Below are 56,835 nucleotides of genomic sequence, written 5' to 3'. Positions count from 1 at the left end.
AGCTCTTTGGTGTATTCGTCGACGATGGAAATGCCCTCGTCGGGCGAAGAAAAAGGGAAAGCCAAAATGGCCGACACCGGCTTGGCCACCAGCTCAGCCCCGTCATACAGGGCCAGTTGACCATCCTCGGATTCACGAATTCGGGCGTTGGCGGCATCAATCATACAAAGCCTGCTCCTGTTTCAGTTTTTCCTGGGCTTGGTGCAAGTTCCAGAAGTAGCCTTTGGCGTCCAGCAGCTCTTGGTGTGGCCCCTCTTCAACAATCTTGCCCCGGTCCATCACCACAATCCGGTCAGCCTTGCGCAGCGTCGACAAACGGTGGGCAATCGCAATCGTTGTACGGCCACGCACCAAGTTGTCCAAGGCTTTCTGAATTTCTTTTTCGGTTTGGGAGTCCACCGAACTGGTGGCTTCGTCCAAAATCAGAATCTTCGGATCGATCAACAGCGCACGGGCAATCGAAATGCGTTGACGTTCACCACCCGACAGGCTTTGACCACGCTCACCCACCAAGCTGTCATAACCTTGTGGCAAACGCAAAATGAACTCATGCGCATGGGCCAGACGGGCTGCAGCAATAATTTCCTCGCGTGTGGCGTCGGGGCGTCCGTAAGCAATGTTCTCGGCAATCGTGCCAAAAAACAAAAACGGCTCCTGAAGCACCAAACCGATGTTCTGCCGATATGCCTTCAGGTTGATGGAACGAATGTCGATGCCGTCGGCCAGCACCTCCCCCTCGCTGATGTCATAAAACCGGCACAGCAGGTTCACCAAGGTACTTTTGCCCGAGCCACTGTGGCCCACAAGGCCAATCATCTCGCCAGCATTCACTTTCAGGTTGACGCCATCCAACACCTGACGGCTGCCATACCGGAACGACACATCCCGCAACTCGAGCTCACCCTTAAGCTTGTCAATCGTCACTGGGTTTGCGGTTTCAGGCACCGAGCTTTTGTAGTCCAGAATGTCAAAAATCCGCTTGGCCCCAGCCGCGGCTTTTTGCGTCACCGACACAATCCGGCTCATGGAATCAAGGCGGGAGTAAAAGCGGGTGATGTAGGCCAGAAAGGCGGTGAGCACACCCACGGTGATGTTGTTGTGCATGATCATCGCAATACCACCCACCCAGATCACCAAAATACCGACTTCCGTCAACAGGCTGACGGTGGGTGCAAACAGCGACCAAGTCTTGTTGATCCGGTCATTGACCTCCAGGTTGCGGGTGTTCGCTGCCAGAAAGCGGTTGCTTTCCCGGTCTTCCTGGGCAAACGCTTTCACCACACGAATACCCGGAATGGTGTCGGCCAGAATGTTGTTGACCTCGCCCCATACCCGGTCCACTTTTTCAAAACCGGTGCGCAGCTTTTCCCGCACCAAGTGAATCAACCAAGCGATCAACGGCAGGGGCAACAGGGTGAGCAAGGCCAGCTTGAAATCAATGCTCATCAGGATGGCTGACGTCATCACAATCATGATCACGTCGGTCACGAAATCCAGGGCATGCAGCGACAAAAACAGATTAATGCGGTCGGTTTCAGAGCTGACCCGGGAAATCAGGTCCCCAGTCCGTTTGGCACTGAAATAATCCAGCGACAAACTCATCAAATGCCGAAATGTGGTGGTTCGCAGGTCCGACCCGATTCGTTCAGACACCAAGGCCAGCAAATAGGTGCGTGCCCAACTTAACCCTGCCGCCACGAAGGCGGAGGCCAGCAAGCCACCCAGATACAAGCCAGCCAAGTGGACATTCATCGGCTGCCCGTTCTGGAACGGAATCAGCACCTCGTCCATCAAAGGCATGGAAAGGTAAGGTGCAACCAGCGTGGCCCCGGTGGACATCAGGGTCAGAATCAAACCCAGGAACAATTTGCCTTTGTAGGGCTTGGCAAAACGCCACAACTTGAACAGGGAGCGGGCCGACACCGGCTCTTCAAATTGCAGGTCGACATCGTCGTCACCCAAAGGGGCCGATGTGCCGTGGGCAATCTGCGCACTGTGCCCTGTGCCCGATTCGGCGTGGCGCACCGCCTCTTCCAGCAGGCCCACAAACTCCTCGAGTTGGCGGTGCAGGCTGAAGCTGGCGTGGAAACGGAACGCGGGCTGCCCCTGGCTGTGAATCAGCACACAGGACAAACCGGCGTGGTCACTGAGAGACACCTGTTCAATGTCGGCCAAACGGGCTTGAAACAGCACATTTTTGGTGGACTTGTCAGTCACCATCAGCACTTCTGCGTTAAACAGCAAATAGCTTCTGGAAAACTTCAGTTCAGCATTCATGTCCGAACCAAAAACACCCAAGGCCGCATTGCTACCTGCCCACATCGCCCCTAGGCTGGCCAGTTCGGCCTCCGACGGCGAAAATCCAACGATTTTCAAGGGATTTTTTCCTCTCAGTTCACGATTTCGACAATGCTACACCAGCCAACACCCCACAAAGGTCTGGCCGGGGTTACCATTGGCTGAAACTCAATACCCAGCGTAAAAACCTGCAACAACATCAACATGACGCAGAAACGACTACTCATCAAACGCACCCTTTGGCTTGACGGACCCAACATCTGGACCTACCGCAGTTGCATTGAAGCGCTGGTCGACATTCAGGAGCTGGAACAGTTTCCTTCCAACCTGCTGCCCGGGTTCAATGAGCGTATAACGGCCCTGCTACCCGGTTTGGTTGACCACGAATGTGGCGTTGGCCGACACGGCGGGTTTCTGGAGCGCCTGCGCGATGGCACTTACGCTGCCCACATCCTCGAACACACCATCATTGAGCTGCACCTGCTGGCCGGTTTGAATGCCGGCTTTGGCAAGGCCCGTGAAACAAGCGTCAGCGGTGTGTACAAAATGGTGTTCCGCACGCCCGACCGTTACGTGGGCATGGCGTGCCTGGACGCTGGCGTCAGGCTGATTCACGCCTGTATCGAAGACACCCCCTACGACCTGAAAGCCGAGCTGAAAGCAATCCAGAAGGTGTGCGATGTCAAAGGCATAGGCCCTAGCACCCAACACATTCTGGACGCAGCCTATGAGCGTCGCATTCCCTTCATCCGGCTCAATGACGGTAACCTGGTGCAAATTGGCCACGGCCAAAAGCAGTGCCGAATCTGGACGGCTGAAACCTCAAACACCTCGGCCATCGCTGAAGGCATCGCCAGTGACAAACAGCTGTGCAAAGACCTGCTGACCCAGATCGGTATACCTGTACCCGAAGGCCGCGAGGTTGACTCCGCCGACGAGGCTTGGGCAGCCGCTCAAGACATCGGTTTCCCAGTGGTGGTGAAACCCACCGACGCCAACCATGGCCGCGGCGTGTCTCTGGAATTGAGCAAAGAAAGCGACATTCGTGAAGCCTATGTGCACGCCGATGAAATTGGCAGCGGCGTGCTGGTGGAAAAGTTCATTGGTGGCCACGAGCACCGCGTGCTTGTGGTTAACGGCCAGGCGATTGCTGCATCACGCGGTGAATTGCTGTTTGTGCAGGGCGACGGGGTTCAAACCCTGCAAAGCCTGATCGACACGCAGATCAACAACGACCCCCGCCGAGGCTGGGAAGAATACTGCCCTTTGGACCCAGTTGACTTCAAACACGACCCAACGGCACTGTATGAAGTTCGCCGTCAGGGCTTTGAGCCGGACAGCGTCGTGCCCAAAGGTTTACAAGTGCTGGTTCAGCGCAACAGCAACGCCACCGAAGACGTCACCGACATCCTTCACCCTGAGATTGCGCGCCTGTCCGTGTTGTCCGCGAAAATGGTCGGGCTGGACATTGCCGGGATCGACATCATGTGCGAGCACATTGACCGCCACCCCCAAGGCCAGGAGTTCGCCATCGTTGAAGTCAACGCCGGCCCCGGTCTTCTGATGCACATCAAACCCAGCAAGGGCACGCCCCGCAATGTGGGCGCGCCAATCATCGACTACCTGTTCCCTCAAGGCGAAACGGGTCGAATCCCGGTTATTTCCTACACCGGCGGCCCAGAGCTGTCAGGCTTTGGCCCGCAACTGCGTGCCATGTTGGAAGACAACGGCCGCAATGTGGGGCTGGCCTGTGAACACGGCATGTGGATCAACGGGAAAAACCTGCACTGCGAAGACGCCGCGAACTGGGTCTCGGGCCGAAACAGCTTGGTGAACCACCATTTGAACACCCTCATCATGCAGGTGCGGCAGTTCAACATTCTGGCCGAGGGTCTGCCCTTCGACCGGTCCAGCGTGGCTGTGGTGACGCACCCGGGCGAACTCGCCGGGCTTGAAGAATTCGACATCATCAACCACGAGAAGCTGTTCAACGTAACGCGCACGGTGATCGACTTGGTACTGCCCACCGGGTTTGCCGTGCTCAATGCGGACGAAGTGGCCCTGCTGCCTTTGGCAGACTTGTGCGATGGCAAGGTGGTGTGGATTTCCTGTGACCCAGACAACCCGGTTGTGAAAGCCCACGTCGAAGCCGGTGGCCAAGCCGTGGTCATGCAAAACGGCGAACTTGTCTTTCTGGGCACCAAAGCGGAAAGCGAGGAACGCAAACCCATTCCAGTGGAAGGCAACACTGCCAACCCGATCAGCCAACTGGCGCTGGCCGCCTGCGGCTGGGTCTGCGATGTTCCACACCACTTGTTGCGGGCCGAGTTGCGCGCCGGCGCTTAAAGCACAGCCGAACTTGAGACTCAACGCACCTTACATTCGGGTTAAGTCATGAATATTGAACGAATCAGGGCCCTGCGCGGCCCCAACCTCTGGAGCAAAAACACCAGCATCGAAGCCTTGGTGTTTTGCGAAGAAAACGAACGCCTGCTGGACCGGTTTGCAGCCATTGAGAACAAAGTACGCAGCACCATACCCGGCATTGGGGCCCTCAGGGCCACGGGCCTGGAACAAAGCAACTTGGCACTGGCCCACATTCTGGGCAAGGTTGCCTTGCGGCTTCAGGTTGAAGCTGGCTCGCCGGTCACCTTCTTCCACGTGGCTGACCACATGGATTCAGGCTACTTCCGGGTGGTGGTTCAGTACGAAGAAGAAGACTTGGGCCGGGCCGCGATGGACGAGGCTTACGCCCTGATTGACGCCTCATTGAAAGGCGACACCTTCGACCTGCCCGCATCCATTGCCAAGCTCAAAGACATTTACGAAGACGTCAAACTAGGCCCCAGCACAGGTTCGATCATCAATGCCGCCATTCGCCGAGGCATCCCTGTTCGCCGCTTGACCCAAGGCAGCCTGGCACAATTGGGCTGGGGCTCCAAGGCCCGTCGAATTCAAGCCGCCGAAACAGACACCACCAGCGCCATTTCTGAATCCATTGCGCAGGACAAAGACCTGACCAAGCAGATTCTGGCCGCAGCGGGTGTGCCCGTGCCCAAGGGTTTTCTCTGCCCCACATTCGACTTGGCCCTCGACGCATTCCGCCAGTTGAACCGCAAAGACATCAACAAAGGCGTGGTGGTCAAACCCAGCGACGGCAACCAAGGCAAAGGGGTGACGGTCAATATTCTGGATGAAGACCACCTGAAAATCGCTTGGGACGCCGCCAAGCCCTTCGGCAGCGGCATTCCCATCGTGGAGGAGTTCATTCCCGGGCACGACTACCGTTTCCTCGTGGTGGGCGACAAGCTGGTGGCAGCAGCCCGCCGTGAGCCGCCGAATGTGGTGGGCGACGGCGTACACAGCATCAAAGAATTGATTGAAATTGAAAACCGTAACCCCTTGCGGGGCGAAGGCCACGGCAGCGCGCTGACCAAACTGCGCTTGGATGAAATTGCCAAAGCCCGCATTGCCAAACAAGGGTTCAATGCCGACTCCGTGCCTGACGCGGGTATACGGGTTGTTCTGCGCAACAACGCCAACCTGAGCACCGGCGGCACCGCCACCGACGTGACCGACAACGTACACCCCGAACTGGCGCACATGGTGATTCAAGCCGCGCAACTGATTGGTATTGATGTGTGCGGTGTTGATGTGGTGTGTCAACGGGTGGATGAAAGCCTTGAAGCCCAAGGCGGCGGCATTGTGGAATTGAATGCCGCCCCTGGGCTACGCATGCACCTGGAACCGTCGATCGGCAAAGGCCGGGATGTCGGCTCAGCCATGATCGACTTCATGTTCAAGCCCGGTGAAACCGGGCGTATTCCCATAGTTGCAGTCACCGGCACCAACGGCAAAACAACCACGGTGCGGCTCATTGAGCAGATTCTTCGCTACAACAACCTGCGTGTGGGTTTCACAGGCACTGAGGGCGTCATCGTGAATGACCACTTGGTGGACACTGGCGATTGCAGTGGCCCACGCAGCGCCCAAAAAGTGCTGATTCACCCTGAAGCCGATGCTGCGGTGCTGGAATGTGCCCGTGGTGGCATGTTGCGCGAGGGCCTGGGCTTTGACATGTGCGATGTGGGTATCGTCACCAACATTGGTGAAGGCGACCACTTGGGCCTGAACTTCATCGACAGCGTCGAAGACTTGGCCTTGCTCAAAAGCGTGCTGGTTCAAAACGTAAAACCCGGCGGCTTGGCCGTGTTGAATGCCGATGACCGCCACACTGTGGCCATGTCACGGCTGACACCAGGCCGCGTGTTGTTCTTCACCAGCCAACCTGAAAACACCACGGTGGCCGCCCACAGGGCCAAAGGCCAGCCTGTGATTGTGCATGACGGCCGAGTAATTCAGATCAGCGTGGATGGCATTGAAGCCAGCATCGACCTGACTGATGTGCCTTTGACCAACAATGGCCTGTTTACCTTCCAGGTTCAGAATGTGATGTGCGCCATTGCCGCAGGCTTGGGTGTGGGTGTACCCATCGACACCATTCGTGCTGCATTGAAGAATTTCCAGTCCACGCCCGACACGGTGCCGGGCCGGTTCAACTTCTTCAACCACAAGGGCGCCTCAGTGATTGCTGACTATGGCCACAACCCCGATGCCATCGCCACTTTGGTCAACACGCTGAAAAATGTGCCGGCAACTCGCCGCACGATCGTGATCAGCGCGGCCGGTGACCGGCGGGATGTGGACATCATCGAACAAGGTCATATTGTTGGTGGTTTCTTCGACGACATCATTCTGTTTGAAGACGCCTGCCAGCGGGGCCGCCCCGATGGCGAAACCCTCAAGCTGCTGCAGCAAGGCATTGCGCAGGCAGCCCCAGCCACTGCACCGCGTGTTGTAGAGGTCAGGGGCGAATTCAAGGCCATTCAAATGGCACTGGATGCGACGCGCAATGGAGAGTTGGTGCTGGTGCTGATTGACCAAGTCAATGAAGCGCTGGACTACCTGAAAACCAACACCACCCCGGCATAAAAAAAGCCCCGTTTGAACGGGGCTTTTTTGAACCTATCCCCTGCACCACGCAGGGGGTATGGGCGCTTGAAGCGATCAGATCGCGGCTTCGCCTTGTTCGCCAGTGCGAATGCGGATGACACGCTCAACTTCAGTCACGAAAATTTTGCCGTCACCAATTTTGTTGGTTCGTGCTGCGGCTTGGATTGCATCAATCGCCTGATCAACCAATTTGTCGTCGATCACCAACTCGATTTTGACTTTGGGCAAAAAGTCCACCACGTACTCAGCACCGCGATACAACTCCGTGTGGCCACGCTGTCGGCCAAAGCCCTTCACCTCGGTCACGGTCAGGCCGGACACACCAATCTCGGACAGCGCTTCGCGCACTTCATCCAGTTTGAAAGGTTTGACGATGGCGGTGATGAGCTTCATGTTCACAAGTCCTCAAGATCATTGAATTTAGATGTTATAGGGTATCGCCAATCTCGACCAAACGCCCGGTGTGTCACACGAATGCCCACAGGGGCCTGACGGCGCTTGTACTCATTGACTCTCAACAGTTTAACAGTCTTGATCACGTCCTCCCGGGCGTAGCCGGCAGAAACGATGACATCCACAGGCTCGTCATGTTCCATATAACGGGACAGGATCGCATCAAGCACATCATACGGCGGCAGGCTGTCTTGGTCCACCTGGTCTGGCCGCAGTTCAGCCGAGGGCGGGCGGGTAATAATCCGCTCCGGAATCACCGGCGACAAGCCATTTCGGTAGGCGCACAACTCATACACCAGCGTTTTGAAAATGTCTTTGATGACCGCAAACCCACCTGCCATGTCCCCGTACAGGGTGCAGTACCCGGTAGCCATCTCGCTCTTGTTGCCGGTGGTCAACACAATGCGGCCCGTCTTGTTGGACAGGGCCATCAACATGGTGCCGCGAATTCGTGCCTGCAGATTTTCTTCAGTGGTGTCGGCGGGAAGGCCCGCGAACAAGCCTGAAAGGCTCTGCTCAAAGGCAGTCATGCACGGCTCAATCACGATTTCGTCGTACTGAACGCCCAAACGCTGCACCATGTCGCGGGAATCGATCAGGGAAATGTCCGCCGTGTAGGGCGAAGGCATCATCACACAGCGAACCTGGTCGGCCCCCAAAGCATCCACAGCGATGGCCAGTGTCAATGCGGAATCAACGCCACCCGACAGCCCAATGATGGCGCCGGGAAACCGGTTCTTGGTCACATAATCGTGCACACCCAGCTTCAAGGCTTCATACACCTGGGCGGTCAAGCTCAGCTCGGGCTCGGTCGGCGTCACTGGCTCAAGCAACACTGGCTCGCCCGGGCGGCCCACCGCATCAATCAAACCCAGGGCTTCCTTGAACTGGGGCATGCGCAACGCCACGCGCTGCAAGCCGTCCATGGCAAACGATGCGCCATCAAACACCAACTCATCCTGCCCGCCAACCACATTGGCGTACACAATGGCCATCCCGGTTTCTTTCACACGGCTGCCCACCACCCCTTCACGAATGCTGTGCTTGCCCATGTGGTACGGCGAAGCATTGGGCACCAATAACACCTCGGCACCGGCCATGGCTGCTGCTTCAGGTGCATAGCGGTTCCAGGTGTCTTCGCAAATGTTCAGGCCAAACCGAATGCCATCCACCTCAATCACCAGAGGGCGATTGTCGGGCGTGAAATAACGCTGCTCGTCAAACACCTCGCGGTTCGGGAGGTCATGCTTGTGATATATGCCAACCACCTGCCCGCGATACAGCACGGAAGCGGCATTGAACAACTCGCCTTCGCCACGCTGGGGGTGCCCCACCACCACATACAAGTCCAGGTCAGCCAATGCCTTCAACACCCGCATCAGGGCCTTGTCGGTCTGGCGCTGGAAGGACGGGCGCAACAACAGGTCTTCGGGTGGATAACCGGTGATGGACAGCTCTGGCGTGAGCAAAATGCGGGCGCCTTGCGACGCCGCTTCATGCGCCATGGCGATGATTTTGTCGCAATTGCCGTTCAGATCGCCCACGGTGAGGTTCAACTGCGCAATCGCCAGACGGACTCGGGATAAACTCATGGGGGTTGGGCTTCAGAAGTAAACACCAAATGTCATTGAATTATCGCATGCAGATCTGTCAGGGCATGGATGACATCGCACAAGCGGACTGGAATTCACTGGTCAGGCAAGCCCACGGCGGCGTGTTGCACCCGGCGCTACGGCATGAATACCTGCTGGCCATGGAGCGCAGTGGCGCGGCCACCGCAGAAACCGGCTGGGGGCCCTTGCACCTCGCCATTCTGGATTCAAACGACACGCTGGCCGCAGCCCTGCCGCTGTACCTGAAAAGCCACTCCTATGGCGAATATGTGTTTGACTGGGCTTGGGCACAAGCCTATCAACGCGAGGGCCTGCCCTACTACCCCAAGCTGCTGTGCGCCCTTCCCTTTACCCCGGTGCCCGCCAACAAGCTGTTGCACCGCGACGCAGAATCGCTGGCCGCCTTGGTGGCTGGCCTGAATACCGCTTGTCAGCGCTGGAGCCTGTCTGATGCGGACCTCGGCACCACCGTGTCCGGTGCGCACCTGCTGTTCCTGAACGAGGCTGAACACACCGCCTTAACCTTGAACCGAGACACCCCAGGCTGGATGCAACGACGGGTCATCCAGTTTCACTGGCGCAATGAGCACCCGCTTGAACACCGCCCTTACCGCGATTTCGAGGAATTCCTGGGCTGCCTGAACCACAAGAAGCGCAAGAACATTCGAAGCGAACGCCGCAAGGCTCTTGAAGGCGGCCTGACCGTTCAAGCCAGGGTTGGCCATGAATTGAGTTCAACGGAGTTGGATTTCATTCTGGAGTGTTACAACAACACCTACTTCGAGCACGGCTCAACGCCTTACCTGAACCGGGATTTTTTTGACCGCTTGATGAGCAGCATGGGCGAGCAGGTGCTGGTGTTCCTCGCACTGGACGACGGAAAACCTGTGGGCTGCTCCTTGTTTCTCTTCAACGAAGAACGGCTGTATGGGCGCTATTGGGGGGCAACCCGTCGCCAACCCTGCCTGCACTTTGAACTGTGCTATTACCAGGCCATTGAATGGGCCATTCAGCGGGGCATTTCAGTGTTTGAAGGGGGCGCTCAGGGCGAGCACAAGATATGGCGGGGGTTGAACCCAGTCAGTCTGAGTTCCGCACATTGGGTGGCCGACGACCGCTTCGCAGCGGCCATCGGACATTTTCTGAAACGCGAGACCCAGCACCTCCAACAACTGGAAGGCGAACTGGGCGAGCACCTCGCGTTCAAAGCTGCGCAGGGAGACGCTCAGCCTTTGTAGTTGGCAATGCCGTCCAGAATTTCTTTCTTGACGTCTTCGAGGTCGCCCCAACCTTCAACCTTCACCCATTTGCCTTTTTCCAGGTCTTTGTAGTGCTCAAAGAAATGCTGGATACGGGCCAGGAATTCCTGGGGCACATCGGCGATGGTCTGGTAGTGCTTGTAGCTGGGCAACAGTTTTTCAACGGGCACGCCCAACAGCTTGGCATCACCGCCAGACTCGTCAGTCATTTTCAGCATGCCGATGGGGCGAACACGCACCACACAGCCAGGCACCAGTGGGTAAGGTGTCATCACCAACACATCCACGGGGTCGCCATCAGCGGCCAAAGTCTGGGGAATATAACCGTAGTTGCAGGGGTACTGCATGGAAGTACCCACGAAACGGTCAACGAACAGCGCGCCGCTGTCCTTGTCGATTTCGTACTTCACGGGGTCGGAATTGGCCGCGATTTCAATGATCACGTTCACGTCGGTGGGCACGTCTTTGCCCGGGGCGATAACTTCGTATCCCATTTGATGTCAAGTCCTTAAAAAATATCAGGTCACCGGCGGCATTGTAGCCGGGTTTCCTTCACGCTGGCTGACGGGTCTGCCCAAGCAGCACGTTCAGTTTGTCACGCCAAACGCGGGCCTTGTCCATCTGGTTGGCAGCGGTGTAAACCCTCTCCAGCTTCTTGGCCAGATGCGGCGAAGGCTGTTTGCTGTAGACCGTCTCGAATCGTGAAATCGCTTTGCCCCACAGCTGTTCTTGCTCACACACATCACCGGCCAGCTCAATCAAACGAAGGTCGGTGGGGTGGCGTGCCACCAGATTCTCGACAAATGGCAAGGCATCTCGGGACTCATGCACCGCCACTTGATGGTAGGCAGGCAGTACGTCCAGCGTGGCACGGTCTTTCAGCGCGCCTTCCAGCAACAGCCTGGCTGCCAGGCCTTCACCGGCCGCCAACAGGGCGTCTGACAGCACGGAAAGCACCACCGCGTTGTCCAGCTCCCGGGGCTTGGCGTTGGACAGGATTGACTTCACCTTCACCGCGTCGCCACCAGCCTGTTCTGTCAAGCCGGTGTAAATGGCTGCGGTGGCTGAATCAATGTCAGAGGGTGAAAGGGCCTTGTCCGCCACACACATCCGAAATTGGGCCAAAGCCTCTTCCCAGCGGTGCAAACCGATCAAGGCAAACAAACGCACATGTTGCGCTTGGGGCAAACGTGCTGCGGCCGCATCCAGCCCTGCCAGCAATTCAACGGCTTTGTCGGCCTGGCCGCGGGCCAATGCAATGCGGGCCATCAACAACAAACGTGCCACCGCCATGATGCCAGTGGCTTGGTGGGAGCGGGCCAACACTTCTTCGGCCTCATTGAGTCGGTCGGACTGAATGCAGGTGAGCGCACGGATCAGGTGGCTGAGATCACTGTTCAAGCCAGTCTTCAAAGCGGACTTCAGCGCCCTTGCCGACCCCAGTTCATCCCCGGTGATCAAGGCAATGACGCCACGGGTGTCTGCGTCCAGCAAAGCGGTCTGTTTGCGCGACATCAAATAGGCTTTGAAACGACCCGGCAATTGGCTGGAGGCGCGGATTGCCAACAGGGAAAAATGAACCGCCACAAACAGCAGCACCAGCGCAATCACAACGAAGTTCAGCGACATGTCGATGCGTGTGTGGCCAAAGAACACCACAACTTTCGAAGCATTGCCCTGTGCAAACAGGGTGACGGCCACGGCCATCACCACAATCACCAGCAGTGTGACCAACTGCTTCATTTTTTGTCCCCTTTCTGGGCTGCCATGGCCAAGCGTAAGCCTGCCGTGCTGGCCTTCAGTTCAGGCAAGGTGAGGCCAACTTGCCCGGCCTCCACTTCTTTCAGCACGGTCAAAGCACGTTCCACCTGGGGGTTTTTGGTGTCGAAGTAGGTGGCGATGATTTTTTGCGAACGCACCACATCAGACTTCAACAACTCACCCTGGCGCGACAGCAAAGTAACGCGGGCGTTGAGCAATGACAGCCTTAAACCGTTGCGAAGGTCGGCTTCCTGCTGGGCTGACAACAGCAATACCTCGGGGGTGTCCACGCGGGTAATCTCGACCAGTGAACGCACATCGCGCCAAGCAGTCACTGCCAGTTGCTTGACCCACGGCCACACCTCACTGAACGACCAAGCGGGCCCAGCCGTCTCGGTGGGTTTCGCCGCCTCTTCAACCACTGGCTTTTCTTCCACGGCGGGTGCTTGCTCTGCTTGGAGTTTGTCACCGTCCATCACCTTGGCCAGATTGGTTTGGGTGGTGGCATCCGCACCCGACAACATGGGCAACGTGTCGATGGAGTTGATCACTGAATCCAGCGCGATGGCCAGTTTCAGGACATCATCCACGGGCAGGGCCTTGACCTCGGCCAAGTCTTTCTCGATGGCTCGGCGCAAGCTGATCAGACTGGGTTTGTCCGAGCGCTCCAGCAATTCAATGGCCTGTTCCATGGCAATGGCCGCCCCGTTCACATTGCCCAACAGGTACAACTGCCGGCGGGCAATCGAGATCAACTGCTCCACCTCACTCAAGGAAACCTCGGTACGGCTGGCCAACAGGTTGTTATAGACCTCCTGAAGGCTGGCGCGTTGACTGGCCTCTTCCTTCTGCGCCTGCTCCAGCAAATCGAAGCGGGTGCGAAGGTCTTTGCCCAAGTCAGACGACTCAGTCATTTGGTCTTTCAACAAGTCCAGCGTGGTGGATTCCTTCTGAATCCGTTCACCAAACGCCATGCGGGTTTTCTCAATCTGGTTCTTGCCGGCAAATGCCACCAGCAACACCAGCACGAGGCTCAGCAAAGAAAGGCCCAAGGTGGCCTTAACCAGAAACGGGCTTGAAGAGTGCCCAGCCTGGTGCACCACCGGCGTCAGCAACGGCGACGCAGCCGGGGGGGTGGGGTTGGACGATTGGGGTACCGCGGACTGTGCATCAGGCATTGTCATGCTCATCTTTTTGGAATTCAGCCAATCACTCACCGATTGTATGCCGGTTGGGATTAGGGTCGCTCGGGAAAAACCCATTTCTTTGCAGCGGGCTTCGATTCGGGGGTGGGTGGTCAGCACCTGAGCCTTGGCCTTGAAGGCCTCCAACTCCCCTGCGAACTGCGGTTTAATCTGGTCCAATTGAGTGGACAGGGCGGTCACAGTCTCACTGCTGGTCAACCACAGCACCGCCCGCTCACCCAAGCGAACCAGGCCGGTCAGGGTACTTGAATCTTGCTCAACAGCCTGCCGATCGTAGCACTCCAACACCGTGACTTCATGCCCCATTTCACGCAGGGCGGCTGGAAACTCGGAACGCCCGCGTGGCCCCTTGCACAGCAGCACATCGCATTGCCCAGACTGGAAACGCTGTTGAAGCAACCGGGCCAAACCGGCTGAATCCTCGGTGTCTTCAGGCGCATGGCCACCCGGTGCAATCACGTTGGCGGAGGGAACCCCCAAGCGTTCAGCCAGGCGCGCACTCTGATGGCCCATCACCGCACAATACACCTGTGTTGGCCACGGCTGGCCCAAAGCCAACAACGCCATCTCCAGCACCGAGGGGCTGACAAACACCGCCACACGCACACGTTCAGACTGGCCCGACAGTACCCAATCACGGCATTGCGCCAAGGGTTCGTTCAGCGGCACCAAATCAAACAGTGGACATTCAAGAACATCAACAGTGGACCGCAAGCCCTGCAATTGCTCCAGCAACGCAGCCCTTTGGGCCACATACTGAGCAGGCAGACGGGGTTTACACACCACCAAGGTCTGTTTCATGGCGTTTCCTCAAGCCTGTTGATTCAACAGCGACAAAGCCCCTTGCGCTTTCAGGCTGCTCACCACCTCGTGCGCCAGTGCCTTCCAGTCAGACGCAGGTCGGCTCGCACTGGCCTGCAACACGGTTTGGCCATCCGTGGTCGCCACCATGCCATTCAACAACATCTGGCCCTCGTCATCAATTCGGGCGTAGCCACCGATGGGCACTTGGCAACTGCCACCCAAAGCGCGGGACACTTCCCTTTCCGCGCTGGCAATCAAGGTGGTGGAGGGGTCAATCAATGGCTGAAGAATGGCCTTCAGGTCATCACGACCAGCCATGATTTCCAAACCCAAAGCGCCCTGCGCCACCGCAGGCAGCATGTCAGTCACCTCAATCACCGCGCGAATGCGCTGGGTCAGGCCCAGGCGCTTCAACCCAGCGGCCGCCAACACAATGGCTGCGTATTCCCCATTGTCCAGTTTGCGAAGCCGGGTGTCCAAGTTGCCGCGCAGCGGCTGAACCACCAAGTGAGGGTAACGCGCCAGAATCTGGGCCTGACGCCTCAAGCTCGAGCTACCCACCACAGCCCCTGCGGGCAACTGGGCCAGGCTGCTGTAGTGGTTGGAAACAAATGCGTCTCGCGGGTCTTCGCGGGTCATGAAACCAACCAATTCAAAATCGGCATCCAGCTCCATGGGAATGTCTTTGCCCGAATGCACGGCCAAGTCGGCACGGCCTTCCAGCAAGGCCACTTCCAACTCCTTGATGAACAGGCCCTTGCCACCGATTTTGGACAGGGATCGGTCCAGAATCTGGTCCCCCTGGGTGGTCATCCCAATGATTTCAACCTCAGTCACCCCGGGCAAACCCAACAGGCGGTCCTTCACATGTTCGGCCTGCCACATGGCCAAACGGCTTTCTCTGGATGCAATTCTTATTTTCATGGAATCAGGAATCAGGCCTTCAGGGCCCGCAAAGTCGAGCAAAAAACAGCGCGAAGTGGGCCCACAATCGAGCAAGATTGGGCCTCTGGCCGAAGTCTAGCACGCTGGGCCTTTATAATCTGGTCTTGTTCCCGTGCCCAACTCAAGGATGCCCCATGTCCAACCAATGGTCCAAGAAACAGGAAGCCTGGTCTGCCCGTTTCAATGAACCCATGTCCGAACTCGTCAAGCGCTACACAGCGTCCGTGTTTTTTGACAAACGTCTCGCCGAATTCGACATCCAAGGTTCACTGGCCCACGCCACCATGCTGGCCGAAGCGGGCGTCATCAGCAGTGCGGACCAAGAAGCCATCTCAAAAGGCATGGCCCAAATTCAGCAGGAAATTGCCAATGGTAATTTCCAATGGCAACTGGACCTCGAAGATGTGCACCTGAACATCGAACGCCGCCTGACCGAACTGGTGGGTGATGCAGGCAAGCGCCTGCACACCGGGCGCTCCCGCAACGACCAAGTCGCCACCGACATTCGCCTGTTCTTGCGCCACGAGGTGGACCGCATCAGCGGCTTGATCAAAGGCCTGATTCAGAGCCTTGTGGATGTGGCCGACCGCAATGCCGACCTGGTGATGCCCGGATTTACCCACCTGCAGGTGGCTCAACCAGTGACCCTGGGCCACCACCTGTTGGCCTACGCGGAAATGTTTGAACGCGACCTTGAACGCATGCAGGATTGCCGCAAGCGCATCAACCGCTTGCCCTTGGGCGCAGCCGCCCTGGCAGGCACCACCTTTCCCATCAACCGCAACCGCACAGCGGAACTGCTGGGCTTCTCAGAACCCACCCGCAACAGCCTGGATTCCGTGTCCGACCGCGATTTCGCCATTGAATTCTGTGCCGCCGCCAGTTTGGTGATGATGCACATTTCCCGCCTGTCCGAAGAGCTGATTCTCTGGATGAGCCCCCGCTACGCCTTCATCGACCTGCCTGACCGCTTCTGCACGGGTTCGTCCATCATGCCGCAGAAGAAAAACCCGGACGTCCCCGAATTGGCCCGAGGCAAAACCGGACGCGTGTATGGCCACCTCACCGGCCTGCTCACCCTGATGAAAGGCCAACCGCTGGCGTACAACAAAGACAACCAAGAAGACAAAGAACCGCTGTTCGACACGGTGGACACCTTGGTCGACACCCTCACCATTTTTGCGGAAATGGTCGCCGGCATGAAAGTCAAGCCAGCCCGCATGCGTGAAGCCACCCTGGAAGGCTATGCCACCGCCACTGACCTGGCCGACGCCTTGGTGAAAAAGGGCATGCCTTTCCGCGATGCGCATGAGGCAGTGGCCCGCGCCGTGCGCTACTGCGACGACCACGGCAAAGGCCTTGAGGCCCTCACCGTTCAGCAGTTGCAAACGGCCCTGCACCTGACTGAACTGGGCTACAGCGACGACTTAGTCAACGAGGCCTTGCTCAGCGTGCTGACACTGGAAGGCTCACTGGCCGCACGCAACCACATTGGTGGCACTGCCCCCAATCAGGTTCGCCTAGCCATTGCTGCCACCCGGCAACGCCTGGGCTTGGGCGCTGCCTGAGCAGCCGCTTCGCCAACCAAGCCATGAGCGCCCTGCTGACCCTTTCCAAATGGATAGACCGGTTCAACCAAAGGCTGGGCCGCTTGGTCTCATGGCTGGTTTTGCTCACGGTGTTGGTGTCGGCATGGAACGCCATCAGCCGAAAGGTGTGGAATCTCAGTTCCAACGGTCTGCTTGAAATTCAGTGGTACCTCTTCGGCGCTGTTTTCTTGCTCGGTGCAGCCTACACCTTGCAGCAAAATGCCCATGTGCGCATCGACCTGCTGTCCGCCCGATGGCAACCCAAAACACGGGCCTGGATCGAAATCGTTGGCCATGTCATCTTCACCCTTCCCTTCATCGGCTTCATGCTCGTGCACGGCAGCGACTTTGCGTGGAAATCATTCGTCTTGGGGGAAATGTCCCCTGACCCTGGCGGACTGATTCGCTGGCCGGCCAAGGCCTTCATCGTGGGAGGCTTTGCTTGCCTCAGCTTGCAGGTCCTGTCCGAGCTGATCAAGGCAACACAGGTCATCAGGCAACACAGCGGGGCGCAGCATGGCACTGAATGACCTGCTCGCGCCGCTGATGTTCATCACCCTGATCGTATTCATGCTGTCAGGGTTTCCAGTCGCCTTTGCACAGGCCGCCAACGGTCTGCTGTTTGGCTACGTGGCCATTGAATTGGGCATGATGCAACCGGCCTTGTTGCAGGCCCTGCCCGAGCGCCTCTTTGGAATCATGTCCAACGACACGCTGTTGGCCATTCCGTTTTTCACCTTCATGGGCGTACTGCTCGAGAAAAGCGGCATGGCCGAAGAGTTGCTGGAAGCGGTCGGCAGCCTGTTCGGCCGAATTCGCGGCGGCCTGGCGTATGCAGTCATCCTGGTAGGCGCCTTGCTGGCCGCCACGACCGGCGTGGTGGCTGCATCGGTCATTTCCATGGGCCTGATCTCGCTGCCCATCATGCTCAAAAACGGGTACAGCCCCAGAATTGCCTCGGGCACCATTGTGGCCTCGGGCACACTGGCCCAAATCATCCCGCCCTCGCTGGTGCTGATTGTGTTGGCCGACCAACTCAAAGTGTCTGTGGGCGACATGTACACCGGCGCCCTTCTGCCCAGCGCCATCCTGGTGGGCTTCTTTGTTGCGTACATCGCCGTGGTGTCCGTGCTGGACAAAAACGCCCTGCCCGCCTTGCCCAAGCGAGATTTGGGCGCATCCATGGTTAGCGTTGTCGTACAGGCATTGAAATCCATGCTGCCGCCCTTGGTGTTGATTGGCTTGGTGTTGGGCGGCATTTTCACCGGCGTGGCCACCTCCACCGAGGCGGGTGCGCTGGGGGCCACTGGCGCCTTGGTATTGACGGCTCTGAAGAAGCGCCTGTCCATGCCGCTGCTGAAGGATGCATTGGACAACAGCACCAAACTGTCCTGCTTTGTCATGTTTATCCTGATTGGCTCCACCGTGTTTGGGCTCACATTCCGAGCCATTGAAGGCGACATCTGGATTGAACATGGCGCCAGCCATCTGCCCGGTGGAGAACTCGGCTTTATTCTGGCCGTTCAACTGTTGATTTTTGTATTGGGTTGCTTCATCGATTTCTTTGAAATCGTGTTCATTGTGGTGCCACTGCTGATGCCGATTGCGGACAAGCTGGGCATTGACTTGGTCTGGTTCGGTGTCATGATCGGCATGAACCTGCAAACCTCCTTCCTCACACCGCCTTTCGGTTTTTCACTGTTCTATCTGAAATCGGTGGCCCCCCCCAGCCTGAAGGTGGCTGACATCTACAGGGGTGTGGTGCCGTTCATTGTGTTGCAGATTTTGGCAGTGGTGTTGATTTACTTCTTTCCCGGCCTGTTGATGCAGGACAAGAAAATCAGCAAAACCGACACGCCACTGATTCTGGAAAACCCGGCGGGTGACTATGGCTCGCCCTACGGCAACCCTGATGCGCCAGTGGGTGCAGTGCCACAACCCATGGCACCCCGGTTCAGCGAACCTTAGGCGTCACCGGCGAAGCGTGGTTGTCGTTCGGGCCGCGTTTTGAGGGTTCGGTGTGTGATGTATTCGGCTTGCGGTTGGCGCGTGTTGAATCCAGCCTGTCAGCCAGTTCCAGCACAAATGACGTGCCTTGCCCCGGAGTGCTGCACACTGACAGGTTCCACTCCATTTCCTGGCACAGTTTTTTAACCACATACAGGCCGATGCCTGATTTGGGCAAGTCGCTGCCGAAGCTGCTGCGCCCTACCGATTTCTGCATCAACCAGCTATCCACCAAGCCAGGCCCAGTGTCGGACACGGTGAAACGGTGAACCCCACCGTGGGGTTTGTACGTGAGCTTGACCTCGCCTTCCAGCGTATGCTCCACCGCATTGAACACCAAGTTGCCCAGAACCCGCTTTAAGCGCCGCACATCGGTGTGGATTTGAATCTCTTGAATGTCCAGCATGAATCGAAGGCCCTTGCTTTCGGCCAGTTGCTCCATCCACGACACCATGGATTCGCACAACTCGGTGGTCATCACCGTTTCAATGCGCTGTTCACGCTGCTCACCCAATTCAAGGCGAGTGGCCTCAAGCATGTTCTCGGCCAGATCGTGCAGCCAACGCTGGCAACTGACCATCTGTTGAATGACCAAACGGGAGGAGCCTGGGCTGCCTTTGTCGCCCAAGGCCGGGTGCCCCACCAACAAACCCAGTGCATGCAGGGGTTGCCGCATGTCGTGCTGAACACCAGCCAACCAACGCAAGCGCTCCTTCCATTCGCTGAGCACCGCGCGCTTGGCCTCGCGCCAGCGGGACTGCTGCAGCCGACGCTGCTGAATACGCCGACGGACAATACGATAGCGGTGATGCCGCTCACGCCCCAATACCCAGAGAGTCAACGGCATGATCCAGAACAGCGTGGGGCACGCCAAGTCGGGCCAAACCCACGACAACACCACACCTGCAGAGGCAGAAACGAAGACAAAAAACCAGTGACGCTCGGTTGCGGGCACTCGGTTGGGCCGCTTGCGCATCACCTTGGCGTGCAGGATGAACCCACTGACCAGCGCCAGATAGGCCATGAGAAGGCGTGCTGACCAAGACGCATCCAGAGTCAGCAAGCCAAGCGGAAAGATGCACAGGGAGAACAGCAGACACGTGTCGTAGTTCTGCTGGACCCAGGCACTGAATTTGATCAATTTGGGCACGGTGGGCCGCCTTGATCAGTCGGAGTAAACCTCATCGGACTTCTGTTCCTGCCAGGCGCGATAGAGCATGGCCGCCTCCAGACGATTGCGGGCATTCAAACGGGCAAGAATACTGCGAACGTGGGTTTTTACGGTTTCAGGTGACAGGCCCAAGTTCTGGGCGATTTCGTGGTTGGACTCACCCTTGGCAATGCGGTACAGCACCGACACCTGCCGCTCGGTGATTCTGGCCATACGTTGGCCGATCGTGAAACTGTTGTTGCTCTGGCTTTTCTGGCTGATCTGGTCTGTCCAGTTGTGACGGCGCAGGCGCAACACCATGCTGTCCAGCACGCTGAGAACGCGGTCTTGGGTAATGCCCTTGGAGACAAACTCGGTCTCGGGGTATTGGTCGGCCAAGTCACCGAGAATTTCCTCGTTCCCGGAAATCACCAGGGTACGGCTGTAGTCAAAGGTTTCCAGTGCAGTTTCCAGCACTTTTTCGGGGGCCATGTCTGGCAGGCCCAAATCGAGCAGCACCAGATCAGGTTGTTCAAACCGGCTGTGCTCCAGAGCAGGCCCGATTCTGCTGAATAGCTTGACTTCCAGGTCTGAGTACCTGGCATTCATGATGTCCCGCAAAGCCATGGCGATGATCGGGTGGTCATCAATGATAAAAACACGCAGTTGATTCGACGTCGACATAAGGGATCCCATACAAGTCCGATTGCCAGAAAAAAGCCGCCTCACGAACCCTTGGGTAGACACGCACGGCTTGATGTCATTACGACAGGCAGACGGTTAGCCAACAACCCCGCGAGGGGCGACACTGCGTTGGGTGACTTTGGGGTACCACTTGGTTCCAATAACCTGCGTTAACCCCAAGCCTTTTTTTATAACCTGTATGGGATCAGGTGAACAAATTGTCACTTCGTTCTGGGGATGTAACCCGCAAGTGGGGTTTCAGCGATGCGGAACCAGTTCTGTTCGTCGTTCCGGAAGCGGTTCCAAGACTCAAAAATCTTCCGGAATTTGGGGTTGGACTTGGATTCCTGGGCGTAGAGCTTCTCTGCCTCAACGTAAGCAGCATCCAGCAGCTCACGGGGGAACAGGCGAAGCTGTGCACCGGCTTTAAGCAGCCGGGCCATGGCCGCCGGGTTTTTGGCGTCATAGGCGGTGGTCATGGCCATATTGGCCTCAACGGCAGCCACCTCGAAGGCGGACTGGTACAGCTTGGGCAGGGCATTCCACGCGTCCAGGTTCACGTAGAAGCTGAGGTTGGGGCCAGGCTCCCAGAAACCGGGGTAGTAGTAATATTTGGCCACTTTGTGAAAGCCCAGCTTTTCATCGTCGTAGGGGCCCACCCACTCGGCGGCGTCAATGGTGCCTTTTTCAAGCGACGGGTAAATGTCCGCCGCGGCAATGGTTTGTGGCACCGCCCCCAAAGCGGCCATAATCTTGCCGCCAAAACCGGGCATGCGCACCTTCAAGCCTTTCAGGTCGGCAAGGCTGTTCACTTCCTTGCGCCACCAGCCCCCCATTTGGGTACCAGTGTTACCGCCCGGAAAACTGATGATGTTGTAGCCCTTCAGAAAGTCGCGAATCAATTCCAACCCGCCGCCGGAATAAAGCCAGGCATTCTGTTGCCGCGCGCTCAGGCCAAACGGCAACACTGTCTCGAATGCGAAGGTGGAATCTTTGCCCACATAGTAATAACTGGCGGTGTGGCCCACCTCCACTGTTTTGTTCTGAACAGCGTCAGCCACCTGCAAACCCGGCACAATTTCACCGGCAGCGAAAGTCTTGATTTCAAACCGGCCTTCCGTCAGTTCAAACACCCGCTTGGCCAGCAGGGGGGCAACACCCCAGATGGTGTCCAGACTTTTGGGGAAACTGGAGGCCAAACGCCACTTCACCACGGGGGCCGCCGCCAAGGCCGACTGCCCAATGGTTGCACCCGCCGTCAGCACACCTGCGCTGCCCGCGCTCCTGAGAAATTGCCTGCGCTTCATTCAGCCCCCACCTGTTCTTGTTGTTAGTTTCCGGCCAGCGTCATGGAATCGATCAACACGCTGCCCATGTGCTTGCTGCCCCACCACTGCGCATCGTCGGCCATGGCCACAATGCCCTTGAACATGTCTTTGACGTTGCCAGCGATGGTGATTTCCTCAACCGGGTGAACGATCACACCGTTTTCAACCCAGTAACCGAATACGCCGCGGGAGTAATCACCAGTGACGCCATTGACGCCCTGCCCCATCATTTCAGTCACCACCAAACCTGTGCCCATCTGTTCAATCAGGCCTTGAAGACCGCCTGCGACCATCCGTGACGAGGAGAGAATCAGGTTGTGTGCACCACCCGCATTGCCCGTGGACGGCATACCCAGCTTGCGCCCCGAATAAGTGGACAGGAAATAGCCTTCCACCACCCCTTTCCGCACGACAGTGCGTGGCTTGATCTTCAGACCTTCATCGTCAAACGGCGAACTGCCGTGGGCTTGGGCAATGAACGGATCTTCCTTCAGGGTGATGTGGGGTGCCCACACCTGCTGCCCCAAACTGTCCAGCAAAAAACTGGTTTTTCGGTACAGGGACGAACCTGACACCGCACCCACGAAGTGGGAAATCAAACTGGTGGCTACGCGGCCTTCAAAAATCACCGGGCATTTGCGGGTGCTGATGGGCCGTGCACCCAAGCGGGCTACGGCACGCTCGGCCGCAATTTTTCCCACTGTCGCGGGTTTTGCAAGGTTCTTGGCGTTGCGTTCCGACGAATACCAGTAATCACGCTGCATGGGGCTGTCTTTGCGGCGCCCAGCCTGCGCAATCGGTGACACCGACAGGGAATGCCGGGAATAAGGATATCCGCCGCGAAAGCCCCGGCTGTTGGCTGAAAAAAAATGCCCGGTCTCAAGACTGACATTGGCCCCGTCGCTGTTGCGTATCTTGGGGCTGAAATCCAGTGCAGCCTGCTCCATGACCAGGGCCTTCTCCACCGCTTTGGCAGTAGACAGTTTCCAGGGGTGAAACAGGTCAAGGTCACGGTGACGGCGCGACAGAACGTCTGCGTCAGGCAAACCGGCATAAGGGTCTTCAGCGGTGTAACGCGCAATGTCCAGTGCCGCCTGAATGGTTGAATCGATGGCGGTCAAGGAGAAATCGGACGACGAGGCATTGCCGCGCCGCTGGCCCACAAATACGGACACGCCCAGGCTTTTGTCTCGCGTGTGTTCGATGGTTTCTACTTTGCCCAAACGAACATTGACTGATTGCCCCACACCCTCGCTGATGTCCACCGCACAGTCGGTGGCGCCCAAGGCCTTGGCCTTCTTCAGCGCGTATTCGGTCAATTCTTGAAAAGTCTCGGATTTAAAGCCAAAGGCCATGGTGTCTCGTCAGGAAATTTGCTGCCAAAGTGGCTAATATACAGCCCATGAAACCGCAAAATGACAAGCAAGACGACTTTCTCGACGAAGAACCGCCCAGTAAATCCGCGGTGAAACGAGAAATGCTGGCCCTTCAGGACTTGGGCAAGACCTTATGCGAGTTGCCCTTCGAAAAAGTGAAGAAGGCCCCGCTGGGTGAACGCACGCTCGAAGCCATTGCCGAATACCACAAATGCCGCAGTTTTGGCGCCAAAAAACGCCAACTGCAATTCATCGGCAAACTGATGCGCCAGGAAGAAGACGCCGATGTGCGGGCCTGGGTGAATGGTGAATCGGTGGAGCAAAAACTCAAGGTGCTGAACCTGCATGCCGCCGAACAATGGCGTGACAGGCTGATTGCCGAACCCAACCTGTTGGCAGAACTGATCAAGGCCTACCCGGATGCGGCCCAAGCAGGGTTGAACACCATCATTCGGCAAGCCGCGCAGGAACGTGCCCAGAACAAACCCCCTCGCAATTTCCGGCAGTTGTTCCAGGTGATCTATGGCTTGATTGTGGCCAGCCAAGGTGGAGAAGCCCCCGCAGAGGGGGACGACGACGGCGAAGACGAGGACAACGAATGACCTCCAACCGGCTGGACACAGTGCGTATCGGTCTGCTGTCTGTCAGCGACCGTGCCTCAACCGGCGTGTACGAGGACAAAGGTATTCCCGCCCTGAAAACCTGGTTGAGCGCGGCGCTGTTGAACCCACTGGAATTTGTCGAAGTGCTGATTCCCGATGAGCAAGCGCTGATTGAACAAGCCCTCATCACGATGACCGACGAACACCGTTGCGCCTTGGTGTGCACCACAGGCGGCACAGGCCCGGCCAAGCGCGACGTCACGCCCGAAGCAACGTTGGCGGTGGCCGACCGAGTGATGCCCGGCTTTGGCGAACAAATGCGCCAGATCAGCCTGCAGTTTGTGCCCACAGCCATTTTGTCCCGGCAGGTGGCGGTGATCCGTGGCGACACGCTGATCATCAACCTGCCTGGCCAGCCCAAGGCCATTGCGGAGACGCTGGAAGGGCTCAAACATGCCGGTGGGGATGCCCAAGGAAGTACTGCTGTGCCCGGCATTTTTGCGGCGGTGCCCTACTGCATCGACCTGATCGGCGGCCCTTACCTGGAAACACGGGAGGAAGTCATCAAAGCCTTCCGACCCAAATCAGCCATTCGAACCCGATAATCGGGGCTACGCCTCCGAGTCTTTCTCAACGCTGTTTACTTCAGGATTGCCGCCATGACCGCTGCTTTTGATTCCGTGACTGTCGAGACAGGCTTGAACCCGCAACACTGCGTAATCTGGATGCATGGCTTGGGTGCAGACGGATACGATTTCGTACCCATCGTGAAAGAGCTGGACCAGATGGGCCTGCCGCCAACCCGCTTCGTGTTTCCGCATGCACAGGAAATGCCCGTCAGCATCAATGGCGGTTATGTGATGCGGGCGTGGTACGACATTCGCAATGTGGACCTGCAGCGGCAAGAAGACGAAGACGGCGTGCGCGCAAGTCAGGCGCGAATCGAGGCCTTGATTGAGCAACAACTGGCGACGGGCATCAAGTCAGAACACATTGTATTGGCTGGGTTTTCACAAGGTGGGGCCATCGCCTACCAGACCGGCTTGCGCCATAAAGCCCCGCTGGGCGGCCTGATCTGCCTGTCCACCTACCTGACCTGTGAATCCAGCCTAGACGCGGAACGCACCCCGGCCAACCAAAGCACCCCGTTGTTCATTGCCCATGGCGACCACGACGACATTGTGGTGATCGAGCGTGGGCAACGCGCAGCCCAATTGTTGCGGGAGCGGGGATACAACATCGAGTGGCACAGCTACCCCATGACTCACGCCCTGTGTGGTGAAGAGGTGGTGGCGATTGCCGAGTTTCTCAATCAGGTTTTCAAGCCGTGAATTCAAATAATACTGTATTTATGAACAGTGCTTTGTTACACTCTGTAACCCGACGACTCAAACGATGGGTAAACGGAATGACCAGCACACCCGAATCGAACAACACCACAGCCACAGAAAGCGTAGCCCGCACCGCAACGGCAGTGCAGTACACCATTACCGATCTGGAAGCCGCCATCAACCATTGGCGCCAACAGCACCCGGCCCCGCGTGACAGCATGGCCTTGTGCCCAGAAGCGGCAGCCCTGGCCGAGCACTACGCCGGCATGATTGTGTTTCGGCAAAACCGATTTGAATTGAATCAATTAAGCCCATCGGCCCATGCGGCATTCGTGAGTGCTCAAACCGCTTTGGCCAGCCAGCATTCAGCCTTGCAACCGCAAACACCCCTTCCCAGGGCAGCGTGAAACGGGCAATCAAAGCCGGGGCACGCCCAGCAAACCGTTGACCTGCTCGGCCAGCGCCCACATACCCGCCGACACGGGTGCATTGCAGGGCCCCTTCAATTGGCTGATGGCCCAGCGGCCTGCCCCCGCCCGCCGCAACTCCAAGGTGGCCCGCTCAAACACAGGCCCACGCCGCTGCACATGAAACAGACACACATCTCCCGCCAGGCAACGGTCGATGTAGGAAGGCACGCAGTGGTGCATGCGCCGTGCTTCCGTCAGCAGGGCATTGAGCGAACTCAACTCATTGAACTCTGAGCCATCGGGCAACTGCCCTCGCCCCAGCACCTCAGGCCAATACAAGTCCTGGCCCGCATGCCGCCACGCATGCTCCATCAGGTGCCAAACCGACTGCCGGGTCATCAGGGTGTCGTAAGTCCAGTTGCGACCGACCTGTGCCGACTCAGCCAACAGCCAGTCCGCAATCATCGGAAACTCCTCCACCTGAATCTCTCGGCGCAAGGCTGGATCGGCCACCTGAACCCAATGGGCCAAAGCCAGGCGCAGCCCTCGAAGTACGAAACGCGCCCTGTCGAATTGGTGAAGCTGCTCGTGGTGACGGCGAACCCAAGTCTGAAGGCCATGAAAACCCGATAAAGCGCCAGTCTGAGGGTCTACAAACCCAACCGGAATGGGCCGCTTCAATGCGGCGTGCACATTCACCCAGGCCAGTTGCCCCAACTCACACCAATTGATGCGCGCCACATACGCCTTGCCCTGTCTGCACAGGAAGCGCCATGAAGAAGACTGCAAACCCAAGGCCAACAAGCGGTCCTTCACCAGCTTCCAATTGTGAAGGCCAGCCCACATGCCCGGGTCGCCCGCCAACACCGGCGCCAAATTGGGGGCCTCGTAAAGCCTCGCCAGAAGCACGGCTTGATGGTGCTTGACCTTGAGCAAGTCCAGCAAAGTGGCGCGGCGCCCCACTATCCTCAAGGTTAAGTTAACCGCAGTGCCCCCGTAATGCGCCCGCAATGCAGCCAACCAGCCACGCTGCATGTCCTGAAGCGACCACTGCTCCAAGGGCATGGCCAGTGCCGGATCACGCCATTGAACTGGCAACTTCAAGCTGGGTGGAGGTACCCAATCAGACGCTGACAAACCCAACAACAAGGCCCGCGCGCCAGCATGATCCAGCACCAAAGGTGAGTTTTCATCCAGACGACAACGGTGCGACCCGCCCCATTCGAGGAATAAACCCGAAGCCGCACTGATCAACCGTATGGGCAATCTGCTGGATTGCAGTCGATGTATTCTAGGTGTGGCAGCAGTCAACAACGACAAAGACAATGGACGCACAATGGCCAACACCAAAACAGAGACAGTACACACAGAAATTCTACATCAGGGCCAAATCTGGATCATCTCGATCAACAGGCCGGAAGTTCGCAACTGCGTGGACCGGGGCACCGCGGAGCAATTGGCCCTGGCCTTCTCACAATTCGACCAAGACCCACAGGCCAGAGTGGCCATACTCACCGGCGAAGGTGGCCACTTCTGCGCGGGTGCCGACCTGAAAGCGGTGGCCAGTGGCGACCACACCCGCATGAACCGGATTGACCGCCATGGGGACGGGCCCATGGGGATCAGCCGCATGCAACTGGGTAAACCAGTGATTGCGGCGGTGCATGGCTATTGCGTGGCCGGCGGACTTGAATTGGCACTGTGGTGCGACCTGCGCGTGGCTGACGACACTGCCACCTTCGGTGTGTTCTGCAGACGGTTCGGTGTGCCCCTGATTGATGGTGGCACTGTGCGTTTGCCCCGGCTGATCGGCCAAAGCCGCGCCTTGGACATGATATTGACGGGCCGCGCCGTGGATGCCGCCGAAGCATTTTCATGGGGGCTTGCCAACCGCCTTGTGCCGAAGAATACAGCCCTGCAAAGTGCCACAGAATTGGCCCGGCAACTGTGTGGCCTGCCCCAAACTTGCCTGCGTAACGACCGGCAAAGCGTGCTGAACCAGTGGTCTTTTGGTGAACGGGATGCCTTGGCCGAAGAATTCGAATTTGGCCTGAACACCTTGAATTCTGGGGAAACCCGTGATGGTGCGATGGCCTTTGACGAAGGCATAGGGCGCCACGGTCAAGCGCTCGCTGAATGAGGCCGGTTGCGTGATGAGTAGGGCCTGATCAAGGGGAAAATTCTTCATTACCTGAAGGTAACTTATCACCCGAAATGGTGTTAAACTCTGCAAATAAATCAAGCGTCCACCTGCCTGCGCCGAACAACAGCATCACGGCAGTAGTAAAACGCACATAAATACAGACACGGAGACACCGACATGCATGCTTCTTCACCACGAAGCGCCAGCTTCTTGGCGCCCCACGTTTTTTCGCCCCGAACACTCAGCCTTGCTATTGCACTGGCCACGGCCTCTTCGGGCGTACACGCCGGGGGCACGGCCTTCGATGTGACCAGCATTAGCGCAATGGGCAACGCACAAGCGGGCCAGGCCGCAGAAGCCGGCGATGCGTCGGTGATTTTCGCCAACCCAGCCGCACTGACCCGCTTCAAACGGGCTGAATTGACTCAAGGTGCTGCATTTATTTCCATCGGCACCGATTACACCTCCAGCCAGAACAATGACGGCGCAGCCGCACAGGGCGTGCAGCAAGGCCAGCAGGGGCAAACCTTTTCACGCCGCGACGGCGCAGACGCCGAGGTGCTCGCACCCAACCTGTACCTTGCCGTGCCCATCAGCGACAAAACCGTGATGGGCTTTAGCGCATCAGGCTCGCATGGCCTGCTGCTGCGTTACAAGGACGATTTTCCGGGCCGTAACCAAGGCCGTGAAATTGACTTCAAAGTCATTCGTTTGAACCTGGGCGTTGGTCACAAACTGACCCCCACCTTCTCAGTGGGGGTCAACGGTTCATACGAGCGCTATTTTCAGTCGGTCAAACTCAAACTGAACTATCAGGAAGCGGTGTCCAGCTTGCTGACGCAAAACGGCTTACCCGCGGGCGCAGCGCCTTTGGTGAACGCTGCCTTGGGCACGCCCACTGAAGAAGGTGATGCCAAACTGCGCATGTTCGGTTGGGCCTTGAACGCCCAGGTAGGCGGTCTGTGGGAACCCACGGAAACCACCCGGATCGGTATTTCCTACCGCCCCAAGACGAAGTTCCGCGGCAACACTGGTACGTTCACAATCAACGAAACAGCTGCGCAAACCCAGTTCCGCAACAACCTGAACAACCCCGGCTTGCTGGGGCCTATCGCGGGTGCCGCCGGTTTGGACTTGAGTACTTCTGCTGGCGACTTGGCGCCTTTCCAGCGTATTCGCCAGGACATCACATTGCCAGACGAACTGCGACTCACCGTGTTCCACCACGCCACTCCCAAGCTTGACCTGATGGCTACCTACACCCGCCAAAACTTCGCAGTAACGCAACTGCGCTACGTACGTGAAAGCAATGGGCGAGTGTTGGAAGACATTCCGCAAAATTTCAAGGCCGCTCAATCCTACCGTGTGGGCTTGAACTACAAGCTGTACAACCGCCTGACGCTGAAAACCGGTTTTGCAGTTGAAAACAGCGTGATCGATGACGCAACCCGCATCACCATCCTGCCCGACAGCGACCGCAAGTACTACAGCATCGGCGCCCAACTGGATTTGAGCCGGGACACCTCGCTGCACTTTGCCTATCAGCGCCTGGACACCGACCCTGCACCTGTAGGCAACAACACAGGCATTACACCCGCGGAAGTGCGCGGCGGCAACTTCAAAGGCGTGACACAACTGGATGTCAACTACTTCGGTATTGGCATCACAGAAAGGTTCTAACAACAACTGCGAGTAGTACCCTGACAAGGCAGCTTCGGCTGCCTTTTTTCATGGGCGCTTAACATGGCCGATGAATAGGCCCTGCGCTTGGACACGCGGTGAAGAGCGATCAAGGAACAAGAGAAATGACTAGGCAGAAATAAAAAACGCTTCCGGTCGGTGACTCGGAAGCGTTTATGCCGTATTGGCATCCCCAAGGGGATTCGAACCCCTGTTACCGCCGTGAAAGGGCGGTGTCCTAGGCCTCTAGACGATGGGGACCTAAAACTTTGTGTCGCTTGGTGGAGGTAAGCGGGATCGAACCGCTGACCTCTTGCATGCCATGCAAGCGCTCTCCCAGCTGAGCTATACCCCCTAGCGAAGACCAAAATTATGAATCGTTTTTTTGTTTGTGTCAACAGTTATTTTCATAATTTGTTGACCCGAAAACCGCTTCACTCTTTGGTTTTGCTGATTTTGACTCAGCAATTGGAGCAGGCGGAAATATACCCATTTGTCGGGTACACTGCAAGGGCTTTTTTCAATTTTTTCCACTCACGATGAAATATTGCAGCAACTGTGGTCACACCTTGGACATTCGCATTCCCGAAGGGGATAACCGGCCAAGGAGCTGTTGCCCGCAGTGCGGCACCATTCACTATGTGAACCCGAAAATTGTCGTGGGCACCATTCCTGTGTACCAAGGGCAAGTGTTGCTTTGCAAACGGGCCATCGAACCCCGTTATGGCTATTGGACCTTGCCCGCCGGGTTTATGGAATTGGCCGAGACCACCCACGAAGGCGCACTGCGGGAAACCTGGGAAGAAGCCGGTGCAAAGGCTGAACTTGGCCCCTTGTTCACCATGCTGGACGTGAAACGGGCGGACCAAGTACACCTGTTCTTCCGAGCCCACCTGCCCACACCTGACTACAGCGCCGGGGAAGAAAGCCTGGATGTGCAGTTGTTCGACGAAGCAGACATTCCCTGGCAAGACTTGGCCTTCAAAACGGTGGAAACCACGCTGAAACTGTTTTTCAAAGACAGAAGCCAGGGCCAATACAGCCTGCACACCGGCGATGTGTTTGAGCCGGTGAGTTGGCCCGCGGAGTCGTTCAAGCCCCAGTAACCAGCCAACCGCATGAGCAACCCCCTGCGCCTGCCCTGGATAGACCGGCCTGAGCAGTTTCCGCCCACAAGCCAGGCCCTGCTCGACCCACCGGGGCTGCTTTGCGCCAGCGATTGGCTGGACACCCACTGGCTTGCTGCCAGTTACCCGCGTGGTATTTTTCCCTGGTACTCACCTGGCGAACCGGTATTGTGGTGGAGCACCCACCCCAGGGCAGTGCTGTTTCTTGAGGAATTCAAGCTCAAGCGTTCCCTGAAACAAGCCATTCGCCGTTTTGCTGCCGACCCCACGCGATGCATCCGCTTGAACAGCGATTTTGCCCAGACCATTGCCCAGTGTGCCAACCGGGCCAGGCCTGGCCAGAACGGCACATGGATTACCGATGAGGTGATTCAAGCCTACTGTGGCCTGCACCAACGCGGCATGGCCCACAGCATTGAACATTGGCGCGGCGACGAGATGGTGGGCGGCCTCTACTGCGTGAGCGTGGGCGGGATGGTGTATGGCGAAAGTATGTTTGCCCTGGAAACGGACGCCTCGAAGGCGGCCTTTGCCGTGTTTGTGGCTTGGCTAAAACGCCAGAATGTGCACATAATTGATTGCCAGCAGGCAACGGGGCATTTGATGTCGTTGGGTGCCCGCACCCTACCCCGTCCACTGTTTGAGGAGGCCATGAATGTGGCCATCGGACAGGCGGCCCCTGACTGGTCACCGTGCACCTTGAGCTGGACCCATGACACGACCTAAGGAACTGCCTTTTTCCACGCTGCAGTTTTATTCAACTGCACCATACCCTTGCAGTTACCTGGACCACAGGTTGGCCCGGTCACAAGTGGCCACCCCCAGCCACCTCATCAATGCCGACGTCTACAGTGAATTGGTCCGCGTCGGTTTTCGACGCAGCGGCCTGTTCACTTACAAACCCCAATGCGACGGCTGTTCAGCCTGCGTGCCCTTGCGCATCCGGATTGCCGATTTCGCCCCCAACCGCAGCCAGAAACGCGCCTGGAAGGCCTGCAAACACCTGCGCCCCAGCGTGCAACGCCTGCACTTTAACGCCGAGCATTACGCCTTGTACCTGAAGTACCAGTCAGCGCGGCATCAAGGCGGCGGGATGGACGAAGACAGCCGGGAGCAGTATTCCCAGTTCCTGTTGCAGACGCGGGTCAATTCGCGCTTGGTGGAATTCAGAGACCAGGACGGTGTGCTGAAGATGGTGTCCATCATCGACATCCTTACTGATGGCCTGTCCTCGGTGTACACGTTCTTTGACCCTGATTGCCATGAGGGTTTGGGCGTGTACGGCATTCTTTGGCAAATCGAACAATGCCGGGATTTGAATTTGAGCCATGTGTACCTGGGGTACTGGATCAAAGACAGCGCCAAAATGAACTACAAAGCAAAATTTTCAGCCGCTGAAGTACTGCTCGAGCAACGCTGGCAGTCCTTCGATACAATTCGGCCTGACTTATCACAACACCCCTAAGCCATGTTGCCCTACGCCCTTGTTCGCCCGGCCCTGTTTTCGATGGAGCCGGAAAAGGCTCACCACACCACATTTAGCCTGCTGAAAACAGCCAACCGCATGGGGCTGCTGAAGCATCTGATGCCCGCAGCCGTGTCCGACCCGGTGAAGGTCATGGGCCTTGAGTTTCCCAACCGTGTGGGGCTGGCTGCCGGACTGGACAAAGACGCGGCCTACCTCGACGAACTGGGCTTGATGGGCTTCGGTTTTCTGGAGGTGGGCACGGTCACGCCCAAACCACAGCCGGGTAACCCCCAGCCCCGCATGTTCCGCCTTCCGCAAGTACAGGGCATCATCAACCGCATGGGTTTCAACAACCATGGGGTTGATAACCTGATCAGCAATGTGAAACAAAGCCGTTATTCCGGTTTGCTGGGCATCAACATCGGCAAGAACGCGGTGACTCCGGTGGAAGAAGCCACACGGGACTACCTGCTGGCCCTTGAAGCCAGCTACCCGTATGCCAACTACATCACGGTCAATATTTCCTCGCCCAACACCAAAAACCTGCGCGACCTGCAAGGCGGTGACAGCCTGGACCAATTGCTTGACCAACTCAAACAGCGTCAGCTTCAGTTGGCCGAGGAACATGGGCAGTACAAGCCCATGGCCTTGAAAATTGCACCCGACCTGGATGATGAACAAGTCGATGCCATTGCCCAACGGCTGTTGCACTACCGGTTTGACGGCGTGATTGCCACCAACACCACCATCGACAAAACCAGCGTGGCTCACTTGCCTTGCGGTCAGGAACAAGGGGGCTTGAGCGGTTCACCGGTGTTGGAGAAATCCACTGCAGTGATTCGCAGGCTACACAGCCAACTGGGCGATGCCATTCCCATCATTGGCGTGGGTGGCATCACCAGCGGTGAGCATGCGGTGGAAAAAATCAGGGCTGGGGCCAAGCTGGTACAAATTTACAGCGGGCTGATTTACCGTGGCCCTGAATTGGTGTCTGAATGCGCGGCCACGGTGGCCTTCAATTGCCGGGCGCGATAAATCGCCTGAAATGATTCGCCGGTGGGCGCTGGAAAGTCGCGCCCCTCAGTCCACCCTGAAGCCAAGGGCAGTTGGCTGATACGGCCGCCCTGCCTGCGGCCCAGCCAAGCCATCAAGCGAACACCCACACGAACAGCGGACCGATACAGCCACGGGCGGCGCGCGAGTTGGCCCCACATCCAAAGGCCTGCCCGTTCCTTGAATGGGCGCATCCCTCGGTCCACTTGCTGCTCCCTAAGCTTGCGCAACAAATCGGGCAGAGGAATTTTTACCGGGCACACCACTTGGCATTGCCCGCACAAGGTGGCGGCGTGTGGCAAATCCGGGGCTTGTTCAAGGCCTGCGTAGCTGGGGGTCAATACAGAACCCATGGGGCCCGGGTACACCCAACCGTAGGCCTGACCGCCAATTTTTTGGTACACAGGGCAGTGGTTCATACAGGCGCCGCAACGTATGCAGCGTAGCATCTCCTCAAAATCGCCCCCCATCAAACCGGTTCGGCCTGCATCCACCAAGACGATGTACATGTGCTCCGGGCCATCAAGGTCACCCTCCCGCTTGGGCCCTGTCAGCAAGGACACGTAATTGGAAATGGATTGGCCTGTTGCCGAACGCGGTAACAGCCGCAGCAGCGTGGCGAAATCGTCCAGCGTCGGCACCACTTTCTCAATGCCGGTAATGGCCACATGCACACGCGGGTTAACGGTGCACATGCCTTCATTGCCCTCATTGGTGACCAGGGCGACCGAGCCTGTGTCAGCAATGATGAAATTACCACCGCTGACGCCCATGTCCGCCTGCAGAAATTCCGGGCGCAGGCGCTCTCGGGCTTCGTGGGTTAACTCCTGAATGTCGGTTTTGGGTTCAGTGCCATGCACACGCGCAAACAAGTCGGAAATCTCTTCCTTGTTTTTGTGCACCACCGGGGCAATGATGTGGCTGGGTGGTTCGTTGTCATTGATCTGCAGAATGTATTCACCAAGGTCGGTCTCTCGCACTCGAATGCCCTGCTTTTCCAACGCTCGGTTCAAACCGATTTCCTCAGTCACCATGGATTTGGATTTCACCACAGTGTTCACGCTGTGGCGCTTGGCAATACGCACGACCCAATCATTGGCCTCTTGAGCATCACGCGCATACAGCACGGTGGTGCCCACAGCAGCGGCTTTTTCCTCAAACATTTCCAACCAGACATCCAGGTGTTCAATCACCTGTCGACGGATGTCGACGGCTGCCGAACGAGTGGCCTCAAAATCATCAAGCTCGCGGATGACTTTGGCCCGGGCCCCCACAAACTTGTCGGACAATCGGGATAGGCTACGCTGCAAATTGGCGTCGGCCAGTTTGTCTTTGGTTCGGGCGTGGAAGTGAATGCTCTGTATCTGCATGGGGCGCTCTTCAGCGGTGATTCTCGTTACCAGGTTCAAGCTCGGCAGGTTTGCGGCCCGTGAGCCACTCGGCCAGGTGCAACACCTCCACGGCCTCGCCACGGCGCGACAAACGCCCCTGGATATTGAGCATACAACCCAAGTCGCCCAGCACCACGGCTTGGGCACCGGTGTCACAGACCTGCTGGCATTTGTCATCGCAAATGGCTGAGGACACCTCGCCATACTTCACGGCAAAAGTGCCACCAAAGCCGCAGCATTGTTTACTGTCGCGCATTTCCCGCAACTCGGCCGATGCGCAGGCCTGAATCAGTGCGCGAGGCTGTTCATACACGCCCAGCTCACGAAGCCCACTGCAACTGTCGTGGTAAGTGATGGTTGCCAGGTCATTGCGTGGGTTCAGTTTGGCCAAGGCAACAGGCTCGGTCAGGTGCAACACATTCACCAGAAAGTCGCTGAGCTCGTAGGACTTGGCCGCCAGACGTTCAGCCCGCAGCCGCCATTGGGCGTCATCCTCAAACACTTGCAGGTAGTGGGCTTTGACCATGCCCATACACGACCCCGAAGGCGCCACCACGGCATCAAACTGTTCGAATTCAGTGACCCATTTTTCGGCCAATCCACGAGTGATCGACCTTTCCCCGGAGTTCCACGCCGGCTGGCCACAACAGGTTTGGGCGGACGGCACGCAGACTTCGCATCCGGCAGACTCCAGCAATTCCAGGGTGGCCAGGCCGATGGAGGGGCGCATCGCATCGACCAAGCAAGTCACAAATAAACCGACTCTCACTGAGGTTTCCGAAGGTGGTTGGGCCTTAAAGTCTAGTGAGCGCGCCCAGCAGAGACCAGTGGTGATAACCATAAGGGGTGAATGCTGCGCTACAATGGCCTCACGTCTTCCACAACATGAAAAGAAGTTGCACCCCATGAATGAAGATTCTGTTGGCCGTACCAGCATTCAGGTGATCGAGCGCATGATGCAACTGCTCGACGCCTTGGCCATCCATCAAGACCCGGTGGCTCTGAAAGATTTGGCGCGCGAGACCAAGCTGCACCCGTCAACAGCCCACCGCATACTGAACGACTTGGTGGCCTGCAGGTTGGTGGACCGGACGGACCCAGGCCTTTACCGTTTGGGCATGCGTCTGCTGGAACTGGGTAACTTGGTGAAGGCCAGGCTGAACGTGCGTGAGGCGGCCATCGACCTGATGCGCAAGCTGCACCGCCTGACCGGGCAGACAGTGAACCTGTCGGTGCGCCAAAGTGATGAAATTGTGTACATCGACCGGGCCTACAGTGAACGATCGGGGATGCAGGTGGTGCGCGCCATTGGTGGCCGCGCGCCGCTGCACCTTACGTCCACTGGCAAGCTGTTTTTGGCCACAGACACGCTGGAAAACCTGAAAGCCTATGCAGACCGCACCGGCTTGAGGGGAACCACCCTGAACAGCCTGACCACGCTGGAGACGCTGGAGAAAGAGTTGAACGTGGTTCGACTCGACGGCTTTGCGCGGGACAATGAAGAACTGGAGATGGGCGTGCGCTGCATTGCCGCAGGCATTTACGACGATTCATCCAAACTGATTGCCGGGCTGTCGATTTCAGCACCAGCCGACCGCATTCAGGAAGACTGGCTGTCTGAACTCTTGATGACGGCCCAACGCATCAGTGCATCGCTGGGCTGGCAAGGGCGGCTGAGCGCCCTGCCCGTTCAACGGATTCGCTGATCAGACACTGGGCTGACAAACCGGCGAATGCGCTCGGCGTCCTTGAAGCGGGCCGCTGAGCCCAAAGCGTCAAGCAGCACAATCACCAAGTTACGCTCACCCACCTTGGCTTGCATCACCAGGCAACGGCCGGCCTCGTTGATGAATCCGGTTTTCTGCAACGCGATGTCCCAATCGCCAGCACGCACCAAACGGTTGGTGTTGCGGAAGTTGAACACGGTGCCACTGGCCGACTGCACTTGCGCTTCCGGATCCGTTGAAAACTGGCGGATCAGGTTGAAACGTTGGGCGTGCATCACCATGCGGGCCAAGTCGTTCGCGCTGGATCGGTTATTCACCGACAGGCCTGTGGACTCCTCGAAGTTGGTGCTGGTCATGCCCAACTGGCGGGACCGCTTGTTCATCTGGGCGACACACGCCTCCATGCCACCAGGGTAGCTGCGCCCCAGGGCTGAGGCTGCCCGGTTTTCAGACGCCATCAGGGCCAGGTGGATCAATTCCCGGCGGGAGAACTCCTGACCGGGACGAAGGCGCGAATGCGTATTCTTGTACGTGTCGATGTCTTCAGAGGTGATCCGGATGCGCTCATCCAGATCCAGATTGGCCTCCAGAGTCACCACCACGGTCATCAGTTTGGTGATGGAGGCAATCGGCAGAACCGCATGGGGGTTCTTGGCATACAAGACTTCGTGGGAATCGGCATCGGCAACAAGCGCCACCGAGCTGTTCAGTGAAAGGGGGTCATGGGCGCGGTCCAGACCTGCTTTCTGACCCAATGTGGCCGCTTGGGCGACAGGCGAAAAAGCCAGGAAAGTCACCGACAAGGCCAAAGCCAGATGTTTCGGCAGGGAAATCATGGGCGTCTTTGTGTCCAATGTGTGTAATTATGCGAAACAGTGTACTGATTCTGGCCGAATACACAACACCCGAATTGAGCATTTGCCTTTAATTCTCAAGAATTTGTATTCAACTCATCAGTCGTTGCTTGAATTGTTTTGACAATTCAGGCCTCGAGATTCTACTGTAGTGGACCAGCCTTTGGATGCATTCGGTTTGTAAGGCCACTAAACGGTCCAAATTCTTGAAATAGCCCCCTGCCATGGTCATCACCACGGGCACTCGCCAGTGTGCAGCCCAGTCAAATACACAGGCGTCCCTGGCGGCAATGCCCGCATCAGTCAGTGCCAGCTTGCCCAAGCGGTCCTCCTCGTGAGCATCCAGCCCAGCCAGGTAGATGATCAAGTCCGGAGCAAAACGCTGTTCAACCTCGGCCAGGGCTGCATTCAGCGCGTCCAGATAGGCTTGATCACCAGTGCCCTCTGGCAATGGCACATCCAGATCGCTTTGGGCTTTCTCAAACGGATAGTTGGATGCACCGTGCAGGGAAAGGGTAAACAAACTGTCGTCGCCTGCAGCCAACTCCGCAGAACCATCGCCTTGGTGCACATCCAGATCAACCATCAACACCTTGGGTTGACGCAATCGGCAGGACAACTCACGGGCTTGGGCCAACACATCGGTTTGTATCACTCGTGAAGCCACAATGGCGTCGTTAAACACGCAAAAACCGGCTCCGCTGGCCCGCTTGGAATGGTGGGTTCCGCCCGCAAGGTTGACCGCAGCCCCGTATTGCACAGCACTGCGCACCGCAGCAATGGTGGCCCCCACCGAGCGCTTTGCCCGCTCAGCCATGGCTGGGGACCATGGAAAACCGATTGATTTTTGTTCCTGCGGGGAAAGAGTGCCTTCCATCACGCGGTCGATGTAACGCGGGCAATGGGCCAGGGCCAACTGCCCGAATGTGGCGGCGGGCGCCTCCATCATCATGATATCGCTCAGATTTTCAACGAGACTGTCCCGCAGCATGCGGTACTTTTGCATCGGGAAGCGATGTCCGTGGGGCAAAGGCAACACAAAGTGATCGGTGTAAAACGCTTCAATCATTGAATTTATGCCACAGAAGCCAATATGCGTATTGCAACGCAACAAAATGTTTGACAAGCTAAATTTATTTGGTAGACTTCAATTGTGCACCGCATCAAACGGCGCGAAAAATAGCAGAGTGATCCCCATCACCCCAACGAATGAACGTAACGGCCCCCTTGGCCATTTTCCCTACGGAGCAAAGCATGGTACTCACACCCGAACAACTGATTGAAGTACAAAAAGCCAACCTGGAAAAACTGCTGGGCCTGAGCCAGAAATCGTTCAGCCATGTTGAAAAGGCTGTTGAACTGAATCTTAACGCGGCCAAAACTGCGCTGGAAGACGGTATTGAAGCACTGAAAGCGCTGTCTGGCGCGAAAGATGTTCAGGACTTCGTGGCCGTGTCTTCTTCTGTAGCTCAGCCTCTGTCCGAAAAGGCTGTGGCTTACGGTAAAAACGTGTACGGCCTGGCCTCTGGCATCGTGTCTGAAGCTGCCGCTTTGATTGAAGAGCAAGTGTCCGACAGCAACAAAAAATTTGTTGAGCTGTTTGAAACAGCGTCCAAAAACGCGCCTGCTGGTTCGGAAGGTGCTCTGGCCTTGGTGAAGTCGGCCATCACAGCCGCCAACACAGCTTACGACAGCGTTAGCAAAGCCACCAAGCAAGCCGTTGAAATGGCTGAAGCCAACGTGGAAGCCGCTTCCAAAGCCACACTGAAGGCAGCTACTGCTGCCAGCGGCAAAGGTCGCAAAGCAGCGTAAGCCAAGCTCTGCCCCACACCGGCTGCGCGCTTCACCCCGCGCAGCAAGGTGAGTAAGCACCCGCCCTGCCCACAGGCTTGGCGGGTGTTTTTATGGGGCCAGCAATTCGTATTCCGCCGGAATGGCATTCAACTGCTGCAACAGTGCTGCAAAGCATTGCTCAACCAGTTGAGCGCCTTTCGCGCCTCGGGCCTTGACGCCGAGTTCAATGTGTCGGGCCAACTTGTCGTCGCCCACACTGGGCAGGCTGTACAAGCGAACCCCCGGGTATTCAGCCTCCAAAGACTCCATCACTGGAGTAATTCGGGCCTCTGGCTGCTTGAACAAACGCAAGGCGCGTTTGGTTTCCACATTCTGATGGTGCAAGTGCGGATACAGGGTGTCCAACACCCATTCAATCATGGGCCAAGCCATCACCGGAAAACCCGGCACGAAATGGTGGGTATTCACACTAAAGCCCGCAATCCGGTTGTACGGGTTGGGAATAAGGCTGGCATCGGCCGGGAAATCAGCCATGCGCAAGCGAAACTCATCCAGTGGTTGGCCGCTTTCCTCGCACCGTTGGGCAATCAAACTAACCGCCTCTGGATGCCGAACAATGGGTCGGCCCAAGGCCTTTGCAGCAGCCTGTCGGGTGTGGTCATCGGGGGTTCCGCCAATGCCACCACAACTGAACACAATGTGGTTGGAGCTGAAACTTCGACGGTACACATCCACCAAAAACTCACGGTCATCGCCAGCGATGGTGACCCAAGACAAATCTAGCCCACGGGCCTTGAGGCGTTCGATGACGGCCGGGATGTGTTTGTCCTGCCGAAGGCCAGAGAGTATTTCGTCACCTACCACCACGAGGCCGATGGGGGGCACTGTCAGGTATTCCGGGTTCACATCGTTCATCACACTACATCCATCCAAGTCAGGTCGGCCTTACATCATTCGATCGGGAAAATCAGGCTGATCAATCACCATACCCGCAGAAGCATTGGCAACCGGTGTGCGCATTTGGGACAAAGCAGTCAGGTAGTGACGGGTGAAAGCCACCGCCGACATCACGGGCATGATCAGCAGGATGGGCGGCACGAAGCTGAGAAACGCGCACACGGCGCCAATCAACCAGACCGAGGAACTGTCCTGCCTCTTGAGGCGAGCAATCTCATCCGTGGTGGCATGGTAGGCCAAGGCGTCAAAACGCATCACGCTGATGAGCAAATAGGCCGTCCACAGCACAGGCAGAATCAGCGCCATGCCCGGAATCAACCACAAGGGCAAGGTGACCAGCCATCCCGCCACAAACACCACCACCGATTTCAGTGCCACCCACAAGCTGGCCACAAAGCCGGCGTTGCCTTTGACTTGCAGGTGCTTGAAATCACGCTCCGCCAAGTAACGGACCACAGCCGGGGTGACGTAGAACCCCGCCAGCAGCACGGCTGAGGTGGCCACCAAGGGCCACAACAAGCCGAACACCAGTAAAGGCACCAGAATGAACTTGAGCCAAGTCATGAATGTGGGCTCGGTGCCTGCGTACACCGTCGTGTCCAGGCCAAGCCGTGTCAGCAGGTCAACCGCCAAGGCATACAAGGGATCGATTGACCACCAGATCAAGCCGATCCAGAAGATGGCAGCAAGGCTAACGGCAACCAAGGTGAGAACAAACAGCCGCGGCCGAAAGGAATCAACAAGCGCCTTGAGAAGGTTGGCAACCGGATTGTTCATCAAAACTCCCAGATCAAAGGTACACGCCTTACTGGCGACGGGACATGGTTTCCCACGCCTTTTGCAGTCGTTTGACTGAGACTGGCATGGGCGTCCTCAGTTCCTGAGCAAACAGCGACACCCGCAATTCCTGCAACTGCCACGCAAACTGGTTCAGGCTGTCGTCATCATAACCTTTCAGTTGTGCGGTGGCCCGGGCCCACAGGTTTTGAAGTTCCACCACATCACGCATCAACAGGCGGTCTTTGTCAGCGCCGTTGCGCACCCGTTCAAGCCGTATCAAGGCTGCCTTGAGGTAACGGGGGTAGTGGTTGAGCTGCTCCCAAGGCCGTTTCACGAGGAAGTCTTTGGGCATTAACCACTGCAATTGGGCTGTGATGTCTTTGCAGGCGTCGGGAAAGCTTTTGCTGTCCGCCTGCAGCTTCTTGTGCAACTTGCTGTACTCGGTAAACACGTTCATCAGCAGGCGCCCTATTTCCTGGGAAATGAGGTTCAAACGCCCACGGGCTTCCTGTACTCGCGCGGCAAACTCCGCTTCGTTGCTGGGCCAACCCGAACCCACACAGCTGCGCAACAACGCCAATTTCAGCCATTGCGCCTGAAGCTCATCGGCTGAGCCCAGGGGCATGTACATCATCGCGATTTTCTGAAAGTCGAGCAGGTTTTTGCTCAGGTACTTCAGTGAATCTTTCAAGGCCAGCGAAAACAGGCGAAGCACACCTTCACGGTGCACCGTGCGTGCAACATGTTCTTCGTCATACACCTCAATGCAGCAGTAATCGCCCATGTCTTTGAGGGCGGGATACCCGAAAAAGGTTTGTCCGCCCTTTTTCAGTTCAAGCAAATCCGGCAATTGCCCGAAGCTCCAATCCACAATGCGCTGTGCGCTGTCCAAAGCGGGGGCTGGCTGAGCGGCCACTTGCTTGGCTGAGGGGGTAGTTGCCTGCAAGGGCTGTTCGGCCCCTGTAGCCACCTGCGTCAGCGCTTGCGCAGCTTGGCCGCTGGCCTGCTTGAAGGTGTCTTGCGCTTTGCGGCCCCACTCGGCCTTCAGGGCTGCAAGGCTGCGTTGCATGTCGAGTTGTCGGCCGTGTTCATCCACCAATTTGAAGTTCATGAAATGGTGAGGTGGCAGGGTTTCCAAGCGGAAATCAGACAACAACGGACGCGCAGGCGTATTGGCGATGATGTGGTCGCGAAGCACTTCCATCAGCGGCTGGTCATGGTGCTCTGCCGCCATGAAGGCTTGCGTAAAGTTGTCAGCGTATTGTGGCAGGGGTACACAATGGCGTCGCAGCTTCTGCGGCAACGACTTCAGCAACAAGTGCACTTTCTCTTTCAGCATACCGGGCACCAACCACTCCACGCGAATCGGGCTCAGTTGGTTCAACCACAACAGCGGCACAGTGGCGGTCACGCCATCACGCGGGCTGCCGGGCTCGAAATGGTAAGTCAGCTCAAAACTCAAGCCATTGCATTCCAGGCGCTTGGGGTAATAGTCGGTGGTGACCGTCCCTGCCCGCTTGTTCAACAAGTCATCGCGGTTCAGCAGCAACGCTTTCAGCGCTTCAGGAGGTGCGTGCTTGGCCCAGTCTTCAAGGGTTTGAAGGTTCACAACCGTCTTGGGCAAACGCTCGTCGTAAAACTGGGCAATCAAGGCGTCGTCCACCAGAATGTCCTGCCGGCGCGCCTTGTGTTCAAGCCGTTCGATGTCTTCAATCAGTTTGCGGTTGTGGGTGTAGAACGGCAAGCGAGTCATCACCTGCCCGGGCACCAAGCCCTCTTGAATCATCAGGCTGCGTGCTGCTTCCGGATTGAACCGGGCCAGGCTGACACGCCGCTGCGAATAAATCGGCAAACCGTATACGGTGCCGGTTTCCATGGCCACGGCCTGCCCGCTGGACTTTTCCCAGTGCGGGTTGTTGTGGTTGCGGCGAACCAGGTGGGCGCCCACGCGTTCAATCCAGTCGGATTGGATTTTGGCCACATGGCGGGCGTACAGGCGCGTGGTTTCCACCAACTCTGCCGCCATAATCCACTTGCCGCCCTTCTTGTGCAGGTTGGATGAGGGGTGAATGGCGAAACGGATGCTGCGGGCGCCGAGAAAGACAGGCTCGGTCTCGTGTTTCAAGCCAATATTGCCCAGCAGGCCCGACAACAGGGATTGGTGAATGGCATCGAATTCAGCGGGAATCTGGTTCAACCGGAAATGTTGCTCTTTGACCAGCGACACCAACTGCTGGTGCACTTCACCCCATTCCCGCATGCGGTTGGCGTTCAGAAAGCGCTGAACCAAGGTGTTGCGCATGGCCTTGTTGCTGATGTCTTCGGTGCGAAGTTTTTGATAAAACTCCCACAGCTTGATGAAGAACATGAAATCAGAATCCGGGTGCTGAAATGCCGAGTGGGCTTGGTCAGCGGCTTGCTGCGCATCGTGGGGGCGCTCGCGTGGGTCCTGAATGGACAAGGCGGCCGCAATCACCAGCACCTCCACCAAGGCACCGCGTTGGTTGGCCTCCACCAGCATGCGTGCAATGCGTGGGTCCACCGGCAGGCGTGCCAAGGTTTTGCCTACTGGGGTCAATTGGCCTTGCTCATCCAGGGCATTCAGCTCGGTGAGCAATTGGTAGCCATCGGCAATTGCCCGGCCCAAAGGGCGCTGCAAAAACGGGAACTCCTCCACATCGGCCAAATGCAGGCTCTTCATGCGCAGGATGACCGAGGCCAGCGAGGAACGAAGAATTTCCGGGTCGGTGAACTCATCACGCCCGATGAAATCGGCTTCGCTGTACAGGCGGATACACACCCCGTTGGCCACCCGGCCACAACGTCCCGCCCGCTGGTTGGCTGAGGCCTTGGAAACCCGCTCGACCTGAAGCATTTCCACTTTGTTTCGGTAGCTGTAGCGCTTTACCCGCGCCTGGCCGCCATCGATCACAAACCTGATCCCCGGTACAGTGAGTGAGGTTTCAGCCACGTTGGTGGACAACACAATGCGCCTGCGGCCACCGGACCTGAAAATGCGATCCTGTTCCTGCGCGGTCAGCCGCGCAAACAGGGGCAGAATTTCAAGGTCTTGGCTGCATTGGCGGCTTAACACCTGCGCCATGTCGCGAATTTCACGCTCACCCGGCAAGAACATCAGAATGTCACCCGGGCCTTGCCGACAAAGTTCATCGACCGCGTCCAGCGTGGCTGCGTTGAACGCGTCTTCATCCACCTCGTCGCCGTTGCTTTGCGCGTTGGCCGGTGCAGGCTTGCCACCCACCTGCGCTTTGGCATTTTTTCGGTTGGTTTGATAATCGGCCGGGTCTTTGTAGCGAATTTCCACAGGGTACAAACGGCCAGACACCTGAATGACCGGGGCTGGCTTGCCCTGAACATCCTCGAAGTGGCGTGCAAAACGCTCGGCATCAATGGTCGCTGAGGTGACAATGAGCTTGAGGTCTGGCCGTTTGAGTAGCACCTGTTTCAGGTAACCCAGCAAAAAGTCGATGTTCAGGCTGCGTTCATGCGCTTCGTCGATGATGATGGTGTCATAGCGCTTGAACAGCGGGTCGGTTTGGCTTTCAGCCAACAAGATGCCGTCCGTCACCAGTTTGATGGCGGTGTGGTCGCTGGCCTTGTCCTGAAAGCGAATCTTGAACCCCACCCAATCGCCCAGTTCGCTGCCCAACTCCTCAGCCACCCGTTTGGCTGTGGCCGTAGCGGCCAAACGCCGAGGTTGGGTGTGGACGATGGCCTGCCGGTTTTGCCCCCGCCCCATTTCCAGACACATCTTGGGCAACTGCGTGGTTTTGCCCGACCCTGTTTCCCCGCACACAATCACCACTTGGTGGGCTGCGATCAGCGCCTTGATTTCGTCCCGACGCTGTGAAACAGGCAGCTCTTCCGGGTAACGAATCACCGGCAAAGCCCTGGGCTGGGACGCTTGTTGTTCTTTTGACACCACGAATGAAGGCCTGATAGGTTGAATTGTGCGGTTTTTGGGTGAAACCCCCGCTGATTGCTGGACTGCAAAAGCCCTGAAATTATAATCAAAGCTCTTTGCCCGCCTTGGGCCGCAGCACCAATTGAGGAGTTGAACCAAACCCCATGAACAGCGCGTCTGATGCCGGCAACACCGGCCCCACCCATGATCAGGAATCGGCGCAGGGCCAACCAGCGATTCCGATGAAGGACAGCCCACCCTTGAGCAGCGACACCTTTGTGTCCTGGCTGCGTATGGTGGCCCCCTACATCCACGCGTTCAGAGGCCGAACTTTCGTGGTGGCCGTCGATGGTGAACTGGCTCATCAGGGTAACCTGAATTCACTGGCGCAAGACCTCTCGCTGCTGCACGCCATGGGCATGCGCATTGTGTTGGTGGTGGGTTCGCGCCCTCAGGTTGAAGAGCAGTTGGCTTTGCGCAAAGTGGCCCCTCAATTTCACAAAGGCTGGCGCATCACCGACAAAGTGGCCCTGGAATGCGCCAAAGAGGCTGCAGGCGAACTGCGCCTGGACATTGAGGCCGCCTTCTCACAAGGTTTGCCCAACACGCCCATGGCCCACTCGGCCATGCGGGTGGTGTCGGGCAACTTCATCACCGCGCGGCCCATGGGCATTCTGGATGGTGTGGACCTTCTGCACACTGGCCTTGTTCGAAAAATTGAAGTCAATGCCATTCACTTCAGCTTGAACAGCAATGCGATTGTGCTGCTGTCCACCTTGGGGTTTTCGCCCACAGGGGAAGCCTTCAACCTGAGCCTGGAGGATGTGGCCACCAGCGCAGCGCGCGCCTTGAAAGCCGACAAACTGATTTTTGTGTCGCAGATTGAAGGCATTTTCGACCGCGACGGCACTTTGCTGGAAGAACTGGAGCTGGACCGCGCCCGCGACCTGTTGCTCAACGGCGGGCTGGACGAACAGACGAAAGACTATCTGGAATGCTGCATTCTGGCCATTCAAGGGGGCGTGGACCGGGCCCACATCGTGCCGCTGAACCTGGACGGTGGTGTGTTGCTTGAGCTGTTCTCACACGATGGCGTGGGCACCATGGTGTCGGAAGAAAACCTGGAGAGTATCCGCCACGCCACGCTGGATGATGCCGGCAGCATCAAATCGCTGATCGAGCCCTTGGAGACCAACGGCACCTTGGTGCGCCGGGGCCGTGACCGCATCGAACGCGATATCGACCATTTTATTGTGCTGGAGCACGACGGTATTTTGTGGGGTTGTGCGGCGCTGTACCCGTATGACGAAGAAGGCATGGCCGAGCTGGCCTGTCTCGTGGTTCATCCGTCTTGGCAAGGCTCGGGCGATGGCGAACGCCTGCTGAAAAAGGTGGAACACGACGCCCGCCGCAAAGGGTTCAAAAAGCTGTTCGTGCTGACCACGCAAACCGCACACTTCTTCATCAAGCGCGGGTTTTCCGCTGTGGATGTGGACAAACTGCCTGCCGAGCGCAAGCGTTTGTACGACCGCACCCGCAACTCACAAGTCTTGATGAAAACACTCTGAGGACGCATGAGCCACTTCAAGCACACCCCCACCGGGCGGGCACTGGCGACAGACCTTGTTCACGGCGAAACCGTGGATGCGTCAGGCTACGCCAGCCTGGGTACGCCGGAATACCGGGGCTCTTCTTTGTTTTTCCCGGACACGGCCAGCCAGCGGGCGCCTGTAGATGCCTTGGGCCTGGATTATTCCTATGGCCTGCACGGCAACCCTACCCGGTACACCCTCTGCCAGCGGCTAGCGCACATCGAAGGTGCCGACTATGCCATGGTGTGTGGCTCGGGTTTGGCAGCCATCACTTTGGTGGCCTATGGCTGCCTGAAGCAGGGTGACCACTGGCTGATTCCCGACAATGTGTACAACCCCGTGCACGACATTGCCTTGCAAATGAAAGAGCGTATGGGCGTGGACTACACCGTCTACAACATGATGGATGTGGCGGACCTTGAGTCGAAAATCAGGCCCAACACCCGCCTGCTGTGGACCGAAAGCCCTGGCTCGTTGACTTATGAAGTACCCGACCTGCGGGCCCTCGTTGCTGTGGCCAAAAAGCACGGTGTGCTGACCGGGATCGACAACACATGGTCTGCGGGCATCGGCCTGAAACCCTTCGAGCTGGGGTTGGACTACAGCATTCAAGCGCTGACCAAATATCAAGCCGGGCATGCTGATGTGCTGATGGGTGCTGTGCTGTGCAAATCGCGCGAGCTTTTCGAACAGGTGCACCACATCAACCGGGTGTGGGGCTTTTCAGTGTCCCCTTCGGATTGTTCCCTGGTGCTGCGGAGCCTGCTTACACTGCCCGCGCGGTATGCGCATCAATCCCGTCAGGCATTGAACATTGCCAAGGCCCTTGCGGGTTTTGACGCGATTGAGCGGGTGCTGCACCCTGCCCTGCCTTCCTGCCCCGGCCATGCGTTTTATCAGCGCGATTTCACGGCCTGCGCCAGTGTGTTCACAGTGGTGCTGAAACCCCATTACACCGACGCCCAAGCCTGCGCGATTGTGGATGGCCTGAACCTGTTCAGGATCGCCTATTCTTGGGGCGGGCCGGAAAGCCTGGCGCTGGTGGTGAACCTGCCGCGGGCTCGGCGGGAGCGGCTTGACCGCACCCTGTACCCCGACGAGCCCAGCCGGCAGTGCGGGCCACTGCTGCGGTTTGCGATTGGCCAGGAAGACGAACAGGACTTACTGGCCGACTTGCAACAGGCCATTGACAAAGCCTTGAACGCATAAAAAAACGGGCTCATTTAATGAGCCCGTTTTTTTAATGGCCTGCGGACAAGCGGTGGACTGCTTATTCCTTCACACAATCCACGAAGTACTGCACCACACCCTTGTCGTCTTCAATTTCCACCAAGCCGTGAATGTCTGTTTCAAAGCCGGGGAACTGGGCGTTGAATTCACGCGCAAATCGCAGGTAGTCCACAATCGTCGCATTGAACTTCTCACCTGGAATCAGCAACGGAATGCCGGGTGGGTAGGGTGTCAACAACGCTGAAGTGATACGGCCTTCCAGTTCATCGATGGGCACACGTTCAATTTCACGGTGGGCCACTTTGGCGTAGGCCTCGGCAGGCACCATGGCCGGTTGCATGTCCGACAGGTACATCTCCGTGGTCAAGCGGGCCACATCCTTGCGGCGGTACATGTCGTGAATGGTGTGGCACAAATCCCTCAGGCCCACGCGCTCGTAACGCGGGTAGGCTTGGCAGAACTCAGGAATCACACGCCAAAGGGGCTGGTTCTTGTCGTAATCATCCTTGAACTGCTGCAAGGCGGTCACCAATGTGTTCCAGCGGCCCTTGGTGATGCCGATGGTGAACATGATGAAGAATGAATAAAGGCCGGTTTTTTCAACGATCACACCGTGTTCGGCCAGGTATTTGGTCACGATAGACGCTGGAATGCCCGTGTCGTCAAACTGCCCATTCACATCCAGACCCGGGTTCACGATCGTGGCCTTGATCGGGTCGAGCATGTTGAACCGGTCAGCCAGTTTGCCAAAGCCGTGCCAATTGTCGCTGGCGTGGATCATCCAGTCTTCCTGGCTGCCTACGCCGTCTTCGCTCAGGTTGTCGGGGCCCCACACCTTGAACCACCAGTCGCTGCCAAACTCTTCATCCACCTTGCGCATGGCACGGCGGAAGTCCAGCGCTTCAACAATGCTTTCCTCCACCAGAGCGGTGCCACCGGGGGGTTCCATCATGGCGGCAGCCACGTCGCAACTGGCAATAATGGCGTACTGCGGGCTGGTCGATGTGTGCATGAGGTAAGCCTCGTTGAACACATGGCGGTCCAGTTTGCGGTTCTCGCTTTCCTGCACCAAAATTTGCGAGGCCTGAGACAGACCCGCCAGCAACTTGTGGGTGGACTGGGTGGCGAACACCAGCGAATCCTTCGTGCGCGGGCGGTCACGGCCAATGGCGTGCATGTCCTTGTACAGCGTGTGGAAGCTGGCGTGGGGCAGCCACGCTTCGTCAAAATGCAGGGTGTCGATTTCCGAACCCAACACCTCTTTGATCATCTCCACGTTGTAAAGCACGCCATCGTAGGTGCTCTGTGTGATGGTGAGAATACGCGGCTTCTTGTTCTTGGCCTTGCTGGCAAAGGGGTGATTCTCGATTTTCTTGCGGATGCTCTCTGGCTGGAACTCTTCCAGTGGAATCGGCCCAATGATGCCCAAGTGGTTGCGCGTGGGGGTGAGAAACACCGGGATGGCGCCCATCATCGTGATCGAATGCAGGATGGACTTGTGGCAGTTGCGGTCCACCACCACGATGTCACCGGGCGCCACGTTGGCGTGCCACACCATTTTGTTGGAGGTGGAGGTGCCGTTGGTCACAAAGAAGCAGTGATCGGCATTGAAAATGCGGGCGGCATTGCGCTCCGAGGCAGCTACAGGGCCGGTGTGGTCCAGCAGTTGGCCCAGCTCGTCCACGGCGTTACACACGTCGGCACGCAGCATGTTCTCACCAAAAAACTGGTGGAACATCTGCCCCACCGGGCTTTTCAGGAATGCCACGCCACCGGAGTGCCCCGGGCAGTGCCAGGAGTAAGAGCCGTCTTGTGCGTAATGCACCAAAGCCCTGAAAAACGGGGGTGCCAGAGAATCCAGGTAGCTGCGTGCTTCCCGAATGATGTGGCGGGCCACAAATTCCGGGGTGTCCTCGAACATGTGAATAAAGCCGTGCAGTTCTTTCAGCACCGCGTTGGGGATGTGGCGCGAGGTTCGTGTTTCACCGTACAGGTAAATGGGAATGTCGGCATTCTTGAAACGAATTTCTTCCACGAAATTCTTCAAGCCCGCCAGAGCTGCGTCCACTTCCTGGCTACTGCCTTGGCCAAATTCCTCGTCGTCAATCGACAGAATGAACGCACTGGCCCGGCTTTGCTGCTGGGCAAACTGACTCAGGTCACCGTAACTGGTCACCCCCAAGACCTCAACCCCTTCCGACTCAATGGCCTGCGCCAAGGCGCGAATGCCCAAGCCCGAGGTGTTTTCGGAGCGGAAGTCTTCGTCGATGATGACGATGGGAAAGCGAAATTTCATAGGGCCCAAGTCCTGTCAGTCATTCTTCAAGAATGCGTGCATTATCCATCACACCGGTGACGGTAGAAAGACCATTGGCTCAAAGTACCGAAATTAGGTCCTGTTTTCCAAAGGCCATGCCCCCAGAGGGAACCTTGAACGGGTGAAGTCACAGGCTTGTCATATTCCACGGGCTCAATGCCGGGGTTTCTGAAGGTTTACCTACCCCACCGATGAATGCCCTAAGCAGCTTATCCACGCGAGTACAAGAGCTTGTTCCCCTCCTTGGGCCGAGCAACGCTAACCAATCGCCTGCACACCAACAGCACTGGATCTGCCGGCTTGAGGACAGCCTGAACCAGTTGGGCAATGCATACCAACGGGCACAGCGGGTGCGCGAACGGATGAGAAACCACACAAAACCCACCCACGCCATGGACAAGGTGTTGGCCAAGCCGGAACGTTACCGCAGCCCTTTGGTTCGGGGGTTGATCCACGCAGCCTTGGTGCTGGAAGAGTTGGGCGACCTGAGCGCGGATTTGTCTGGCACCGTTGAACGAGTGGCCCAGCACACCTTGGGCCAGGGTGGCAACGCCGAATTGGCCACGGTGGTGGCCTCTGGTCTTGGGCGCGTGGTGGTGGCCCAACTACATTGGTTGGGCATCGCCCCCCACAAGGCACTGGGCACAGCCTTGTATGGCCTGTCGGCTGCGTGTTCAGGTTTGGCGCTTGGCTTGGTGCGCACCCAACGCTTCGGGGCCAGAGTTGCCCCCGCCATTGAGCAAGCACGCTTGGCGGCCAACCAGTTTGAAATGACGCCATACCACCGCGCCTCGAAGTGGGCCGAGCAAGCAAAGAATTCGCTGGTGACGCATTTGGACCAACTGGCCCAGCAACACCCCAGCCTTCAACCAATAAGCAGGGCTTTCAAGGCCCAATGGGCGAGGAAGTCAAGAACCGCCGAGCCCCAACACAACAAAATCACGGATTGCGATGTGATTTGGCGTAACCTGCACCAGTACAGCCGGCCGACCAAACTGCTCATGAGGCTGGGTTTTGGCACTTTTCAGTTGGTGAACCGCTTGGGCATGTCGTGGGACAAGTATTTGGGCCGCGTGTTGGGCCGATCCGTTCTGGCCCCCTGGACAGGCAAGCTGTTGGGTTACCGTTTGGGCCTGTTGATTTGCAGTGCAGGTGCCACGGGGCTGTCAGTGGTCACCAGCCCCTTGGTGATTGGCGTGTCGCTGGTGGGTGCCATGGCCTGCGCCTTTGCCGTTGCCTGCCTTGTCGCCGCCAAACTGACCGTGATGTTTGGCAACAGTTGGAGAGGCGAAATACCCGGGAAGTGCCTTTGCCCGGACAAAGGGCCAATCAGGTTTTCGGCAGGGTAACCCCGTGCTGGCCTTGGTACTTGCCACCACGGTCACGGTACGAGGTTTCACATTCTTCATCGCTTTCAAAGAACAGCACCTGCGCGCAGCCTTCACCCGCGTAAATTTTTGCGGGCAAGGGGGTGGTGTTGGAGAACTCAAGCGTCACATAGCCTTCCCATTCGGGTTCAAACGGGGTGACATTGACGATGATGCCGCAACGGGCATAAGTGCTTTTACCCAGGCAAATGGTCAGCACACTGCGGGGAATTCGGAAGTACTCCACCGTGCGGGCCAAGGCGAATGAATTGGGCGGGATGATGCACACATCACCGACGAAGTCGACAAAACTTTTTTCATCAAAGTTTTTCGGGTCAACAATCGTGCTGTTGATGTTGGTGAAAATCTTGAATTCGTTGGCGCAGCGAATGTCGTAGCCATAGCTGGAGGTGCCATAGGACACGATCCGGCGGTCACCTGACTGGCGAACCTGCCCAGGCTCAAACGGTTCGATCATGCCGTGCTCTTGAGCCATGCGGCGAATCCAGCGGTCAGACTTGATACTCATAGGTCAACAATGGCCATAGCTTTCAGAGTGCCCTATCTTACCTGATGGCTCATTAAGCCTTGGGCAACTCCTCCATCAAGGCCTTCAATTCTTCTTCAATGGCCTGCTGCAAACTGCCCAAGAAGCTTTTCACCAGCTCACCCAACTGCGCTGGCGTAACTTCGATCAATGGCAACTGAATAAGGAATTCCAGCATGTCGGTGTCCATGTTGATGGCGATTTGGTAGTGAATGTCCATCACATGAACCAAGGTGAAGCTTTCCGCCAGGAAGTGCAGACAAACTTCCACCGCATTGGGCATGTTCATGTTCAGAATGGGCACCCCCATCACCATCCAACGCAGGTTGGACGATTGGCCGGAGCGGAAATAGACCTCGGAGCTTTCTGTTTTGCCCAGAATTAGCCCGTCGCCGTCGTACCACCCCAAGCCTGCAATTTTCAGGCTGTCGTGAATCAGCGAGGATTCTTCCGCTGTGAAGCCATTGGCCAGCAACTTGGGTTCTAAAACAGGTTTGGATGAGGTAAGCCCTTCCGGTGCGGCGCCAGGCGCTTTGCCCGCTGTACCTGCTGTACCCGTGGGCTTTGTGGCCGACAGGCGAGGGTCGCGCTCAGGCCGGGTGGCGCTCGAGGGGGACAAACGGGGGTCTCGGTTCGGCTTGGGCGCCTGGAATGCAGGGTGTTTGTAGGAGCTCATGGACGGCAAATGGAGTCAGGTTGGCACTCCTGTGAGTGACCCGTTTTGCCGCAATGGTTCCGGCCCGGCTTGGGTCAGGCGGCCTGAGTCACCCAACGAACCGCCTTGGCCACGGCATCGGCCATGCCTGCTGAATCGGGCAGATGCCCGCCATGGGGCAGCAGAAACAACTCACTGCCTGGCCACATTTCTGACAGCAACACGGCACCGGCCGGTGGGCACACCCTGTCCTGCTGGCCCTGTACCAAAGCCACGGGCATGCCAGCGGCTTGAATGGTCGAAAAGGCGGACCACCAATCGTTGGCGCTCATGAAGCAGTCGTGCAGCAGAAAATGGGATTGCAGGCGATATTTGCGTTGCAGCGCCATCAAAGTTTGATCGGACACCGACAACAAGCGGGTCACGGGCACCGCCGCCGGGTTCAACACGGCCATTTCGAGGCTGTACCAGGTTTGCGCACACAGGCCGGCCTGCTCGCCTTGGGCGGACAACATGGCCTGGCACACAGCTTGTGTGCGCGCACCGGCGCCGAATGCCACTGCAAACAGGTCAGGCCCGGCCTGTTCCATGTCATGAAAGAAAGCATCCACCCGCGCTGGCCATGGCAAAAATGGGGCGCGAAGCACCACACCACTGACCCGCTCAGGCCGATAGGCGGCCATCGCAATGGCCAGGGTGCCGCCCCACGAGCCACCCAACACATGAAAGCGCTCAATGCCCAGCGAATCGGCGACGGCCAAGGCATCGTCGAGACAGCGCTGGGTGTCTATTTCCTGAAGTTCTAGGTCCTCGCTCTCGCCACTGTTCCGTTGGTCGAAACCAAACCAGGGCAAGCCCAGTAGGCGCAAAGGCAGGACATGGGCCGAGGAGGTGCGGCCACCGGGGCCGCCATGCAACACCAGCCAAGGCACCTGCGCTGCAGGGCTTTGATCATCCCCTTGCTCGGCCCAAACCGCGATACACCCCCCAAGGTCCAGTTGTTTCCATGGGGGCAGCCATTGTTTGGCCTGCGCTGCGGAGGACAAAGGCAGACCAGCCAGATTGGCCAAGGGTGAACGCGGCAGGCCCATGTCAGGTGTTTTGAACCACGATGGTGGGGAACTTCAGGGACATGTCCCGGGCCTGCTCAGCGATACGCACAGCCACTTTGCGGGCAATGTCCTTGTACACCAGGGACAACTCTCCGTCGGGGTCGGCCACCACGGTGGGTCGGCCTGAATCCGCCTGTTCACGGATGCGGATATCCAAAGGCAAGCCACCGAGGTAATGAATGTTGTAATCGGCCGCCATTTTCTGGCCCCCGCCCTGCCCAAAAATATGCTCTTGGTGACCACAGTTGGAACACACATGGATGGCCATGTTTTCCACCAAACCAAGAATGGGCACACCCACTTTCTCGAACATTTTCAGGCCCTTGCGAGCATCCAGCAAGGCAATGTCCTGAGGGGTGGTCACAATCACCGCACCAGTGACAGGCACCTTCTGTGACAAGGTCAATTGAATGTCCCCGGTACCGGGCGGCATGTCCACCACAAGGTAGTCAAGGTCTTTCCAATTGGTTTGTTTCAGCAATTGCTCCAGGGCGCTGGTGACCATGGGGCCGCGCCAAACCATGGGCGTGTCTTCATCAATCAGGAACCCGATGGACATGGCTTGCAGCCCTTGCCCGGTCATGGGTTCCAGAATCTGGCCATCAGTGGATTCGGGCCGGCCATGAATGCCCAGCATGGTGGGCTGGGACGGGCCATAGATGTCCGCATCCAAAATTCCAACGCGTGCGCCTTCCGCTGAAAGCGCCAAAGCCAGGTTCACCGCCGTGGTGCTTTTGCCCACCCCGCCTTTGCCCGAGGCTACAGCAATGATGTTCTTCACATTGGGCAGCGGCTTTAGGCCGCGCTGTACAGCGTGGGTTTGAATTCGGATGGAGGCGTTGACGCTGACGTTGCCCACCTCGGGCAAGGTGCGCACGGCTGCAATCGCCGCTTTTCGCAAACCATCAATCTGGCTTTTGCCGGGATACCCGAGTTCGAGGTCGAATGAGACGTCACCGCCGTCGACTTGAACATTTTTGATCTGCCTGGCCGAGACCAGGTCCTTGTTCAGATTGGGATCCAGAACTTTGCGCAAGGCGTCAAGTACTGCATCTGCATGGACCGGCATGTTCACTCTCCCGTACTGCGTGTGTGTGATTCGTCAATGGCAGAAAGTCTAGCCCTTTTTACGGGGGCCAGCGGCCAGAAAGCCCCAAAGCATGGGGATGACGAGATGATGAGTTTCCCTAAGGATGGGGCTGAGTGAAAACTTCACGCAAGGTGGAGGGTTTCATCCACTTTTGTGGCTCAAGCATTGCTAGGATCACGGTCGGAGATTAAAACCAATATCGGAGTAGAGACACCATGAAGACCTATGTATGCATTGTTTGCGGGTTCACTTATGACGAGTCGGCAGGGCTGCCCTCGGAAGGTTTGGCCCCTGGCACCCTGTGGAACGACATTCCAGCCGATTGGCTGTGCCCGGATTGCGGAGTGACCAAGAGCGATTTTGAAATGGTGGAAGTCTGACCGAAAGCCAGTGGTCACTTCTTGGGTTCGTCGCTGCCGGAGACAGCGTCGATGCCCGCCTCAACCACAGCGCCTGTGACTTTAATGCCCGTGGACACCACGGCACCCGTGATGGAAATGGCCGCGCCGGCAGTGGCTGAAGCCACTGCACAGCCTTGAAGGCTGGCACACAACACAACGACACACAGCAATGGTTTGATGATGTTCTCCTGAGTAGGGGGCTTAGGCGTCATGCTAACACCGGCTTACCACTTCGCGTAATGGTCTTCGCACCAACCGGTCAATCCGGTCACGTCGACAATCAGCCCTGTACCGGGCACCCTCACCTTGCCTTCAAAACGCCCAAAGCACTGGTTGAAGCGGCTTGCAATCAGCCACAGGTTCCGGTGATCGTCGATACTGCCTTCGGGGACAAAAGCCATGTCCACCGCGCCACAGGCTGAATAAACGCGCCAGGGTCGGCTCACGTTGTCACGGTCGTAGTCGAACATGACCAAAGGCAAGTCAAAACGCTGGCCATCCACCCAAATGACATTTTCATGGGCACTGGTCTCGTTCACGCCACGGGCCACATTCACTGCCACCAAAGGCGCTTGGTCGGAAGTTCGGCCGGTCGCACAGGCCCAGTTCCAGAAGGTTTCACGCCGTAAAAAGCCAGCAGTCCAGTCGTGGTAACAACCATGGCGTGCGGGGTCGAGTTCCAGGGGGCGCCCATTCAATTGAACAGTACCCGACACCGCGCAGCCGGTGGTTTTCTGGGCATACGCAAAACCGGTGTTGGCAATCGGTGTGTTCATGCTCAGCACCGGCAAGTCCTGGTTTTCAAGGCGGATATGGCCAGAAAACTCTGGGCCAAACTCAAAAGAAAGTGCCCTTTCACCCGCCGTGCGGTGGGACAACACCCGATAGCCGGGCTTCAAGGGATGAGCCCAAGCAGAGGTTCCGTGGGGTGCGTAGTCGGCCTTCAACCCCCAATCCCCTGGCAGGTCAAACTGAACACGCTTAAGCCCCCACTGCGCATGATGCAGGTAGGCGAATGTTGAATTCACCCAGCCCAAGCGCACCATGCCGCACCCAAAGGTGAAATCGGGCCCGGTGGCGCCATAAAAATCAAAATGTTTGAACAAGCGGGGTTTAAGCCATGCGGACCGTGGCTGGCCAAGCGCATTTCGCACGTCGTAATCAGCCCAGTTGATGACACTGGGCGGTTCATCAAAACGCCCCCAATGGGGCTGACCATTTTCGCGAATCAGTTTCATGGCTAGGCTGACGTAAAAAAGGCAGGACACCGGGTCCTGCCTTGCTGAAGAACTTGGCCTGAATCTCAGGCCGACAATCAAACCGGCAATTGGCTGGTGATGACGTCGAGGGCAGAGGGATCCAGGTTACTGGAAATTGGTGACAACACCATATCCAAAGGTGTACCTGTGGGGCCATCGCTGCCACCGCCACCGCCTGCGCCACCAGCCGCATCGGCCAAGGGGCCAAGCACCGCATCCAGAGGCGTGCCTGTGGGGCCATCGCTGCTGCCACCACCGCCTGCGCCACCGGCTGCATCAGCCAAGGGGCCAAGCACTGCATCCAGAGGCGTGCCTGTGGGGCCATCGCTGCTACCACCACCGCCTGCGCCACCGGCCGCATCGGCCAAGGGGCCAAGCACCGCATCCAGAGGCGTGCCTGTGGGGCCATCGCTGCCACCGCCACCGCCTGCGCCACCGGCTGCATCAGCCAAGGGGCCAAGCACCGCATCCAGAGGCGTGCCTGTGGGGCCATCGCTGCCACCGCCACCGCCTGCGCCACCGGCCGCATCGGCCAAGG

General features: G+C 57.6%; 49 protein-coding genes, 2 tRNA genes and 1 pseudogene (1 of these 52 only partly in view). 22 read left to right on the top strand and 30 right to left on the bottom strand.

All coding sequences use genetic code 11. The annotated features are described in order from the left end of the window. Both ACK4FF_RS04190 and ACK4FF_RS04185 read right to left on the bottom strand, forming a co-directional pair. Nucleotides 1-164 carry the beginning of a DUF1854 domain-containing protein gene (locus ACK4FF_RS04190; protein ID WP_409704945.1) on the bottom strand. Its footprint begins 313 nt before the window's first position, so only the first 164 of its 477 coding nucleotides appear in the window; the start codon lies at nt 162-164; its stop codon lies off the left edge, out of view. Further along, entirely contained in the window at nt 157-2,322 is a 2,166-nt protein-coding gene (locus ACK4FF_RS04185) for an ABC transporter ATP-binding protein (RefSeq protein WP_409706551.1), read from the bottom strand. The genes ACK4FF_RS04190 and ACK4FF_RS04185 overlap by 8 nt, the downstream gene beginning before the upstream one ends. A gap of 180 nt (nt 2,323-2,502) precedes the next feature. On the opposite strand from ACK4FF_RS04185, the gene ACK4FF_RS04180 reads away from it, so the two are divergent. Together ACK4FF_RS04180 and cphA are read left to right on the top strand one after the other, a co-directional pair. After that, a complete protein-coding gene (locus ACK4FF_RS04180) occupies nt 2,503-4,644 on the top strand; it encodes a cyanophycin synthetase family protein (protein ID WP_409704943.1) in 2,142 nt (713 codons plus the stop codon). Between the two features lie 48 nt (nt 4,645-4,692). Then, entirely contained in the window at nt 4,693-7,290 is a 2,598-nt protein-coding gene (cphA, locus tag ACK4FF_RS04175; protein WP_409704941.1) for a cyanophycin synthetase, read from the top strand. A 75-nt stretch (nt 7,291-7,365) separates the two neighbouring features. Here cphA and ACK4FF_RS04170 read toward each other — a convergent pair whose 3' ends face one another. After that, a complete protein-coding gene (locus ACK4FF_RS04170; protein WP_409704939.1) occupies nt 7,366-7,704 on the bottom strand; it encodes a P-II family nitrogen regulator in 339 nt (112 codons plus the stop codon). 2 nt (nt 7,705-7,706) lie between these two features. Then, nucleotides 7,707-9,356, bottom strand: a complete 1,650-nt coding sequence (locus ACK4FF_RS04165) for an NAD+ synthase (protein ID WP_409704937.1) — start codon at nt 9,354-9,356, stop codon at nt 7,707-7,709. Between the two features lie 29 nt (nt 9,357-9,385). Here ACK4FF_RS04165 and ACK4FF_RS04160 point away from each other — a divergent pair, with 29 nt between their 5' ends. Then, nucleotides 9,386-10,615 (top strand): GNAT family N-acetyltransferase, encoded by a 1,230-nt coding sequence (locus ACK4FF_RS04160; protein WP_409704935.1) that lies wholly within the window; start codon nt 9,386-9,388, stop codon nt 10,613-10,615. Here ACK4FF_RS04160 and ppa read toward each other — a convergent pair. The 4 genes from ppa to hemC are packed head-to-tail and all read right to left on the bottom strand — an operon-like array spanning nt 10,603 to nt 15,330. Next, nucleotides 10,603-11,130, bottom strand: a complete 528-nt coding sequence (gene ppa, locus ACK4FF_RS04155) for an inorganic diphosphatase (RefSeq protein ID WP_409704933.1) — start codon at nt 11,128-11,130, stop codon at nt 10,603-10,605. The genes ACK4FF_RS04160 and ppa overlap by 13 nt on opposite strands. Before the next feature lie 58 nt (nt 11,131-11,188). Then, nucleotides 11,189-12,379 (bottom strand): heme biosynthesis HemY N-terminal domain-containing protein, encoded by a 1,191-nt coding sequence (locus ACK4FF_RS04150; RefSeq protein WP_409704931.1) that lies wholly within the window; start codon nt 12,377-12,379, stop codon nt 11,189-11,191. Continuing rightward, on the bottom strand, nt 12,376-14,403 hold the full coding sequence (locus ACK4FF_RS04145) for a uroporphyrinogen-III C-methyltransferase (RefSeq protein WP_409704929.1): 2,028 nt from the start codon (nt 14,401-14,403) through the stop codon (nt 12,376-12,378). Before ACK4FF_RS04145 ends, ACK4FF_RS04150 begins: the two co-directional genes overlap by 4 nt. Before the next feature lie 9 nt (nt 14,404-14,412). Then, a complete protein-coding gene (hemC, locus tag ACK4FF_RS04140) occupies nt 14,413-15,330 on the bottom strand; it encodes a hydroxymethylbilane synthase (protein WP_409704927.1) in 918 nt (305 codons plus the stop codon). 155 nt (nt 15,331-15,485) lie between these two features. Here hemC and argH point away from each other — a divergent pair, with 155 nt between their 5' ends. From argH to ACK4FF_RS04125, 3 genes are read left to right on the top strand one after another with little or no spacing between them, the layout of a single operon-like run. Further along, the gene (argH, locus tag ACK4FF_RS04135) at nt 15,486-16,919 is read left to right on the top strand and encodes an argininosuccinate lyase (protein WP_409704925.1); all 1,434 of its coding nucleotides are present in this window, start codon (nt 15,486-15,488) and stop codon (nt 16,917-16,919) included. A 23-nt stretch (nt 16,920-16,942) separates the two neighbouring features. Further along, the gene (locus ACK4FF_RS04130) at nt 16,943-17,470 is read left to right on the top strand and encodes a TRAP transporter small permease subunit (RefSeq protein WP_409704923.1); all 528 of its coding nucleotides are present in this window, start codon (nt 16,943-16,945) and stop codon (nt 17,468-17,470) included. Next, a complete protein-coding gene (locus ACK4FF_RS04125; protein ID WP_409704921.1) occupies nt 17,457-18,908 on the top strand; it encodes a TRAP transporter large permease subunit in 1,452 nt (483 codons plus the stop codon). The genes ACK4FF_RS04130 and ACK4FF_RS04125 overlap by 14 nt, the downstream gene beginning before the upstream one ends. On the opposite strand, the gene ACK4FF_RS04120 is transcribed toward ACK4FF_RS04125, so the two are convergent. The 4 genes from ACK4FF_RS04120 to pmbA form a co-directional block, all read right to left on the bottom strand. Continuing rightward, nucleotides 18,895-20,097, bottom strand: coding sequence for a sensor histidine kinase (locus ACK4FF_RS04120; protein ID WP_409704919.1), 1,203 nt, complete (start codon nt 20,095-20,097; stop codon nt 18,895-18,897). The genes ACK4FF_RS04125 and ACK4FF_RS04120 overlap by 14 nt on opposite strands. Before the next feature lie 15 nt (nt 20,098-20,112). After that, complete coding sequence (locus ACK4FF_RS04115; RefSeq protein ID WP_409704917.1) at nt 20,113-20,781, bottom strand: response regulator transcription factor; 669 nt, start codon at nt 20,779-20,781, stop codon at nt 20,113-20,115. A 221-nt stretch (nt 20,782-21,002) separates the two neighbouring features. Further along, complete coding sequence (locus tag ACK4FF_RS04110) at nt 21,003-22,088, bottom strand: TRAP transporter substrate-binding protein (RefSeq protein ID WP_409704915.1); 1,086 nt, start codon at nt 22,086-22,088, stop codon at nt 21,003-21,005. A gap of 23 nt (nt 22,089-22,111) precedes the next feature. Continuing rightward, nucleotides 22,112-23,464: a metalloprotease PmbA gene (gene pmbA / locus ACK4FF_RS04105; protein ID WP_409704913.1), complete on the bottom strand. Its 1,353-nt coding sequence runs from the start codon at nt 23,462-23,464 to the stop codon at nt 22,112-22,114. 47 nt (nt 23,465-23,511) lie between these two features. Here pmbA and yjgA point away from each other — a divergent pair, with 47 nt between their 5' ends. The 4 genes from yjgA (at nt 23,512) to ACK4FF_RS04085 (ending at nt 25,825) form a co-directional block, all read left to right on the top strand. Continuing rightward, a complete protein-coding gene (gene yjgA / locus ACK4FF_RS04100) occupies nt 23,512-24,087 on the top strand; it encodes a ribosome biogenesis factor YjgA (RefSeq protein ID WP_409704911.1) in 576 nt (191 codons plus the stop codon). Next, nucleotides 24,084-24,692: a molybdopterin adenylyltransferase gene (gene mog, locus ACK4FF_RS04095; protein ID WP_409704909.1), complete on the top strand. Its 609-nt coding sequence runs from the start codon at nt 24,084-24,086 to the stop codon at nt 24,690-24,692. The genes yjgA and mog overlap by 4 nt, the downstream gene beginning before the upstream one ends. A gap of 54 nt (nt 24,693-24,746) precedes the next feature. Continuing rightward, entirely contained in the window at nt 24,747-25,418 is a 672-nt protein-coding gene (locus ACK4FF_RS04090) for an alpha/beta hydrolase (protein ID WP_409704907.1), read from the top strand. Nucleotides 25,419-25,495: 77 nt separating this feature from the next. Further along, nucleotides 25,496-25,825, top strand: coding sequence for a DUF3717 domain-containing protein (locus ACK4FF_RS04085; protein WP_409704905.1), 330 nt, complete (start codon nt 25,496-25,498; stop codon nt 25,823-25,825). Nucleotides 25,826-25,834: 9 nt separating this feature from the next. On the opposite strand, the gene ACK4FF_RS04080 is transcribed toward ACK4FF_RS04085, so the two are convergent. Then, on the bottom strand, nt 25,835-27,004 hold the full coding sequence (locus tag ACK4FF_RS04080) for a hypothetical protein (RefSeq protein WP_409704903.1): 1,170 nt from the start codon (nt 27,002-27,004) through the stop codon (nt 25,835-25,837). A gap of 160 nt (nt 27,005-27,164) precedes the next feature. On the opposite strand from ACK4FF_RS04080, the gene ACK4FF_RS04075 reads away from it, so the two are divergent. Together ACK4FF_RS04075 and ACK4FF_RS04070 are read left to right on the top strand one after the other, a co-directional pair. Continuing rightward, nucleotides 27,165-27,968, top strand: coding sequence for a crotonase/enoyl-CoA hydratase family protein (locus ACK4FF_RS04075; protein WP_409704901.1), 804 nt, complete (start codon nt 27,165-27,167; stop codon nt 27,966-27,968). A gap of 180 nt (nt 27,969-28,148) precedes the next feature. Further along, complete coding sequence (locus ACK4FF_RS04070) at nt 28,149-29,651, top strand: OmpP1/FadL family transporter (protein WP_409704899.1); 1,503 nt, start codon at nt 28,149-28,151, stop codon at nt 29,649-29,651. A gap of 185 nt (nt 29,652-29,836) precedes the next feature. Here the strand turns inward: ACK4FF_RS04070 and ACK4FF_RS04065 are convergent. Together ACK4FF_RS04065 and ACK4FF_RS04060 are read right to left on the bottom strand one after the other, a co-directional pair. Then, nucleotides 29,837-29,912, bottom strand: a tRNA-Glu gene (locus ACK4FF_RS04065). Between the two features lie 18 nt (nt 29,913-29,930). Further along, nucleotides 29,931-30,006: transfer RNA gene (locus ACK4FF_RS04060), tRNA-Ala, on the bottom strand. 184 nt (nt 30,007-30,190) lie between these two features. On the opposite strand from ACK4FF_RS04060, the gene ACK4FF_RS04055 reads away from it, so the two are divergent. The 4 genes from ACK4FF_RS04055 to ACK4FF_RS04040 are packed head-to-tail and all read left to right on the top strand — an operon-like array spanning nt 30,191 to nt 33,281. Continuing rightward, on the top strand, nt 30,191-30,757 hold the full coding sequence (locus tag ACK4FF_RS04055; protein WP_409704897.1) for an NUDIX hydrolase: 567 nt from the start codon (nt 30,191-30,193) through the stop codon (nt 30,755-30,757). Between the two features lie 12 nt (nt 30,758-30,769). Further along, nucleotides 30,770-31,504: a leucyl/phenylalanyl-tRNA--protein transferase gene (aat, locus tag ACK4FF_RS04050; protein ID WP_409704895.1), complete on the top strand. Its 735-nt coding sequence runs from the start codon at nt 30,770-30,772 to the stop codon at nt 31,502-31,504. Then, the gene (locus ACK4FF_RS04045; RefSeq protein ID WP_409704894.1) at nt 31,491-32,243 is read left to right on the top strand and encodes an arginyltransferase; all 753 of its coding nucleotides are present in this window, start codon (nt 31,491-31,493) and stop codon (nt 32,241-32,243) included. The genes aat and ACK4FF_RS04045 overlap by 14 nt, the downstream gene beginning before the upstream one ends. A 3-nt stretch (nt 32,244-32,246) precedes the next feature. Continuing rightward, nucleotides 32,247-33,281, top strand: a complete 1,035-nt coding sequence (locus ACK4FF_RS04040; RefSeq protein ID WP_409704892.1) for a quinone-dependent dihydroorotate dehydrogenase — start codon at nt 32,247-32,249, stop codon at nt 33,279-33,281. Here the strand turns inward: ACK4FF_RS04040 and ACK4FF_RS04035 are convergent. Both ACK4FF_RS04035 and ACK4FF_RS04030 read right to left on the bottom strand, forming a co-directional pair. Continuing rightward, nucleotides 33,215-34,669: a LutB/LldF family L-lactate oxidation iron-sulfur protein gene (locus tag ACK4FF_RS04035; RefSeq protein WP_409704890.1), complete on the bottom strand. Its 1,455-nt coding sequence runs from the start codon at nt 34,667-34,669 to the stop codon at nt 33,215-33,217. The genes ACK4FF_RS04040 and ACK4FF_RS04035 overlap by 67 nt on opposite strands. A 10-nt stretch (nt 34,670-34,679) precedes the next feature. After that, a complete protein-coding gene (locus tag ACK4FF_RS04030; protein WP_409704888.1) occupies nt 34,680-35,459 on the bottom strand; it encodes a (Fe-S)-binding protein in 780 nt (259 codons plus the stop codon). A 136-nt stretch (nt 35,460-35,595) separates the two neighbouring features. On the opposite strand from ACK4FF_RS04030, the gene ACK4FF_RS04025 reads away from it, so the two are divergent. Continuing rightward, entirely contained in the window at nt 35,596-36,396 is an 801-nt protein-coding gene (locus ACK4FF_RS04025) for an IclR family transcriptional regulator (RefSeq protein WP_409704886.1), read from the top strand. Here the strand turns inward: ACK4FF_RS04025 and ACK4FF_RS04020 are convergent. Both ACK4FF_RS04020 and ACK4FF_RS04015 read right to left on the bottom strand, forming a co-directional pair. After that, a complete protein-coding gene (locus ACK4FF_RS04020; protein ID WP_409704884.1) occupies nt 36,381-37,253 on the bottom strand; it encodes a serine hydrolase in 873 nt (290 codons plus the stop codon). The genes ACK4FF_RS04025 and ACK4FF_RS04020 overlap by 16 nt on opposite strands. 109 nt (nt 37,254-37,362) lie before the next feature. Next, nucleotides 37,363-38,340 (bottom strand): histone deacetylase, encoded by a 978-nt coding sequence (locus ACK4FF_RS04015; protein ID WP_409704882.1) that lies wholly within the window; start codon nt 38,338-38,340, stop codon nt 37,363-37,365. Between the two features lie 140 nt (nt 38,341-38,480). Between ACK4FF_RS04015 and ACK4FF_RS04010 the strand changes: the two genes are divergently transcribed. Then, complete coding sequence (locus ACK4FF_RS04010; protein ID WP_409704880.1) at nt 38,481-39,083, top strand: phasin family protein; 603 nt, start codon at nt 38,481-38,483, stop codon at nt 39,081-39,083. Between the two features lie 90 nt (nt 39,084-39,173). Here the strand turns inward: ACK4FF_RS04010 and ACK4FF_RS04005 are convergent, their stop codons facing one another. From ACK4FF_RS04005 to hrpA, 3 genes are read right to left on the bottom strand one after another with little or no spacing between them, the layout of a single operon-like run. Next, a complete protein-coding gene (locus tag ACK4FF_RS04005; protein WP_409704878.1) occupies nt 39,174-39,980 on the bottom strand; it encodes a competence/damage-inducible protein A in 807 nt (268 codons plus the stop codon). 30 nt (nt 39,981-40,010) lie between these two features. Then, complete coding sequence (locus ACK4FF_RS04000) at nt 40,011-40,799, bottom strand: EI24 domain-containing protein (RefSeq protein ID WP_409704875.1); 789 nt, start codon at nt 40,797-40,799, stop codon at nt 40,011-40,013. 28 nt (nt 40,800-40,827) lie between these two features. Continuing rightward, nucleotides 40,828-44,985, bottom strand: a complete 4,158-nt coding sequence (gene hrpA, locus ACK4FF_RS03995) for an ATP-dependent RNA helicase HrpA (protein ID WP_409704873.1) — start codon at nt 44,983-44,985, stop codon at nt 40,828-40,830. On the opposite strand from hrpA, the gene argA reads away from it, so the two are divergent. Beyond that, nucleotides 44,892-46,295: an amino-acid N-acetyltransferase gene (gene argA / locus ACK4FF_RS03990; protein ID WP_409704871.1), complete on the top strand. Its 1,404-nt coding sequence runs from the start codon at nt 44,892-44,894 to the stop codon at nt 46,293-46,295. The two genes, hrpA and argA, sit on opposite strands and share 94 nt — an antisense overlap. Before the next feature lie 6 nt (nt 46,296-46,301). Next, nucleotides 46,302-47,528 (top strand): aminotransferase class I/II-fold pyridoxal phosphate-dependent enzyme, encoded by a 1,227-nt coding sequence (locus ACK4FF_RS03985; protein WP_409704869.1) that lies wholly within the window; start codon nt 46,302-46,304, stop codon nt 47,526-47,528. A gap of 61 nt (nt 47,529-47,589) precedes the next feature. Here the strand turns inward: ACK4FF_RS03985 and ACK4FF_RS03980 are convergent, their stop codons facing one another. Next, complete coding sequence (locus tag ACK4FF_RS03980) at nt 47,590-49,845, bottom strand: Orn/Lys/Arg decarboxylase N-terminal domain-containing protein (RefSeq protein WP_409704867.1); 2,256 nt, start codon at nt 49,843-49,845, stop codon at nt 47,590-47,592. Between the two features lie 383 nt (nt 49,846-50,228). Between ACK4FF_RS03980 and ACK4FF_RS03975 the strand changes: the two genes are divergently transcribed. Next, nucleotides 50,229-51,215 carry a hypothetical protein gene (locus ACK4FF_RS03975; RefSeq protein ID WP_409704865.1) on the top strand — a complete coding sequence of 329 codons (987 nt, stop codon included), beginning with the start codon at nt 50,229-50,231 and terminating at the stop codon, nt 51,213-51,215. On the opposite strand, the gene dcd is transcribed toward ACK4FF_RS03975, so the two are convergent. From dcd to apbC, 4 genes are all read right to left on the bottom strand, one after another. Then, nucleotides 51,196-51,762, bottom strand: a complete 567-nt coding sequence (gene dcd / locus ACK4FF_RS03970; RefSeq protein ID WP_409704863.1) for a dCTP deaminase — start codon at nt 51,760-51,762, stop codon at nt 51,196-51,198. The two genes, ACK4FF_RS03975 and dcd, sit on opposite strands and share 20 nt — an antisense overlap. Nucleotides 51,763-51,814: 52 nt before the next feature. Beyond that, a complete protein-coding gene (locus ACK4FF_RS03965) occupies nt 51,815-52,456 on the bottom strand; it encodes a hypothetical protein (RefSeq protein ID WP_409704861.1) in 642 nt (213 codons plus the stop codon). A gap of 74 nt (nt 52,457-52,530) precedes the next feature. Beyond that, entirely contained in the window at nt 52,531-53,526 is a 996-nt protein-coding gene (locus tag ACK4FF_RS03960; RefSeq protein ID WP_409704859.1) for an alpha/beta fold hydrolase, read from the bottom strand. 1 nt (nt 53,527) lies between these two features. After that, nucleotides 53,528-54,616 carry an iron-sulfur cluster carrier protein ApbC gene (gene apbC, locus ACK4FF_RS03955; protein ID WP_409704857.1) on the bottom strand — a complete coding sequence of 363 codons (1,089 nt, stop codon included), beginning with the start codon at nt 54,614-54,616 and terminating at the stop codon, nt 53,528-53,530. A 236-nt stretch (nt 54,617-54,852) separates the two neighbouring features. Between apbC and ACK4FF_RS03950 the strand changes: the two genes are divergently transcribed. Then, complete coding sequence (locus ACK4FF_RS03950; RefSeq protein ID WP_409704855.1) at nt 54,853-55,017, top strand: rubredoxin; 165 nt, start codon at nt 54,853-54,855, stop codon at nt 55,015-55,017. A 14-nt stretch (nt 55,018-55,031) separates the two neighbouring features. Here the strand turns inward: ACK4FF_RS03950 and ACK4FF_RS03945 are convergent, their stop codons facing one another. From ACK4FF_RS03945 to ACK4FF_RS03935, 3 genes and pseudogenes are all read right to left on the bottom strand, one after another. Beyond that, on the bottom strand, nt 55,032-55,250 hold the full coding sequence (locus tag ACK4FF_RS03945; protein WP_409704853.1) for a hypothetical protein: 219 nt from the start codon (nt 55,248-55,250) through the stop codon (nt 55,032-55,034). A gap of 12 nt (nt 55,251-55,262) precedes the next feature. Further along, nucleotides 55,263-56,276, bottom strand: a complete 1,014-nt coding sequence (locus ACK4FF_RS03940; protein ID WP_409704851.1) for a DUF2804 domain-containing protein — start codon at nt 56,274-56,276, stop codon at nt 55,263-55,265. 77 nt (nt 56,277-56,353) lie between these two features. Continuing rightward, nucleotides 56,354-56,835: pseudogene (locus tag ACK4FF_RS03935) on the bottom strand (hypothetical protein); the annotation flags it as partial.

The sequence above is a fragment of the Limnobacter sp. genome (assembly GCF_046297615.1).
In the GTDB taxonomy this organism is placed as follows: Bacteria; Pseudomonadota; Gammaproteobacteria; order Burkholderiales; family Burkholderiaceae_B; genus Limnobacter.
The sequence above is the reverse complement of the archived record's forward strand: the minus strand, read 5'-3'. Positions and strand labels throughout refer to the sequence as shown.

What these genes read in the sequence shown, in the direction of transcription:
- ACK4FF_RS04185 (WP_409706551.1), bottom strand. Translation starts at nt 2,322, where the DNA reads ATGTGGGCAGGTAGCAATGCGGCCTTGGGTGTTTTTGGTTCGGACATG.
- ACK4FF_RS04180 (WP_409704943.1), top strand. Translation starts at nt 2,503, where the DNA reads ATGACGCAGAAACGACTACTCATCAAACGCACCCTTTGGCTTGACGGA.
- cphA (WP_409704941.1), top strand. Translation starts at nt 4,693, where the DNA reads ATGAATATTGAACGAATCAGGGCCCTGCGCGGCCCCAACCTCTGGAGC.
- ACK4FF_RS04170 (WP_409704939.1), bottom strand. Translation starts at nt 7,704, where the DNA reads ATGAAGCTCATCACCGCCATCGTCAAACCTTTCAAACTGGATGAAGTG.
- ACK4FF_RS04165 (WP_409704937.1), bottom strand. Translation starts at nt 9,356, where the DNA reads ATGAGTTTATCCCGAGTCCGTCTGGCGATTGCGCAGTTGAACCTCACC.
- ACK4FF_RS04160 (WP_409704935.1), top strand. Translation starts at nt 9,386, where the DNA reads ATGTCATTGAATTATCGCATGCAGATCTGTCAGGGCATGGATGACATC.
- ppa (WP_409704933.1), bottom strand. Translation starts at nt 11,130, where the DNA reads ATGGGATACGAAGTTATCGCCCCGGGCAAAGACGTGCCCACCGACGTG.
- ACK4FF_RS04150 (WP_409704931.1), bottom strand. Translation starts at nt 12,379, where the DNA reads ATGAAGCAGTTGGTCACACTGCTGGTGATTGTGGTGATGGCCGTGGCC.
- ACK4FF_RS04145 (WP_409704929.1), bottom strand. Translation starts at nt 14,403, where the DNA reads ATGAAACAGACCTTGGTGGTGTGTAAACCCCGTCTGCCTGCTCAGTAT.
- hemC (WP_409704927.1), bottom strand. Translation starts at nt 15,330, where the DNA reads ATGAAAATAAGAATTGCATCCAGAGAAAGCCGTTTGGCCATGTGGCAG.
- argH (WP_409704925.1), top strand. Translation starts at nt 15,486, where the DNA reads ATGTCCAACCAATGGTCCAAGAAACAGGAAGCCTGGTCTGCCCGTTTC.
- ACK4FF_RS04130 (WP_409704923.1), top strand. Translation starts at nt 16,943, where the DNA reads ATGAGCGCCCTGCTGACCCTTTCCAAATGGATAGACCGGTTCAACCAA.
- ACK4FF_RS04125 (WP_409704921.1), top strand. Translation starts at nt 17,457, where the DNA reads ATGGCACTGAATGACCTGCTCGCGCCGCTGATGTTCATCACCCTGATC.
- ACK4FF_RS04115 (WP_409704917.1), bottom strand. Translation starts at nt 20,781, where the DNA reads ATGTCGACGTCGAATCAACTGCGTGTTTTTATCATTGATGACCACCCG.
- ACK4FF_RS04110 (WP_409704915.1), bottom strand. Translation starts at nt 22,088, where the DNA reads ATGAAGCGCAGGCAATTTCTCAGGAGCGCGGGCAGCGCAGGTGTGCTG.
- pmbA (WP_409704913.1), bottom strand. Translation starts at nt 23,464, where the DNA reads ATGGCCTTTGGCTTTAAATCCGAGACTTTTCAAGAATTGACCGAATAC.
- yjgA (WP_409704911.1), top strand. Translation starts at nt 23,512, where the DNA reads ATGAAACCGCAAAATGACAAGCAAGACGACTTTCTCGACGAAGAACCG.
- mog (WP_409704909.1), top strand. Translation starts at nt 24,084, where the DNA reads ATGACCTCCAACCGGCTGGACACAGTGCGTATCGGTCTGCTGTCTGTC.
- ACK4FF_RS04090 (WP_409704907.1), top strand. Translation starts at nt 24,747, where the DNA reads ATGACCGCTGCTTTTGATTCCGTGACTGTCGAGACAGGCTTGAACCCG.
- ACK4FF_RS04085 (WP_409704905.1), top strand. Translation starts at nt 25,496, where the DNA reads ATGACCAGCACACCCGAATCGAACAACACCACAGCCACAGAAAGCGTA.
- ACK4FF_RS04075 (WP_409704901.1), top strand. Translation starts at nt 27,165, where the DNA reads ATGGCCAACACCAAAACAGAGACAGTACACACAGAAATTCTACATCAG.
- ACK4FF_RS04070 (WP_409704899.1), top strand. Translation starts at nt 28,149, where the DNA reads ATGCATGCTTCTTCACCACGAAGCGCCAGCTTCTTGGCGCCCCACGTT.
- ACK4FF_RS04055 (WP_409704897.1), top strand. Translation starts at nt 30,191, where the DNA reads ATGAAATATTGCAGCAACTGTGGTCACACCTTGGACATTCGCATTCCC.
- aat (WP_409704895.1), top strand. Translation starts at nt 30,770, where the DNA reads ATGAGCAACCCCCTGCGCCTGCCCTGGATAGACCGGCCTGAGCAGTTT.
- ACK4FF_RS04045 (WP_409704894.1), top strand. Translation starts at nt 31,491, where the DNA reads ATGACACGACCTAAGGAACTGCCTTTTTCCACGCTGCAGTTTTATTCA.
- ACK4FF_RS04040 (WP_409704892.1), top strand. Translation starts at nt 32,247, where the DNA reads ATGTTGCCCTACGCCCTTGTTCGCCCGGCCCTGTTTTCGATGGAGCCG.
- ACK4FF_RS04035 (WP_409704890.1), bottom strand. Translation starts at nt 34,669, where the DNA reads ATGCAGATACAGAGCATTCACTTCCACGCCCGAACCAAAGACAAACTG.
- ACK4FF_RS04025 (WP_409704886.1), top strand. Translation starts at nt 35,596, where the DNA reads ATGAATGAAGATTCTGTTGGCCGTACCAGCATTCAGGTGATCGAGCGC.
- ACK4FF_RS04020 (WP_409704884.1), bottom strand. Translation starts at nt 37,253, where the DNA reads ATGATTTCCCTGCCGAAACATCTGGCTTTGGCCTTGTCGGTGACTTTC.
- ACK4FF_RS04015 (WP_409704882.1), bottom strand. Translation starts at nt 38,340, where the DNA reads ATGATTGAAGCGTTTTACACCGATCACTTTGTGTTGCCTTTGCCCCAC.
- ACK4FF_RS04010 (WP_409704880.1), top strand. Translation starts at nt 38,481, where the DNA reads ATGAACGTAACGGCCCCCTTGGCCATTTTCCCTACGGAGCAAAGCATG.
- ACK4FF_RS04005 (WP_409704878.1), bottom strand. Translation starts at nt 39,980, where the DNA reads ATGAACGATGTGAACCCGGAATACCTGACAGTGCCCCCCATCGGCCTC.
- ACK4FF_RS04000 (WP_409704875.1), bottom strand. Translation starts at nt 40,799, where the DNA reads ATGAACAATCCGGTTGCCAACCTTCTCAAGGCGCTTGTTGATTCCTTT.
- argA (WP_409704871.1), top strand. Translation starts at nt 44,892, where the DNA reads ATGAACAGCGCGTCTGATGCCGGCAACACCGGCCCCACCCATGATCAG.
- ACK4FF_RS03985 (WP_409704869.1), top strand. Translation starts at nt 46,302, where the DNA reads ATGAGCCACTTCAAGCACACCCCCACCGGGCGGGCACTGGCGACAGAC.
- ACK4FF_RS03980 (WP_409704867.1), bottom strand. Translation starts at nt 49,845, where the DNA reads ATGAAATTTCGCTTTCCCATCGTCATCATCGACGAAGACTTCCGCTCC.
- ACK4FF_RS03975 (WP_409704865.1), top strand. Translation starts at nt 50,229, where the DNA reads ATGAGAAACCACACAAAACCCACCCACGCCATGGACAAGGTGTTGGCC.
- dcd (WP_409704863.1), bottom strand. Translation starts at nt 51,762, where the DNA reads ATGAGTATCAAGTCTGACCGCTGGATTCGCCGCATGGCTCAAGAGCAC.
- ACK4FF_RS03965 (WP_409704861.1), bottom strand. Translation starts at nt 52,456, where the DNA reads ATGAGCTCCTACAAACACCCTGCATTCCAGGCGCCCAAGCCGAACCGA.
- ACK4FF_RS03960 (WP_409704859.1), bottom strand. Translation starts at nt 53,526, where the DNA reads ATGGGCCTGCCGCGTTCACCCTTGGCCAATCTGGCTGGTCTGCCTTTG.
- apbC (WP_409704857.1), bottom strand. Translation starts at nt 54,616, where the DNA reads ATGCCGGTCCATGCAGATGCAGTACTTGACGCCTTGCGCAAAGTTCTG.
- ACK4FF_RS03950 (WP_409704855.1), top strand. Translation starts at nt 54,853, where the DNA reads ATGAAGACCTATGTATGCATTGTTTGCGGGTTCACTTATGACGAGTCG.
- ACK4FF_RS03945 (WP_409704853.1), bottom strand. Translation starts at nt 55,250, where the DNA reads ATGACGCCTAAGCCCCCTACTCAGGAGAACATCATCAAACCATTGCTG.
- ACK4FF_RS03940 (WP_409704851.1), bottom strand. Translation starts at nt 56,276, where the DNA reads ATGAAACTGATTCGCGAAAATGGTCAGCCCCATTGGGGGCGTTTTGAT.